The sequence below is a fragment of the Aedoeadaptatus ivorii genome (genome assembly GCF_900638585.1).
Classification (GTDB): Bacteria; Bacillota; Clostridia; order Tissierellales; family Peptoniphilaceae; genus Aedoeadaptatus; species Aedoeadaptatus ivorii.
The window spans coordinates 285843-341572 of the sequence record NZ_LR134523.1; the positions used below are offsets into that span (position 1 = coordinate 285843).

General features: G+C 54.6%; 62 protein-coding genes, 3 tRNA genes and 1 riboswitch (2 of these 66 cut by a window edge). Of the genes, 47 read left to right on the forward strand and 18 right to left on the reverse strand.

Annotation, left to right across the window (positions count from 1 at the left end):
* A riboswitch (cobalamin riboswitch) is annotated at window positions 1–96 on the forward strand (it extends 66 nt beyond the left edge of the window).
* 30 nt (window positions 97–126) lie between these two features.
* Together EL294_RS01350 and EL294_RS01355 are read left to right on the forward strand one after the other, a co-directional pair.
* On the forward strand, window positions 127–1107 hold the full coding sequence (locus EL294_RS01350; protein ID WP_126464743.1) for an ABC transporter substrate-binding protein: 981 nt from the start codon (window positions 127–129) through the stop codon (window positions 1105–1107).
* Complete coding sequence (locus EL294_RS01355; protein WP_126464744.1) at window positions 1104–2120, forward strand: FecCD family ABC transporter permease; 1017 nt, start codon at window positions 1104–1106, stop codon at window positions 2118–2120. Before EL294_RS01350 ends, EL294_RS01355 begins: the two co-directional genes overlap by 4 nt.
* A gap of 47 nt (window positions 2121–2167) precedes the next feature.
* On the opposite strand, the gene EL294_RS01360 is transcribed toward EL294_RS01355, so the two are convergent.
* A complete protein-coding gene (locus tag EL294_RS01360; protein WP_126464745.1) occupies window positions 2168–2674 on the reverse strand; it encodes a type 1 glutamine amidotransferase domain-containing protein in 507 nt (168 codons plus the stop codon).
* An 81-nt stretch (window positions 2675–2755) separates the two neighbouring features.
* Between EL294_RS01360 and EL294_RS01365 the strand changes: the two genes are divergently transcribed.
* From EL294_RS01365 to pepI, 8 genes are all read left to right on the forward strand, one after another.
* The gene (locus EL294_RS01365) at window positions 2756–3517 is read left to right on the forward strand and encodes an ABC transporter ATP-binding protein (protein WP_126464746.1); all 762 of its coding nucleotides are present in this window, start codon (window positions 2756–2758) and stop codon (window positions 3515–3517) included.
* An 87-nt stretch (window positions 3518–3604) separates the two neighbouring features.
* Complete coding sequence (locus EL294_RS01370; RefSeq protein WP_126464747.1) at window positions 3605–5089, forward strand: FAD-dependent oxidoreductase; 1485 nt, start codon at window positions 3605–3607, stop codon at window positions 5087–5089.
* A 1518-nt stretch (window positions 5090–6607) separates the two neighbouring features.
* Window positions 6608–7708 (forward strand): sulfurtransferase, encoded by a 1101-nt coding sequence (locus EL294_RS01375; protein WP_126464748.1) that lies wholly within the window; start codon window positions 6608–6610, stop codon window positions 7706–7708.
* The gene (locus tag EL294_RS01380) at window positions 7686–8042 is read left to right on the forward strand and encodes a hypothetical protein (RefSeq protein WP_126464749.1); all 357 of its coding nucleotides are present in this window, start codon (window positions 7686–7688) and stop codon (window positions 8040–8042) included. Before EL294_RS01375 ends, EL294_RS01380 begins: the two co-directional genes overlap by 23 nt.
* A 216-nt stretch (window positions 8043–8258) precedes the next feature.
* Window positions 8259–10043, forward strand: a complete 1785-nt coding sequence (locus tag EL294_RS01385) for an aminopeptidase P family protein (RefSeq protein WP_197721095.1) — start codon at window positions 8259–8261, stop codon at window positions 10041–10043.
* Between the two features lie 9 nt (window positions 10044–10052).
* Window positions 10053–11384, forward strand: a complete 1332-nt coding sequence (locus EL294_RS01390) for a peptide MFS transporter (RefSeq protein WP_126464751.1) — start codon at window positions 10053–10055, stop codon at window positions 11382–11384.
* Between the two features lie 27 nt (window positions 11385–11411).
* Window positions 11412–12500, forward strand: a complete 1089-nt coding sequence (locus tag EL294_RS01395) for a M24 family metallopeptidase (protein WP_126464752.1) — start codon at window positions 11412–11414, stop codon at window positions 12498–12500.
* Window position 12501: 1 nt separating this feature from the next.
* The gene (gene pepI, locus EL294_RS01400; RefSeq protein WP_126464753.1) at window positions 12502–13389 is read left to right on the forward strand and encodes a proline iminopeptidase; all 888 of its coding nucleotides are present in this window, start codon (window positions 12502–12504) and stop codon (window positions 13387–13389) included.
* A 99-nt stretch (window positions 13390–13488) separates the two neighbouring features.
* Here pepI and EL294_RS01405 read toward each other — a convergent pair whose 3' ends face one another.
* The 7 genes from EL294_RS01405 to EL294_RS01435 all read right to left on the reverse strand — a co-directional run bounded on the left by EL294_RS01405 (window position 13489) and on the right by EL294_RS01435 (window position 18588).
* Window positions 13489–13884 carry a secondary thiamine-phosphate synthase enzyme YjbQ gene (locus EL294_RS01405; protein ID WP_126464754.1) on the reverse strand — a complete coding sequence of 132 codons (396 nt, stop codon included), beginning with the start codon at window positions 13882–13884 and terminating at the stop codon, window positions 13489–13491.
* A gap of 44 nt (window positions 13885–13928) precedes the next feature.
* Window positions 13929–14600 carry a phosphate ABC transporter ATP-binding protein gene (locus EL294_RS01410; RefSeq protein WP_164715172.1) on the reverse strand — a complete coding sequence of 224 codons (672 nt, stop codon included), beginning with the start codon at window positions 14598–14600 and terminating at the stop codon, window positions 13929–13931.
* On the reverse strand, window positions 14587–15426 hold the full coding sequence (locus EL294_RS01415) for a PstA family ABC transporter permease (protein WP_126464756.1): 840 nt from the start codon (window positions 15424–15426) through the stop codon (window positions 14587–14589). The genes EL294_RS01410 and EL294_RS01415 overlap by 14 nt, the downstream gene beginning before the upstream one ends.
* A complete protein-coding gene (locus tag EL294_RS01420) occupies window positions 15416–16303 on the reverse strand; it encodes a PstC family ABC transporter permease (RefSeq protein WP_126464757.1) in 888 nt (295 codons plus the stop codon). Before EL294_RS01420 ends, EL294_RS01415 begins: the two co-directional genes overlap by 11 nt.
* Before the next feature lie 53 nt (window positions 16304–16356).
* A complete protein-coding gene (locus EL294_RS01425) occupies window positions 16357–17340 on the reverse strand; it encodes a phosphate ABC transporter substrate-binding protein (RefSeq protein ID WP_232006490.1) in 984 nt (327 codons plus the stop codon).
* Window positions 17341–17522: 182 nt separating this feature from the next.
* Window positions 17523–17906, reverse strand: coding sequence for a hypothetical protein (locus tag EL294_RS01430; RefSeq protein WP_126464758.1), 384 nt, complete (start codon window positions 17904–17906; stop codon window positions 17523–17525).
* A gap of 49 nt (window positions 17907–17955) precedes the next feature.
* A complete protein-coding gene (locus EL294_RS01435; RefSeq protein ID WP_126464759.1) occupies window positions 17956–18588 on the reverse strand; it encodes a hypothetical protein in 633 nt (210 codons plus the stop codon).
* A gap of 317 nt (window positions 18589–18905) precedes the next feature.
* Between EL294_RS01435 and EL294_RS01440 the strand changes: the two genes are divergently transcribed.
* The 3 genes from EL294_RS01440 to panC are packed head-to-tail and all read left to right on the forward strand — an operon-like array spanning window position 18906 to window position 21448.
* A complete protein-coding gene (locus EL294_RS01440; protein WP_126464760.1) occupies window positions 18906–19769 on the forward strand; it encodes a Rossmann-like and DUF2520 domain-containing protein in 864 nt (287 codons plus the stop codon).
* Entirely contained in the window at window positions 19766–20593 is an 828-nt protein-coding gene (gene panB / locus EL294_RS01445; protein WP_126464761.1) for a 3-methyl-2-oxobutanoate hydroxymethyltransferase, read from the forward strand. Before EL294_RS01440 ends, panB begins: the two co-directional genes overlap by 4 nt.
* 6 nt (window positions 20594–20599) lie before the next feature.
* A complete protein-coding gene (gene panC, locus EL294_RS01450) occupies window positions 20600–21448 on the forward strand; it encodes a pantoate--beta-alanine ligase (protein WP_126464762.1) in 849 nt (282 codons plus the stop codon).
* Window positions 21449–21504: 56 nt separating this feature from the next.
* Here panC and EL294_RS07875 read toward each other — a convergent pair whose 3' ends face one another.
* Both EL294_RS07875 and EL294_RS01455 read right to left on the reverse strand, forming a co-directional pair.
* Entirely contained in the window at window positions 21505–21660 is a 156-nt protein-coding gene (locus EL294_RS07875; RefSeq protein WP_164715144.1) for an LDCC motif putative metal-binding protein, read from the reverse strand.
* A 9-nt stretch (window positions 21661–21669) separates the two neighbouring features.
* Window positions 21670–22533 carry a polyphosphate kinase 2 family protein gene (locus tag EL294_RS01455; protein ID WP_126464763.1) on the reverse strand — a complete coding sequence of 288 codons (864 nt, stop codon included), beginning with the start codon at window positions 22531–22533 and terminating at the stop codon, window positions 21670–21672.
* Window positions 22534–22611: 78 nt separating this feature from the next.
* On the opposite strand from EL294_RS01455, the gene EL294_RS01460 reads away from it, so the two are divergent.
* Complete coding sequence (locus tag EL294_RS01460) at window positions 22612–22803, forward strand: PspC domain-containing protein (protein ID WP_126464764.1); 192 nt, start codon at window positions 22612–22614, stop codon at window positions 22801–22803.
* Here the strand turns inward: EL294_RS01460 and EL294_RS01465 are convergent.
* Window positions 22793–24022, reverse strand: a complete 1230-nt coding sequence (locus tag EL294_RS01465) for a tetratricopeptide repeat protein (RefSeq protein ID WP_126464765.1) — start codon at window positions 24020–24022, stop codon at window positions 22793–22795. The two genes, EL294_RS01460 and EL294_RS01465, sit on opposite strands and share 11 nt — an antisense overlap.
* A 76-nt stretch (window positions 24023–24098) precedes the next feature.
* On the opposite strand from EL294_RS01465, the gene EL294_RS01470 reads away from it, so the two are divergent.
* Window positions 24099–24881: an alpha/beta fold hydrolase gene (locus tag EL294_RS01470; RefSeq protein WP_126464766.1), complete on the forward strand. Its 783-nt coding sequence runs from the start codon at window positions 24099–24101 to the stop codon at window positions 24879–24881.
* 18 nt (window positions 24882–24899) lie between these two features.
* Here EL294_RS01470 and EL294_RS01475 read toward each other — a convergent pair whose 3' ends face one another.
* The 3 genes from EL294_RS01475 to EL294_RS01485 are packed head-to-tail and all read right to left on the reverse strand — an operon-like array spanning window position 24900 to window position 26950.
* Window positions 24900–25463, reverse strand: a complete 564-nt coding sequence (locus EL294_RS01475) for a VanZ family protein (RefSeq protein WP_164715173.1) — start codon at window positions 25461–25463, stop codon at window positions 24900–24902.
* Window positions 25460–26107: an HAD family hydrolase gene (locus EL294_RS01480; RefSeq protein ID WP_126464768.1), complete on the reverse strand. Its 648-nt coding sequence runs from the start codon at window positions 26105–26107 to the stop codon at window positions 25460–25462. Before EL294_RS01480 ends, EL294_RS01475 begins: the two co-directional genes overlap by 4 nt.
* A gap of 12 nt (window positions 26108–26119) precedes the next feature.
* Window positions 26120–26950, reverse strand: a complete 831-nt coding sequence (locus EL294_RS01485) for a M55 family metallopeptidase (protein ID WP_126464769.1) — start codon at window positions 26948–26950, stop codon at window positions 26120–26122.
* A 56-nt stretch (window positions 26951–27006) separates the two neighbouring features.
* On the opposite strand from EL294_RS01485, the gene EL294_RS01490 reads away from it, so the two are divergent.
* Complete coding sequence (locus EL294_RS01490; RefSeq protein WP_197721096.1) at window positions 27007–27453, forward strand: nucleoside deaminase; 447 nt, start codon at window positions 27007–27009, stop codon at window positions 27451–27453.
* On the opposite strand, the gene EL294_RS01495 is transcribed toward EL294_RS01490, so the two are convergent.
* Window positions 27450–27878, reverse strand: a complete 429-nt coding sequence (locus tag EL294_RS01495; protein WP_126464770.1) for a hypothetical protein — start codon at window positions 27876–27878, stop codon at window positions 27450–27452. The two genes, EL294_RS01490 and EL294_RS01495, sit on opposite strands and share 4 nt — an antisense overlap.
* A gap of 43 nt (window positions 27879–27921) precedes the next feature.
* Here EL294_RS01495 and EL294_RS01500 point away from each other — a divergent pair, with 43 nt between their 5' ends.
* Window positions 27922–28449: an AI-2E family transporter gene (locus tag EL294_RS01500; protein WP_164715174.1), complete on the forward strand. Its 528-nt coding sequence runs from the start codon at window positions 27922–27924 to the stop codon at window positions 28447–28449.
* Here EL294_RS01500 and EL294_RS01505 read toward each other — a convergent pair.
* Window positions 28443–28967 carry a hypothetical protein gene (locus tag EL294_RS01505; RefSeq protein ID WP_126464772.1) on the reverse strand — a complete coding sequence of 175 codons (525 nt, stop codon included), beginning with the start codon at window positions 28965–28967 and terminating at the stop codon, window positions 28443–28445. The two genes, EL294_RS01500 and EL294_RS01505, sit on opposite strands and share 7 nt — an antisense overlap.
* Window positions 28968–29037: 70 nt before the next feature.
* Here EL294_RS01505 and EL294_RS01510 point away from each other — a divergent pair, with 70 nt between their 5' ends.
* The 24 genes from EL294_RS01510 (at window position 29038) to EL294_RS01625 (ending at window position 48616) form a co-directional block, all read left to right on the forward strand.
* A complete protein-coding gene (locus EL294_RS01510) occupies window positions 29038–29271 on the forward strand; it encodes a DUF896 domain-containing protein (RefSeq protein ID WP_126464773.1) in 234 nt (77 codons plus the stop codon).
* The gene (trkA, locus tag EL294_RS01515; protein ID WP_126464774.1) at window positions 29272–30654 is read left to right on the forward strand and encodes a Trk system potassium transporter TrkA; all 1383 of its coding nucleotides are present in this window, start codon (window positions 29272–29274) and stop codon (window positions 30652–30654) included.
* A complete protein-coding gene (locus tag EL294_RS01520) occupies window positions 30632–32086 on the forward strand; it encodes a TrkH family potassium uptake protein (protein WP_126464775.1) in 1455 nt (484 codons plus the stop codon). Before trkA ends, EL294_RS01520 begins: the two co-directional genes overlap by 23 nt.
* Window positions 32087–32094: 8 nt before the next feature.
* Window positions 32095–33435 carry a TrkA C-terminal domain-containing protein gene (locus tag EL294_RS01525; protein WP_126464776.1) on the forward strand — a complete coding sequence of 447 codons (1341 nt, stop codon included), beginning with the start codon at window positions 32095–32097 and terminating at the stop codon, window positions 33433–33435.
* An 8-nt stretch (window positions 33436–33443) separates the two neighbouring features.
* A complete protein-coding gene (locus EL294_RS01530) occupies window positions 33444–34112 on the forward strand; it encodes a uracil-DNA glycosylase (RefSeq protein WP_126464777.1) in 669 nt (222 codons plus the stop codon).
* Window positions 34102–34791, forward strand: a complete 690-nt coding sequence (locus tag EL294_RS01535; protein WP_126464778.1) for an alpha/beta hydrolase family protein — start codon at window positions 34102–34104, stop codon at window positions 34789–34791. The genes EL294_RS01530 and EL294_RS01535 overlap by 11 nt, the downstream gene beginning before the upstream one ends.
* Before the next feature lie 44 nt (window positions 34792–34835).
* Window positions 34836–35882: an L-threonylcarbamoyladenylate synthase gene (locus EL294_RS01540; RefSeq protein WP_126464779.1), complete on the forward strand. Its 1047-nt coding sequence runs from the start codon at window positions 34836–34838 to the stop codon at window positions 35880–35882.
* A complete protein-coding gene (locus EL294_RS01545; protein WP_126464780.1) occupies window positions 35879–36307 on the forward strand; it encodes an arsenate reductase/protein-tyrosine-phosphatase family protein in 429 nt (142 codons plus the stop codon). The genes EL294_RS01540 and EL294_RS01545 overlap by 4 nt, the downstream gene beginning before the upstream one ends.
* The gene (rpiB, locus tag EL294_RS01550; protein ID WP_126464781.1) at window positions 36304–36747 is read left to right on the forward strand and encodes a ribose 5-phosphate isomerase B; all 444 of its coding nucleotides are present in this window, start codon (window positions 36304–36306) and stop codon (window positions 36745–36747) included. Before EL294_RS01545 ends, rpiB begins: the two co-directional genes overlap by 4 nt.
* Entirely contained in the window at window positions 36735–37364 is a 630-nt protein-coding gene (gene upp / locus EL294_RS01555; protein ID WP_126464782.1) for a uracil phosphoribosyltransferase, read from the forward strand. Before rpiB ends, upp begins: the two co-directional genes overlap by 13 nt.
* 10 nt (window positions 37365–37374) lie before the next feature.
* Entirely contained in the window at window positions 37375–38409 is a 1035-nt protein-coding gene (locus EL294_RS01560; protein WP_126464783.1) for an MraY family glycosyltransferase, read from the forward strand.
* Complete coding sequence (gene wecB / locus EL294_RS01565; RefSeq protein ID WP_126464784.1) at window positions 38406–39512, forward strand: non-hydrolyzing UDP-N-acetylglucosamine 2-epimerase; 1107 nt, start codon at window positions 38406–38408, stop codon at window positions 39510–39512. The genes EL294_RS01560 and wecB overlap by 4 nt, the downstream gene beginning before the upstream one ends.
* A 10-nt stretch (window positions 39513–39522) precedes the next feature.
* Window positions 39523–40836 (forward strand): D-alanyl-D-alanine carboxypeptidase family protein, encoded by a 1314-nt coding sequence (locus tag EL294_RS01570; RefSeq protein WP_126464785.1) that lies wholly within the window; start codon window positions 39523–39525, stop codon window positions 40834–40836.
* A 35-nt stretch (window positions 40837–40871) separates the two neighbouring features.
* Window positions 40872–40948: transfer RNA gene (locus EL294_RS01575), tRNA-Arg, on the forward strand.
* A 333-nt stretch (window positions 40949–41281) separates the two neighbouring features.
* Window positions 41282–41974, forward strand: a complete 693-nt coding sequence (locus tag EL294_RS01580; protein WP_164715175.1) for a methionine ABC transporter ATP-binding protein — start codon at window positions 41282–41284, stop codon at window positions 41972–41974.
* A gap of 14 nt (window positions 41975–41988) precedes the next feature.
* A complete protein-coding gene (locus tag EL294_RS01585; RefSeq protein WP_126464787.1) occupies window positions 41989–42642 on the forward strand; it encodes a methionine ABC transporter permease in 654 nt (217 codons plus the stop codon).
* 15 nt (window positions 42643–42657) lie between these two features.
* On the forward strand, window positions 42658–43515 hold the full coding sequence (locus EL294_RS01590; RefSeq protein ID WP_126464788.1) for a MetQ/NlpA family ABC transporter substrate-binding protein: 858 nt from the start codon (window positions 42658–42660) through the stop codon (window positions 43513–43515).
* Between the two features lie 12 nt (window positions 43516–43527).
* Window positions 43528–44400 carry a DUF169 domain-containing protein gene (locus EL294_RS01595; RefSeq protein ID WP_126464789.1) on the forward strand — a complete coding sequence of 291 codons (873 nt, stop codon included), beginning with the start codon at window positions 43528–43530 and terminating at the stop codon, window positions 44398–44400.
* 207 nt (window positions 44401–44607) lie between these two features.
* Window positions 44608–44684 (forward strand) — tRNA-Pro (locus tag EL294_RS01600).
* A gap of 32 nt (window positions 44685–44716) precedes the next feature.
* A tRNA-Pro gene (locus tag EL294_RS01605) sits at window positions 44717–44793 on the forward strand.
* 186 nt (window positions 44794–44979) lie between these two features.
* Entirely contained in the window at window positions 44980–45960 is a 981-nt protein-coding gene (gene pta / locus EL294_RS01610; RefSeq protein WP_126464790.1) for a phosphate acetyltransferase, read from the forward strand.
* Window positions 45961–46014: 54 nt separating this feature from the next.
* The gene (larE, locus tag EL294_RS01615; protein WP_126464791.1) at window positions 46015–46821 is read left to right on the forward strand and encodes an ATP-dependent sacrificial sulfur transferase LarE; all 807 of its coding nucleotides are present in this window, start codon (window positions 46015–46017) and stop codon (window positions 46819–46821) included.
* Window positions 46818–48041 (forward strand): nickel pincer cofactor biosynthesis protein LarC, encoded by a 1224-nt coding sequence (gene larC / locus EL294_RS01620; protein WP_126464792.1) that lies wholly within the window; start codon window positions 46818–46820, stop codon window positions 48039–48041. The genes larE and larC overlap by 4 nt, the downstream gene beginning before the upstream one ends.
* Complete coding sequence (locus EL294_RS01625; protein WP_126464793.1) at window positions 48038–48616, forward strand: ribonuclease H1 domain-containing protein; 579 nt, start codon at window positions 48038–48040, stop codon at window positions 48614–48616. The genes larC and EL294_RS01625 overlap by 4 nt, the downstream gene beginning before the upstream one ends.
* Here EL294_RS01625 and EL294_RS01630 read toward each other — a convergent pair.
* Entirely contained in the window at window positions 48613–49035 is a 423-nt protein-coding gene (locus EL294_RS01630; protein WP_126464794.1) for a deoxycytidylate deaminase, read from the reverse strand. The two genes, EL294_RS01625 and EL294_RS01630, sit on opposite strands and share 4 nt — an antisense overlap.
* Window positions 49036–49086: 51 nt before the next feature.
* Between EL294_RS01630 and mscL the strand changes: the two genes are divergently transcribed.
* From mscL to EL294_RS01650, 4 genes are all read left to right on the forward strand, one after another.
* Window positions 49087–49542 carry a large conductance mechanosensitive channel protein MscL gene (gene mscL, locus EL294_RS01635; RefSeq protein ID WP_126464795.1) on the forward strand — a complete coding sequence of 152 codons (456 nt, stop codon included), beginning with the start codon at window positions 49087–49089 and terminating at the stop codon, window positions 49540–49542.
* Complete coding sequence (locus tag EL294_RS01640; RefSeq protein ID WP_126464796.1) at window positions 49542–50663, forward strand: patatin-like phospholipase family protein; 1122 nt, start codon at window positions 49542–49544, stop codon at window positions 50661–50663. Before mscL ends, EL294_RS01640 begins: the two co-directional genes overlap by 1 nt.
* Window positions 50656–51285: an NUDIX hydrolase gene (locus EL294_RS01645; protein ID WP_126464797.1), complete on the forward strand. Its 630-nt coding sequence runs from the start codon at window positions 50656–50658 to the stop codon at window positions 51283–51285. The genes EL294_RS01640 and EL294_RS01645 overlap by 8 nt, the downstream gene beginning before the upstream one ends.
* Window positions 51286–51478: 193 nt before the next feature.
* Window positions 51479–52444: a resuscitation-promoting factor gene (locus tag EL294_RS01650; protein ID WP_126464798.1), complete on the forward strand. Its 966-nt coding sequence runs from the start codon at window positions 51479–51481 to the stop codon at window positions 52442–52444.
* A 46-nt stretch (window positions 52445–52490) separates the two neighbouring features.
* Here EL294_RS01650 and EL294_RS01655 read toward each other — a convergent pair whose 3' ends face one another.
* Window positions 52491–52997, reverse strand: coding sequence for a hypothetical protein (locus tag EL294_RS01655; protein ID WP_126464799.1), 507 nt, complete (start codon window positions 52995–52997; stop codon window positions 52491–52493).
* 108 nt (window positions 52998–53105) lie between these two features.
* Between EL294_RS01655 and EL294_RS01660 the strand changes: the two genes are divergently transcribed.
* Both EL294_RS01660 and EL294_RS01665 read left to right on the forward strand, forming a co-directional pair.
* The gene (locus tag EL294_RS01660; RefSeq protein WP_126464800.1) at window positions 53106–53807 is read left to right on the forward strand and encodes an ABC transporter ATP-binding protein; all 702 of its coding nucleotides are present in this window, start codon (window positions 53106–53108) and stop codon (window positions 53805–53807) included.
* 1 nt (window position 53808) lies between these two features.
* A protein-coding gene (locus EL294_RS01665) for an FtsX-like permease family protein (protein WP_126464801.1) crosses the window boundary here: on the forward strand, window positions 53809–55730 show its beginning. Its footprint extends 1969 nt past the window's final position; only the first 1922 of its 3891 coding nucleotides appear in the window; its start codon is at window positions 53809–53811; its stop codon lies off the right edge, out of view.

The following is a 55730-nucleotide window of genomic DNA, read 5'->3' on the forward strand; positions in this document are numbered from 1 at the left end:
CACTGTATACGTCGAGAGGCCCGCTCACTTTACGGGAAGGGCGCTGCCTCGTTGGAGACGGGAAGTCAGGATACCCGCCTACGGTAGGTTTTTCACGCGGTATGAAGACATACACAGGAGGTTATTATGAAGAGGTTTATTGCGGTCGTATCGATTTTGTTATTGCTCCTCGTAGGTTGTGGCCGGGACGCAAATGTTTCCGATACGGCAGGTGAAAAGACGGCGGTGCCGTCGGATTATGCACCGGTTACGATCGACACGGTAGACAGCGACGGTAAGCCGGTGGAACAGACTTTTGAGAAGATGCCCGAAAAGGTGCTCTGTGTGTACCAATCGGCGATCGAGAATATGCTGGCGCTGGGTCTGGAGGATAAGATTGTCACGGCGGCGATGCTCGATATTCCGGTAAAGGAAGAGTATAAGGAAGCCTTTGGCGAGGTAGAATATATGGAAGATGCGCCCTCGAAGGAAGCGGTGCTCGCCATGGAGCCGGATATGATTCTCTCTTGGTCGTCGTATTTTACCGATAAGATGTTGGGCGATGTGCGCGATTGGCATAAAAAGGGCGTACATACGTATATATTAAAAAATAGCGGGGCGGTAAAGCCCAATCGCTTGGAAAATGAGTTCGACGATATTTTGGCGCTCGGCAAGATTTTTCATAAGGAAGATGTGGCGGAGCAGATTGTACGGGATATGCGCACGCGTCTCGAGGAGACGGAAAAACCCCGCGCGGGTAAGCCCAAGGTGACGGCGGTGATTCTCGAGATCGAGGACGAAAATTTGTTTCGCAATTACGGCAAGGACACGGTAGGCGGCGAGATCGCCCTGAAGGCGGGCGCGGAACTTCCGATCGAAGGGGATCGGTTCGGCGCGGAAGAATTGATCGAGAAGGATCCGGAGGCGATCTTTGTGGTGTATTTCGGCGAAGAGAAGACGGAGGGCGAGCAGCTCGCGTGCGTTCAGGAGAATCCCGCGCTTCGGTCGCTGAGAGCGGTGCAGGAGGATCGGGTATATCCGGTGAGTCTGTCCGAGGTGTACGCTTCGGGTGTGCGCACGGCCGACGGGATTGAGACGATTGTAAAAGGGTTGTATCCCGCACTATGATTCGGCACAATCGGTTTTTATTGCCGCTTTTGATCGCCTTGTTTCTGGTATCGGCGTATATGGGATTGTGTTTGGGCTATGCGAAGATCCCCGGCGCAGAGATTTTTCGGGCGCTGTTTCGCCCGCAAGAAGCGCCTGCGCAGGTGGCGGCGATTGTCACCGAGATCCGCCTGCCGCGTATGCTCCTCGCGGTGATTGTGGGCGCGGGGCTTTCGGTGGCGGGGCTCGTAATGCAGGCGGTGGTGGGAAACCCCATCGCCGACCCGTATATATTGGGGATTTCCTCTGGGGCATCGCTCGGTGCGACGGCATCGATCGTGTTGGGGCTGTTTTCCGCCTTCGGCACCTACGGACCGGGGATCGGCGCGTTTTTGTTTGCGCTCCTCACCGCGCTCGGGGTGCTCGCCCTTTCGGGCATCGGCGGGCGCGCCACGGCGGAGCGGCTGATTCTTTCGGGCCTTGCGATTTCGACGGCGGCATCGAGCGCATCGACGCTGCTTTTGTATACGGCAAAGAACCGCGATGCGGTGCGCGAGGTGAGTTTTTGGCTTATGGGTTCGCTCTCGGGGGCAAAGCTCGCGGAGTTGAAGTTTTTGGCACCGCTGATTCTCCTCTTGTGCCTGTTTTTAACGGGGCAGTACCGCAATCTGAATCTGATGCTGTTGGGCGACGAGACCGCCTATAGCCTGGGGAAGGACCTTGCCAAGATCCGCCTGCTTTACATTGTGTGCGTATCGCTGATGGTAGGGGCGATGGTCTACGCCGCGGGCACAATCGGATTTTTGGGGTTGATTGTACCCCATATGGCGCGGTTTATGGCGGGCACCGACCACAAGCGGCTGATTCCCGTGGTAATGCTCTTGGGGGCTATATTTTTGTTGTGGGCCGATATCGCCGCGCGCAATATGGTCCCCGGCGGCGAATTGCCCACCGGGGTGGTGGTATCGGTGGTGGGGGCGCCGTTTTTCGTATATCTGATCGTAAAGAACGCAAAACGCAGGACCCGGGGCTAAGACCGGGCACAAAAAAAGGCCCCCGCGGGGACCTTTTTCGTTTGGGATTAGGATTCCAAGAGTTTGATAAACTCCCGCACGTGTACCGGCAGATCGCCGGGGTTGCGGCTGGTGACGAAGTTGTCCGAAACGACGACTTCTTCGTCGACCCATTCAGCGCCGGCGTTTTCGAGGTCTACGCGCAAGCTGGGAAAGCTGGTCACCTTTTTGCCCGAAAGATCGGCGGCGGAAGCCAGCATCCAGGGGCCGTGGCAGATGGCGCCCACGGGCTTACCGGCCTCTGCCATGGCCTTTACAAAGGCGACGGTGTCGGGAGAGCGGCGCATAAAGTCGGGGGAGAAGCCGCCGGGAATATACACGCCGGCGTAATCCTCCGCCTTGGCGTCTTGTGAGGCGCGGTCGCTCTTTTTCACAAAGCCCGCCTTGCTCTTGTACTCGGTCTCGGCGTCGGTGCCGATCAGCTCTACCTCATAGTCTTCCCGCAGGCGGTGGAAGGGGTAGATGAGTTCCTGCTCGTCGAATTGGTTTTCTATTAATATGGCTACTTTTTTCATACTGTCCTTACCTCCTATACATACTGCATACCCGCAGGGGAGGATCTGACGCAGATATTTTGATGCGAGAAAGGAGGCGCTATGCTCGAAGCCGAACACCTCATTGTGTCTATCGGAGAAAAGGAAATTTTGAAAGACGTGTCGTTTGCCGCGCGTCCGGGGGAATGTGTAGCCGTGATCGGGCCCAACGGATCGGGAAAGAGCACTTTGGTGCGCACCCTGGCGCGCATTCTTCCGTATAGCGGGCGGATTTTGCTCGACGGGGCGGAGGTCCGCACCATCTCTCGGCGCGCGTACGCCCGGCGGGTGGCGCTGGTGAGCCAGTTTCAGAATATGGCGTTCGACATGAACGTGCTCGATATGGTGCTGATGGGCCGCACGCCGTACAAGTCGTTTTTGGCGCGCGATACCGCCGAGGATGTGGCGCGGGCGCGGGGGTATTTGAAGGCCGTGGGGCTCGAAGACTTTGCCGAGCGCAATCTGTTGGCACTTTCCGGCGGGGAGCGGCAGCGGGCGGTGCTCGCCCGGGCGCTGAACCAGGAGACGGATATTTTGATCTTGGACGAGGCGACCAATCACTTGGACATTTATTATCAGCTCGAGATCCTTTCGCTAATAAAGCGACGGCAGGCGACGGCGATCTGCGTGCTGCACGATGTAAACCTCGCCCTCGCCTATGCCGACCGTCTTTACGCCTTAAAAGACGGAAAGATGCTTTCGCCCCGCCGTCCCGAGGAAGTGGATCCCGCCTGGATCCGCGGACTGTACGGGGTAGAGGCGGTGGCGACGATGATTCCGGGCACGGACACGCACCAGGTGCTTTTTCCGCCCCAGGGACTTTGATAAGCGGCGGCTTTCGTACTTTTTGAATCGCCTACCCTTCGGGTATACAAACCGTATACCCATAGGAATGAAGCATAGGAGGTAAGTATGGAAGTTGTGAATCGAAATTACATCGAGATTTTGGGAAAAGAAGAAGAAATCCCCGAGATCGCAGAGACATACGCCTACGACGTGGTCGTGGTGGGCGCCGGCACCCCGGGCATTCCCTGTGCACTGCGGGCGCAGGAAAAGGGGCTTTCGGTGGCGGTGATTCAAAAGGAATCCGCCGCCAGTGCCTGCGGCAATATCGGCGCGGGGATTGTCACCGATGAGAGCAAGCCCGAGGACGTGGCGCGGCTCGTCTCTATTATGCAGAACCACTCCGGCCATAGGCCCAAGCGCGAGGTGCTCGAGGTGTGGGCAAAGCATTCGGGCGATGCCGTATCGAGCATGATCCACTGGGGCGAAGAAGCGGGCTGCCAGGTGCAAAATGTGGGCACCGGCCCCCACAAGCCCATGCTCGAAAAATACGACCTCGACATCGGCTTTGTCACCGCCCTATTCGGCCCCAAACCGTATAGCGTGGGGCGCGCCGTCAAAGAGCTCGCCGCCTACGGCGAGAAAAAGGGCATCGACTTTTACTATAAGACACGCGGCGTAAAGCTCGAAAAAGACGGCGATCGCGTGGTCGGCGTCATCGCCCGACGCGGTGAGAATTATCTGCGCTTTGCGGCGAAAAAAGGCGTGGTAATCGCCACCGGCGACTACCAAAACGACGAGGAAATGTCGAACTTCTTTTTGCCCGACATGGTCCACTACGAGCGCAAAAAGCGCGGACGCACCGGCGACGGTCACCGCATGGTCGTGCGCGCCGGCGGCCGCATCGAAAACATCGGCCACACCAAAATGGCCCACGACTTCGACGCCGGTCCCGCCGAAATGATGGATATGCCCTTTTTGCGAGTAAAGCGCGACGGCACGCGCTTCTGCAACGAGGAAGAGGAGATGGCGGTCATGAACTGCTATCTGCTGAGCGAAGAAGACGAGGGGAACTACTTCCAGATCTTCGACGACGCCTACCCCGAAAAGGCGAAGGACTTTCCCGGCGAAGTGGCGGACAAAGAGACGATCAAAAACTTTATGCCCGAAGAAGATATCGCCAAGCGAAAGGGCGTAATTCGCTCACAGATCGGCACCTTTAAGGCAGACAGCCTGGAGGAACTTGCAGAAAAACTGGGCATCGAAGACATCGAAAAATTCGTCGAAACCGTGGAACGCTACAACGAAAACGCCCGTAAGGGATCCGATCCAGACTTCGGCGTAAATCCGAAGTACTTACAGACCATCGATACCCCGCCGTATTACGGCATACACCGGCACTTGCGCCTTACCATGGCATTGGGCGGCGTCGTGGTAGACGGAAACCTCAACTGCCTCGACGAAAACGACAAGCCCATCCCCGGGTTGTATGCTGCGGGCAATGTGTGCGGCTGCTTCTTCGGCTCCAGGGATTATCCCATGACCGTGCTGGGCCTCAACCACGGGAACAACTACACGCAAGGGTACTTCCTCGCCGAACACCTGGCGAAATAGAGAGAAGGGCGCGACATCGGTCGCGTCTTTTTTTGTGGGGATGTAACGCGAAAAACACTTGTCATCCTGAGCGGAGCGAAGCGGAGTCGGCCGCTCCGTTAGCCAAATCAAAGATTTGGACTGCGCGGCATCTGACCTATGACGAAATCGAAGATTTCTGTTAGGTCATGAATGCATCTCCGTGGCCTATTGCGGGTCGACTGTTTGCACAGAGCCTACTGCGTGTAGTGTTGCCCGAAAGAGAGGGCGGGTCTTGCGTTTCGGCCATGCATCTTTGCGTGCCCCGTGTAGGGAGAGAGATCTTTCGACGCGGGGCTTCGCCCCTTGCTCAAGATGACAATAAGGGGAGGGTCGCGAAAAACCACTTGTCATCCTGAGCGGAGCCGAAGGCGAAGTCGGCCGCACCGTTAGCCAAATCAAAGATTTGGACTGCGCGGCATCTGACCTACGACGAAATCGAAGATTTCTGTTAGGTCATGAATGGATCTCCGTGGGCTATTGCGGGTCGACAGATTGCACAGAGCCTACTGCGTGTAGTGGTTCCGAAACATAGGGTACGTCGTGCGTTTCGGGGATGGCTTTGTCGTGTACCCTATGTAGGAAAAGAGATCTTTCGACGCGGGGCTTCGCCCCTTGCTCAAGATGACAATAAGGGGAGGGTCGCGAAAAAACACTTGTCATCCTGAGCGGAGCGAAGCGGAGTCGGCCGCTCCGTTAGCCAAATCAAAGATTTGGACTGCGCGGTATCTGATCTACGACGAAATCGAAGATTTCTGTTAGGTCATGAATGCATCTCCGTGGCCTATTGCGGGTCGACTGTTTGCACAGAGCCTACTGCGTGTAGTGTTGCCCGAAAGAGAGGGCGGGTCTTGCGTTTCGGCCATGCATCTTTGCGTGCCCCGTGTAGGGAGAGAGATCTTTCGACGCGGGGCTTCGCCCCTTGCTCAAGATGACAATAAGGGGAGGGTCGCGAAAAACCACTTGTCATCCTGAGCGGTGTCTATTGCGTGCGTTGAGTTCCGAAAGAGAGAGTACGTCGTGCGTTTCGGGAATGACTTCGTTGCATGGGCCATGTAGGGAACGAGATTCTTCGACTCGGAACTAAAGTTCCTCGCTCAGAATGACAATGGGGGGTGGGTCGCGAAAAACTACTTGTCATCCTGAGCGGAGCGCAGCGAAGTCGAAGGATCTCCCTAAGCTATTGCGGGTTGACGGATTGCACAGAGCCTATTGCGTGCGTTGAGTTCCGAAAGAGAGGGTACGTCGTGCGTTTCGGGGATGGCTTTGTTGTGTACCCTATGTAGGGAAAGAGATTCTTCGACTCGGAACTAAAGTTCCTCGCTTAGAATGACAATGGGGGCGGCGCGAATCGAAGGATTGCACGGCGCCAACTGCGTGTCTTATCACCCAATAGAGAAAACCTCACAAACAAAAACCGCATTTAATTTTCCTATATCGATACGTACCGATGGGTTCTGTGGTACTATCGATATATATTCATATACAAGGGGTATATTTATGAAAAGAATTTCGCTCGTGTTGAGCATGTGCCTATTGTTGGTACTTACGGCCTGCGGTGGCGGACAAAACGCGCCGGCGGAAAACGGCAAGAACGGCGCCAATGCCACGAATGCCGCGGCAGAAAATACCGCGACGGAAGATAAGAAGGCAGAGGATGCCGAAGCAGCCGATGAGACGACGGCAGCGGTGGATCGCAAGGTGTTTATCGACGCCAAGGAACTGGCGGATCTGCAAAAGAACGAGAAGGATCTCGTCATCGTAGAAGCCGCCTGGGGCGAAGGCAAGGACGGTATGTACAGGAAGAAGCACATTCCCGGCGCAATCCATATGAATACCGATTCGATCGAAGAAGGTCCGGTATGGAATCTGCGTGCCGCCGACGAGCTGGAAAAGGCGTTTTTGGAACACGGCATTACGAAAGACACGCCCGTGGTGGTCTACGGGGAAGATACGGGTCGCGACCGCGTGGCCTTTACCTTGCTCTATGGCGGGGTGGAAGATGTGAAGGTGCTCGACGGCAATATCGCTACTTGGGAAGCCGCCGGTTTTGAAACCGAAACCGATGAAGTCAAGCCCGAAGCGGCCAAGGAATTCGGTACGAAGATACCGGCGCATCCGGAATATGTACTCTCCCTCGAAGAAGTGCAGGAAAAGCTGAAGGACGACAACTTTAAGCTGGTTTCCATCCGTTCCGAAGAGGAATGGATCGGCAAGACCTCCGGCTACACCTACATCCCCAAGGCGGGCGAACCCAAGGGCGCGGTATGGGGCAAGTCCGGCGAAGGCAATAGCGGCATGGACTACTACGTAAACGAAGACAATACCCACAAGCCCTGGGACGAGATCGTGGCCATGTGGAAGGAACAGGGATTCGGACCCGAAAACGACCTTTCCTTCTATTGCGGTACGGGTTGGAGAGCGTGCCTGCCCTGGCTGATGGCGTATGAAAACGGCGTCGATGCGACCTTGTTCGACGGCGGTTGGAACGAATGGCAAATGCACGACGAACTCGAAGTGCAAGTAGGCGATCCCAAGTCCGACGATGTGGTCTACACCACGGTGGGAGAACTTTCGAATGACAAAGCCGCAGCGGAATAAGCGCATTGTAACGGGGATCCTCGGCATTTCGATGCTGGGGATTCTCTATTTTAGCGAGACGAAGATGGGGATGGAGCGACATATGCTCTTTATGGAATACGCCTACGAAAAGGCATTTGTCGGCGGCTTTATCTTCCTGCTCTTTGTCACGGGCCTGTTGTATGTGAAGCGGGGGTTCGATAAAGTGACGCTGTCGTCTTCGGCGGTGTGCACGCTCTTCGGGATCTACTTTTTCTTCGATCCGGCGAAGTTTTTTGCCCCCTATCACTACACGGCGGCGATTTTTTGCCTGCTCTTGGGCGCAAACGAGTTGGTTTGGCCCCACCAGCGGTAAATACAACTGCATAAGGAAACTATATGAAAAGCCGGTCATTCGGCTTTTCATATTTTAATGCAGTAAATTGTAAAAGTGCATAGAATCAAGGCTTGCCCGCGGGAAAAATTGCGGAATGGGGTTTCTTTAATTTGCTGACTTAGTATTTACATTGATTTATCTTAACTATATAATATGCACTGTGAATATAGTTTAGCAGGAGAAAGGAGAAAATTGGTGCGACAAAGAGTAGATCGTTTGCTTTCTCTGATGAAAGAAAGAGATATAGACGTTTACATAGTACCTTCCGAAGATTTTCACCAAAGCGAATACGTAGGCGAGTACTTTAAGGCGCGGGCATGGCTTTCGGGCTTTACCGGCAGTGCCGGCACGGTGGTCGCCACCGCCGAGGAAGTATGCCTGTGGACCGACGGCAGATATTTCCTGCAGGCGGAAGAACAGTTGAAGGACACGGGCATTGTGCTGCAAAAGATGGGCCAGCCCGATGTACCGACGATCCTTTCGTATGTCAAAGCGGCGCTTCCCGAAGGGGGCACGCTGGGCTTTGACGGCCGCGTGATTTCGGTCGCAGACGGCGCGGACTACGAAAAGATCGCAGAATCGAAGGCGGCCTCGATCGTCTACAATATGGACTTAATCGACGAGCTGTGGGAAGATCGCCCGGCTTTTTCCGAAAAGAAAGCCTTTTCTCTTCCCGTAGAGATCACCGGCGAATCGGCGGCGAGCAAGGTAGGCCGCGTACGCAAGGCGATAGACGAAAAGGACGCGGATACGCATATTCTCGCGTCTCTCGACGATATTTGCTGGCTGCTGAATATGCGCGGCGACGACGTATTGTACTCGCCCTTGGTCCTCAGCTATTGCGTGGTGGAGGCGGAGCGCGTCGTGCTCTTTGTGGATGCGGCGAAGCTCAACGACAAAATTTACGCGTCTTGGGAAGGGATAGACGTCGAAATCTTACCCTATAACGACGTGTACGCCTTTGTAGAGAATCTTTACGATCGCTCGATTCTCTTGGATCCGTCCAAGATGAACTACGCCCTCTACGAAAACATCCCCGCAGACAATGCGGTGATCGAATCGGCGAACCCGACGATTTTGATGAAGGCGATGAAAAACGACGTCGAGCTCGAGAATATGGCGATCGCCCACGTAAAAGACGGCGTGGCGTGGACCAAGTTTATGTACTGGATCAAACACCGCATCGGCAAAGAGACGATCACCGAAATCGACGCCTCCGACAAACTCGAGGCGTTTCGCAAGGAACAGGACGGCTATATGTGGCCTTCGTTTGCCCCCATCAGCGGCTATGCGGAACACGGCGCCATCGTACACTACGAAGCCGACAGCGAAAGCGACAAGACGCTCGAGCCGAAGGGATTGTATTTGTCCGACACGGGCGCGAACTTCCGCGAAGGCTCGACGGACATTACCCGTACTCTGGCACTGGGCGAGCTGACCGAAGAGGAGATCTTCCACTTTACGCTCGTCTTAAAGAGCCATATCGGCCTGGCGCGGGCGGTGTTCCCCTACGGCACGCACGGCTATGCCCTCGACGTGCTGGCGCGCAAGCCCTTCTGGGAAAACCACCTGAACTTCGACCACGGCACGGGCCACGGAATCGGGCAACTGCTGAATATTCACGAGGGTCCCACGGGATTCCGCTACAAGATCAATCCGGCAAAAGGCGAACACCATCAAATCGAGCCGGGCATGATTATCACCATTGAACCGGGCATTTATATTGCCGGAAAGCACGGCATTCGCACGGAAAACTGCATCGTAGTCAAAGAGACCGAGGCGAACGAGTACGGACAATTTATGTACTTCGAACCCATCACGCTGGTGCCCTTCGACATGGATGCGGTGGATGTCTCTATGCTGGATGCCGACGAAATCGCGTATCTTAACGCGTACAATCAACGGGTTTTCGACACGATCTCGCCCCACCTCGACGAGGACGAGCGGGAATGGTTGAAAGAATACACCAAAGAAATTTAGGAGGAAGAAATGAACACGAAAGTAAAAATGCCCTTCGGCTTTTATGTCGTGTCCCTGGGCTTCTCCATGGAGCGGTTTGCTTTTTATTCCGCGAAGTGGCTGATGACCGTAATGGTAGCCGCCGCCGTAGTGAACGGCGGTTTGGGATTGACCGATGCCGATGCGGCGAAGATGAGTGCAAACCTCGTCGCCATGACCTATATCGCACCGCTGTTCGGTGCCTATATCTCCGACCGATGGATCGGCGCACGGTACTTAATACCGGTGGGAATGTTTTTAATGGGCGTCGGCTATCTGATCGGATGGCAGGCGGATTCCGCATTGATGATCAATATAATGATTGCGGTGGTCTCCATCGGTACGGGGCTATTTAAGCCGCAGGCGAATGCCTTGACCGGTCGACTCTTCGACGATCCGAAGATCCTCGATACGGCATTTTCGACGCAATATTCTTTTGTTAATATTGGCTCGTTTATCGGGACCACGATCATCGGCGTCTTGGCGCTGAGCAAGGGCTACTCCTTTTGCTTCTTGGTCTGTGCCATTATGATGTTTGTCAATACCATCTGGTTTATCTTCGGATGGCGTTATTTGGGCGATGCGGGCAAGCGACCCTTTAAGGTCGACGAACGCGAGAGCGTGGCGGAGCAAAAAGAAGCGGCCGCTACGGTGAAAAAGCCCTTGACGGAAATGGAAAAGAAGAGAGTGGCTGCGATCATTTTGGTATCGGCGTTCTCGACGCTGTTCTGGCTGTTCTGGTACCTGGCCTATATGCCCGTGTACTTCCACTGGAGCGGGGACAACCCGGCGGCAAACTGGGTCATTTTCGGCTATGAAGTGCCCACCGCTTGGTTCGACTCCCTTAACGCCCTCTGCTGCATTACCTTCGGACCGATTCTCGGCGCCTTCTGGGCGCGCCGTGCCAGAAGTCCCCGGGGCGACTTCAATATGTTCCAAAAGACCTCTTTCGGTCTTTTGCTCTTGGGCCTCGCCTATATTATTTTTGCGGTGGCCGATATCGCCAGAGGCGACGGTCTCGCCAACTTGGGTTGGATTATCGCCTTCGGGATCGTACTTTCTTTGGGCGAAATGGTATTTTCTCCCTTGGGGAACTCCTTTATCTCGAAGTTCGCCCCGGCGCGTCTGCTCTCGGTGATGATGAGCGTTTGGACCCTGGCGATCTTTATCTCCGCCAAGACCTACGGCTATCTGTATGAGTTTACGTTACAGTTCCCCTTCGCACCGACCTACTTTATCATTGCCGCCATCGCCATTGTGGGGGGCATTATCCTCTATATGCTGAGCGGCCGACTGAACAAGCTGGTCAAGGAAGACGAATAATCGCATTTTCAGGAAAGGAGCATCAGTATGCATAAGGAACGAATCGAACGGGTCGTCGCGAGCATGAAAGAGGCGGGATATTCCCAAATCATCATCTCCGACCCGGTGGCCATCTTCTATCTGCTGGATCGTTGGATCCACCCCGGCGAAAGGATGCTCGTCCTCTATATCCACGAGGACGGCACCGCGAAGCTCGTCATCAACGAGCTCTTCCCCCAAGACGGGGACGTGGGCGTGGAACTCGTGTGGTATAACGACATCGAAGACGGGGTCGCTGTCCTTTCCGAACATATGAAAGACGGAGAAGTGATCGGCGTGGACAAGAACTGGCCTGCCCACTTCTTGCTCCGCTTGCAGGAGATCTTTCCGGATCGCAAGTACAAAAACGCCTCCCTTCTGGTGGATAAGATTCGCCAGATCAAAGACGAGGAAGAAAAGGAAATCATGCGCGAATCCTCCCGCATTTGCGATGCGGTGATGGAAGAGCTGATTCCCTGGGTGGTGAAGGGCCTAACCGAAAAGGAACTCGACGCCAAGACCCGCGAACTCTTTGCTGAACACGGCGTCACCGAAATGTCCTTTGACCCGATCACCGCCTATGGCAGGGGCGGTGCCGATCCCCACCACGTCACCGACGATTCCAAGGGAAAGCGCGGCGACAGCGTGGTGCTGGATATCGGCGGCTTTTACAAGAACTACGCCTCGGATATGACCCGCACGGTCTTTATCGGCGAAGTGTCCGATAAGGCGCGCGAAGTCTACGAGATCGTAAAAGAAGCGAATCTTCGGGGCATCGCCGCTGCTAAGCCCGGCAACCGCATGTGCGATGTGGACCTCGCCTGCCGCAACTATATCGAAGAGAAGGGGTACGGCAAGTACTTTACCCACCGCACCGGCCATTCCATCGGATTGGAAGACCACGAATACGGCGATGTGTCTTCGGTGAACGAAGAGATCATTCGCCCGGGCCAAGTCTTTTCGGTAGAGCCGGGGATCTATCTCCTGGACGAGGGGATCGGCGTACGGATCGAGGACTTGGTGATCGTCACCGAGGACGGCTGCGAGGTCTTAAACCATGTCACGAAAGACCTTATCGTCGTCGACGAGGAGGCGTAATATGGTTTCTGTGCGCGAAGGCCGCATGCCCTTTCGGGGTTTCGAAACCTATTACCGCATCGCGAATCCCGCGGGCAAAAAAGCGCCCTTGGTGCTGCTGCACGGGGGACCGGGCTCGACCCACAACTATTTCGAGGGATTCGACAAAATCGCCGAGACACTGGACCGGCCCATTGTGATGTACGACCAGATCGGTTGCGGCGAATCCGCCACGCCAGGGCATACGGAACTCTATACCGCCGAGGTGTGGATGGACGAGCTCGACGCCCTCAGGGAACACCTCTCGCTGGACAAAGTGCACCTCTTGGGGCAGTCCTGGGGCGGTATGCTCGCCATCAGCTATATGATCGAGAGAAAGCCCGCGGGCGTACTCTCGGTCGCCCTCGCCTCGACCCTGCACGCCGCGGAGGTTTGGAAGCAGGAACAGTACCGGCGCATCGAGCACTATATGGCGCCGGAGGATCTGTCGGTGTTTCATACCGCCGAAAAGACGGGAAACTACGACGATCCCGCCTATCTCGACGCACTGGACCGCTTTATGGACCTCTTCTGCGGGCCCACGGTGACGGACAATGCCCCCGAATACCTCAAACGCGAAAAGAAAAACAGCGGCGAGGTGTATATCACCGGCTGGGGCGCCAATGAGTTCAGCCCCACCGGCACGCTCTCGGGCTACGATTACCGGGGACGGCTCCACGAGATCGACGCCCCGGTGCTCATCACCAGCGGGCAGATGGACCTCTCCAGTCCCTATATCTCCAAGAGTATGCACGACGAGATCGAAGGCTCCCGTTGGGAACTGTTCCCCTACTCCCGCCATATGGCATTTGTGGAGGAAGAGGCGCGCTATTTCGAAGTGCTCGCCGACTGGCTGAAAGATTTTGCGTAAATAAAAAAGACCGCGATTGCGGTCTTTTTTTGTGTGCAAAATTTTAAGAAAAATCCGGTTCCCGAAGAAACGGCGTGTAAATCAGAAAGCGGTAGCGCCTTAGCCGGCTACGACCTTTACATAGAATGTGCGGGTGCGCGGGCCGTCGAATTCGCAAAAGTAGATGCCCTGCCAGGTGCCGAGCAAAAGCCGCCCCTCTGTAATCATTACGAGTTCCGAGGCGCCCACCAAGCTCGATTTAATATGGGCACAGGAATTGCCCTCTCCATGCAGGAAATCCGCTTGATGGGGCAGATATCTCGCCAGACCGGTCAAGATATCCCGCTGCACATCGGGATCGGCATTTTCGTTGATGGTGATCGCAGCGGTGGTATGGGGGCAAAAGATAAGGCAATATCCCTCTCGGCAGCCGCTCTCATCGACGCAATCTGCGACTTTGCGCGTGATGTCTATCATCTCTTCGGATTCGGTGGGAAGGGAAAAACGTTTCAGCATATCAGTTCCTTTCGCATAGATACATGAATCGGGGTTGGTGTCGATTATAGATAGTATAGCATTACAGAGCGATCTCTTTTAATCCCCATGGCGACGGTGCGATGAGCGATGCGCGCCGCCTGTTCGAGATTGTGGGTGACAAAGAGAATGCTGTGGCGAGCGGAGAGGTCTTGGATCAGTTCCTCGATAATGCGGGTATTGGCGGGATCCAAAGAGGCCGAGGGTTCGTCCAACAAGAGCACATCGGGCGCCGTGGCGAGGGCGCGGGCGATACAGAGGCGCTGTTTTTGCCCGCCGGAAAGGGAGGCGGCGGGGAGCCGGAGCTTGTCTTTGACCTCGTCGAATAGCCCCACGCGGCGCAGCAGTTCTTCAGTTTTTTCCGCGCGATCGAGCGCGCCGTAGTAGTCGAGGACATAGTGGATGTTTTTTTCGATGCTCAAGGGAAAGGGGCGGGCGTCTTGAAAGACGGTGCAGATGCGCTTTCGCAATTCGCCGTCGGAGAAGGTGACGGTATCGACGCCGTTGAGGCGGATTTCGCCGCGAAAACTTCCGCCTTTGTCGAGGATAAAGCGATTGATGCAGTTTAAGAAGGTGGACTTGCCGCCCCCGGAGGGCCCGACGAGAGAGACGATTTCGTTGTTTGCGATGACGAGGTTGCGGTCTTCAAAGACGATGCGGTCGCCATACGCTGCGGTGAGATGTTTAATTTCCAGCACGATGTTTTCCCCACTTTCCGACGAGCAGATAGGACAGATAATTTACGAGGACGAGCAGAAGGATGAGCACAAAGGCGGTGCCATAGGCGTTTTCGGTAGAAATGCCTTGGGTAAGGAGCATATGCAGGTGAAAGGGAAGGGTCATAATCGGATCGGTCAGATGCTTCGGCGTCTTGGCGACGAGCACCGCGCCCGTCAAAATTACCGGTGCGGTGGCGCCCATCACATAGGCGCCGGCGACGAGTACCGCGGAGAGGATGTCCGGTAGCGCCATGGGGAGCAGAAGCCGAAAGACGGTGTATTCTTTCGCGATCCCCAACCCCTCGGAATCGGCGGCGATTCGCGGGTCGATCTCTTCGAAGATCTTTTCGGTGTGGATTTCGATATAGGGAAACGCCATGGTGGCGAGGGTGAGGCTTACGCTTAACAGCGAGCGCTGTATGCCGAAAAAGACGATAAATACGCCGTAGCCGAAGAGGCCGAAGAGGATCGAGGGCAGGCCCGCGATATTTTTGGTGATGAAGCGGATGGTGCCCTTTAGCCAGGATTTTTGAGAAAAGAACGCCGTATAGATCGCCGTAAGTACGGCGAAAATCGCCGAGATCGATAGGGCGAGCAGCATCGAGAACAGGCTTCCCATAATGGCGGGAAAGACGCCCCCTTCGGTGCCTTGGGGGATGCCCGCAGGTCCCGCGGTCAGAAATTCCCAATCCACCACGGCGATACCCTTTGCGGCGATAAAGCCGACGACAAAGAGTACCGCGGCGCAGGTGAGAAAAAAGGCAAAGAAGATAAGTGCTTTTGTGATGGCGTCTTTACATTTCATGGGAAACACTTCGCTTTCGTATGTGCTCTACGAGGAGATTGACGGCGCCGATGGCGATAAGGAGCACCAGCCCCGATGCGAACAGGGCGCTGTAATGGGTGCTGCCCACCTCCGCCATGCCCATCTCGAGGGCGATCAGCCCGGGTATGGTTTCGGCTTTTCCGAGCAAAGTCGGAAAAATGGGCGCGTTTCCGATCACCATCATCACCGCCATGGTCTCGCCGATCACCCGCGAGAAGGCGAGGATCGTGCCGATGGCGATGGAGCGCCCCAAAGCGGGGAGGGCGACGGCGCGGATAAAATATTCCGTACTGATGCCCAGTGCCTCGGAATCGGCGCGGTGGCGTTCGATCATCATGCGGGCGGAATCGGCGACGGCGTTAACGATAAAGGGAATGATCATCGCCGAGACCACCAACCCGCCGGCGAGGATGCTTTCGCCGCCGGAAAGATGGAGGCCGCGCTCGATGCCCTTTACCACGACCATAAGGCCGATAAAGCCCATAATTACCGAAGGGATGCCGGCGAGAATACCGATCAGGCGGAGCGCCGGTGCCCGGAGCCTTTGCGGCAGATAAAAGCGGACACAGAGCGCCGTTCCCAAACTGACGGGGAGGGCGATGGCAATGGCGATGCCGAAGATATAGAGCGATGCGGCTATCAGATTGAACACGCTGTAACTCGGCGTATTGCCCGTGGGGCGCCACTTGCCCGGGGCGAGGAGGGCAAAGGCGCCTTCTTCTGTGAGGAAGGGCAAGCTTTCTTTGAGGATAAAGAGAATGACAGAGAGCATCGCCGCCGCCGAGAGCAGGGCGACGACGGCGCTTATCGATTTAAGGGGCGCGTAGTTTTTCGGGGCGTTGGGTGTAGCGGACACGGCTTACCTCCTGAAAAAAGGGGCCCTCAGACAGCGCCGAGAGCCCGTTGGGGTTATGGAATCGGTACGAATCCCATTTCTTTGATCGTTTCCGTTCCCTTATCGGACTGCAGATAGTCGATAAAGGCCTGTTCGGATGCGGTCGGCTCGCCGGATCGAATGGCGATCAGCGGGCGAGAAATGATATAGCTTTCGTCCAAGATATTGGCTTCTGTGGGCGAGACGCCGTCGACGTCCATGGGGATCAGCTTGCCCTCATTTTGTCCCACCATACCATAGGAAGCGTAGCCGATGGCGTTGGGGTTTTCGATGATCTTGGTGACCAATGCGCCCATCGACGGAGCTTGAATGGCGGATTCGGTGACTTCGGTTTCGCCCATAATCTTCTTTTGGAACACCTCGTGGACGCCGCCCGAAAGGTCGCGGGTTACCACGACGATGTCCGTATCGGGAAGAGAAGCGTCGATGTCGCTCCATTTTTTGTATTCGCCCGAGAAGATTTTTACGATTTCGTCCTTGGTGAGATTTTTGTTCTTCAGCTCGACGATGGGGTTTTCGGGGTTTACGGAAATCGTAAGCGCGTCGATCCCCAGCTTATATTCCTTGAGATCTTCTAGATTTTCCCGCTCCTCGTCCTTCAATTCGCGGGCGATCATGCCGAAGTCGCTGGTGCCGTCCAATACGGACTTGACCCCCGCGCCCGATCCGCCGGCGGAAACATAGATCGAGATATTGTCCTTCGGCATATCGGATTTTACCTTGTCCCAGGTTTCGTACTCTTCGATAAAGTCGGTGGAAATCGCCGAGATCACCGGCGCCAGGGTAGACGAGCCGTTAAAGGTGAATTGCGCCTTAAATTCGTCGTCCGTTTTTGCGGCTTCCTTCTCGGGTTTGGCTTCTTCGGTTTGTTCCGCTTGGTTTGCGTTGGCTGAATTATTCGCCTTCGCATCGTCTGCCTTGGGGCCACAGGCGGTTAAGAGCAGCACGGAAAGCAGCGTCAGAGAAGCGAGCTTCATCCACAAATTGTTCTTTTTCATAAATGTCCAATCCTCCTTATTGATTTGCCCCGATTACATCATAGAATTTAACATAGCTTAACATTCTTTACTCAGCCTAGATTCGATAAAAGATTACATCATTAAAAAAGCGGTTTATTTGGAATATAATAAACCGCTTAAAAATATTAAATCAATAGATAGATTGGATTCAATATTATTTATTATACAGACTTAGAACGGCATCGATTCCAATAATCAACTACAAAGAAACCTGCAATATATGGCATTGGTGGGAAATATTTGGGTGGATTCATTAACAATTGGAGTGCCATCTGCACATTAAGTTTAGCTAGAATATAAATGGTAATTATGATGAGAATAAAGATTCCACCCAATAAGCCTCTAAACCGTTCAGGAATGCTTTCGATGAAAAGATATGAGATTATCCCCATAACTAAAAGTATTAACCATCTATAAGCTTGCGCGTCGGCAAAAACAACCTTACCTTCGTAAGAAAGATTTATCCAGTTAGGCTCAATCAAGTTCGCAATCCATGATATTGCAAATAATATGAGTAGAAATAAGATGCTGTTCCATTTTTTCATAATCCATCTCTTTTCTCATGATCTTATAAAGGGAGCTTTGGCGAATTCCTTAACCATTACTATGATATGCGTTAACTGGTAACACTAAGTCCCACGAGCTCGATCCACGACGAATATGAATGGAGGATTTCCCTCCCATAAGCCCGGAAGCATTACCATTTATAGGGGTGGTAAAATTCGTATATTTAATCGTTTTTACCGGATTTACATACCAAGTTTTTATTTGGTTAGTTACAGGAGAACCATTATAATAATTCACACCATTACAGATGCCGGTTATTTGGGCATTTGAAAGGACGAAACTAGAATCCTCTTTACGCCAGTTCGCTTCTACGCTTTTTAGCAGGTAGCCACCATTCGAATATCCATAACTAATTTTGACCCACGCCTTCAAACCGCCAGTAGAATCCCATTTTATATCTTGTAGGGTGCCCGTATTGCCAAAATTCTGTGGGGTAACTTCATACATATATTCTTTGGTTAATAGAGAACCTTCAGAAATTAAGGGAATAGTTTTCCTATTGGCATTACGCAAGGTAACATCAATCGGAGATAGTTCTATTATTTTTCCTTCTTCTCCAATCAAATATGCCTTATCAACATTAGTTTCTTGTGCATGACTAAAAGAAACAGGGAACAAAATCGAAAAGACAAGAAGTATTAGCAAAGTAATTTTTTTCATAATTAGCCTCCTTTCATATCGACAACGCATATTGTATTTATTATCTACATTCTTATACCGAGCAAAATTAAATGTAGTCATTAAGAATACTCCTCACTGATATGTTTTTATATATTATACATAATACTAAAAATGGTGTCAACTAATTTCCTAAATTAACTGGTAGAATACTAATTGTATAAGAATGAGGGTTGTAAAAAAAATCACAACCCCCTACAATAGAGGTGGTAGTATTCGAAGGAAACTATACACTTATTTCTATTACTTAAATATTTCGATGTAGAGCTTCAGTATTGCACTCCTACGAGGTGATAACCATGAAAAAACTCGGCATCATCGGCGCCGGCAAGGTCGGCGTCAGTCTGGGGATCGGACTGTTCTCGTCCGGCCCCCTGCGCGTCTCGGGCTATTATAGCCGGAGCGAAAAAAGCGCCCGTTACGGGGCGCAGCGGACGAATACGAAGGTATATGCGTCCCTAGAGGAGTTGATCCGCGATGCGGATGTGATTCTCTTTGCCACGCCGGACGACGCGATGGAAGCGTTGTGGCGGCAGTGCCTACAATTTAATATTTCGGGGAAGATCTTCTGCCATACCGCCGGCAGTCTGTCTTCTTCTCTTTTCTTCGATCGTACTACCAAAGACGTATCCGCCTGTTCTCTGCACCCGGTGCTCGCCATTTCGAGCCGGGAGGAAGGCCATCGCGACTTGGGCAGTGCGTTTTTTACGTTAGAGGGCGATGCGGCGGCGGTGGAGGTATTTCGCCGCGCTCTCAACGACCGCGACATTTCGTATAAGGTGATGGAAACGTGGGACAAGGCGGGCTATCACTTGGCGACGGCCGCGATGAGCAATCTCGTGGTGGCGCTGGGAAAGATGGCGACCGATCTCTTGGCGCCCTATGGGTTTTCGGAAGACGAGGCGATGACGGCGCTTGCGCCGCTTGCCACGCACAATATGGAAAACCTCGTGAAAAAGGGACCCGCGGCGGCACTCACCGGACCGGTGGAGCGCAACGACCTATCTACGGTGCGCCGCCATCTCGCGGTGCTCGACGACGCGGATTCTGCAGATCGCTTATACCGGGCGGCGAGTGAGGTGCTCACCCGAATCGCCGAAACGAAGCATCCCGAAAGGAATTACGAACCGATGCGCAAATTGTTGAAAGGAGAAGACCGTTGAAAAAAGTTACCGTCAGTACATTTCAGGAAGCGAAGGAAAAGGGCGAAAAGCTGACTATGCTCACCGCCTACGACTACACCACGGCAAAGCTGGTGGACGAAGCGGGCGTCGACTCGATTCTCGTGGGCGACAGCCTGGGGATGACGATGCTGGGTTACGAAAACACGCTGCCCGTTACGGTGGATGATATGATTCATCACAGTGCCGCCGTGGCGCGGGGGGCGAAGCGACTGTTTATCGTCTGCGATATGCCCTTTTTGTCGTACAGCACGGGAATCCGCGACAGTGTGATGAATGCGGGTCGCATGATTCAAGAGGGCATGGCCCATGCGGTAAAGCTCGAAGGGGGCGTCGAAGTGGCGGAGATTATCCGCGCGATTGTAGACGCCAAGATCCCGGTATGCGCCCATATCGGCCTTACGCCGCAGTCGATCAACGCCTTGGGCGGCTTTAAGGTACAGGGCAAGACCGACGATACGGTAAAGAAGTTGATCGCCGATGCCAAGGCGGTGGAAGAAGCCGGCGCCTTTGCCGTGGTATTAGAATGCGTACCGGCGCCTTTGGCGAAGAAGATCACCGAGATACTCTCGATTCCCACCATCGGGATCGGCGCGGGCGCGGACTGCGACGGTCAGGTGTTGGTGTATCAGGATATGCTCGGTATGTACGACGATTTTACGCCGAAGTTCGTCAAACACTTTGCGCAGGTGGGCGAGGCGATGAAGGAAGGATTTTCCGCCTATGACCGGGCGGTAAAGGCAGGCGAGTTTCCCACAAAGGAACACGAATTCGCCATGGACGAAGATCTATTGAAAGGGATTTAACGGAATATGGAAATTATACGCAGTCTGGAAGAAATGAAACGCATCGCCGCCGGCGTCTCCGCAGACAAGAGCCTGGGCATGGTGCCGACGATGGGTGCACTGCACGAAGGGCACGGTTCGCTGATCAAAAAATGCCGCGCCGAAAACGATACGGTGGTCGTGTCGGTGTTTGTAAACCCGATCCAGTTCGGACCGGGGGAAGATTACGAGGCCTACCCGCGGGATTTGGAGGCGGACGCCGCCTTTTGCGAATCGCTGGGGGTGGACTATCTCTTTCACCCCGACGAATCGGAGATGTATCCCGCACACTTCGGCTTTCGTGTGGTGCCGTCCGCGTCGATGATCCGCATTCTCTGCGGCATCACCCGGCCCGATCACTTTCAGGGCGTGGCGACGGTGCTCACCAAGTTCTTCTCGCTGATCCGCCCGGACCGCGCGTACTTCGGCCAAAAGGACGTGCAGCAGCTCGCCATCGTAGAGGCGATGGTGTCGGATCTGAATCTGGGCACGACGATCGTGCCCTGTCCCATCATCCGCGAGGCCGACGGGTTGGCGAAGAGCAGCCGCAACAGCTATCTTTCGGCAGAAGAGCGGGACGCCGCAACGGTGCTAAGCCGCTCCATCCGCATGGCGCTCGATGCGAAAAAAGCCGGCGAGCGCAATGTGGAGGCGCTGAAAAAAATCGTGGTGGAGGAGATCGAAAAGGAACCCTTTGCCAAGATCGACTATGTGGAGATCTTGCGTTTTCCGCATTTTGAACGAGACGAGACCGTAGGCGAGGACAGCTTTATCGCCATGGCGGTCTATATCGGCAACACCCGCCTGATCGACAACGCGTTTTTCTCAGAGGCGTAAACGAAATCGACGGACACAGAAAAAGAGGCCCCGAAGGATTTCGGAGCCTCTTTATTTTATTTGGAGGAACCTTTGGGGGAAGGCTGGTTCTTTTGGTTTAGGCCGCAACAATCCAATTTGCCTTCGCCGAAGTTCTTTTTGTTGTCCTGTCCCATTTTTTCCAGTTTCTTGTCGATCTTTTTCTTCATATCGTCGAAGAATTTCAAGATCATCCGACCTTTCTAATCATCCTGTTCCAAAACCGATCGCCAGTGGGCGAGGTGGCTCTTTTCTTCCTCCGGCAGTTCCGGGTATTTCGGGTCCATATCCTCGAGAACGCGGACGAAGATCTCGGAGACCAGATAGCGACTAAACCACTTATGATTCGCAGGAATCACATACCACGGGGCGTTTTCCGTAGAGGTATTGCTCAAGAGGTCTTCATACGCTTTTTGGTATTCGCCCCAGTACTCTCTCTCGCTGACGTCGGATTCGGTAAACTTCCAGTTCTTGTCTTCCCGGTCAATGCGCGAAAGCAGGCGTTTTTTCTGCTCGTCTTTCGACATATGCAGGAAGAATTTGACGACGCGAAATCCGTTGTGGTGAAGATACGCTTCGAAGTTGCGGATCTCCTCAAACCGGCGCTCCCAAATGTGGTCGTCGACGAGATTTTGGGGGATCTGCTGTACCGCGAGTAAATTATGCACGCGGGTCACCAGAACGTCTTCATAGTGAGAGCGATTAAAGATGCCGATATTGCCCCGGCGGGGAAGTGCCTGCACCACGCGCCAGAGGTAATCGTGGTCCAATTCCTCTTCGGTGGGTTGTTTAAAGGGGGTCACCTGCGTTCCCTGGGGGTTTAAGGCGGTGAAGACGTGTTTGATCAGGCCGTCTTTGCCTGCGGCGTCCATAGCCTGCAACACGACGACGATGCCCCGGCGGTTTTCCGCATAGAGCGCGCCCTGAAGTTCTGCCATGCGCGCGAGGTTTTTCGGCATCAATTCGTTTTCGACTTCTTTTCTTTTGAGGCCCGCCTTGTCCGAGGGATCGTAGTCCCGCATACGGGCATTGCACTTTCGGTCGATTTTATATTTTTCTATTTTCATCGTAACTCACCGTCCTTTTGGGTATATACGCCAATATGAATCGTTTCAAACAGTAACGGAATATAATGGGAGGATACTATGGGAAAGAGATTAACCAGAAGCACGACAGACAGAGTATTTGCAGGGGTTTGCGGTGGCATTGCCGAGTACTTCGGCATCGACTCGAATTTAGTACGGATTTTGTGGGTGTTGTTCGCCTTGGGCGGCGGCAGCGGGCTATTGGTCTACATTCTCTGCGCGGTGTTGATCCCCGAAGAGCCTAGCTGGTAGGAAACAGGTTGGCGAGCGCTTCGCGGACGTCTCGGTTTTCGGGGTCGTTTGCGAGGAGGGCGCGCAGTTTTTGTTCCGCGGCCACTTCGTCGCCTTGGGCGGCGTCGGTCTCCGCTTCCCGCACGATGCGCCGGGTGATGGTCTGCATCATCGCCTCGGCGTTTAGGTAGTTTTGGTGATCGGCGGGTTCGACCTTCATATAATACGCATACGCGGGAATCCAATCACCGGCTCGACTCAGTTCGAGCCCTTTTTTATAATTCGCCTCGGAGGTCTTGAGGCTCGCCAGCTCCTCGTGTTTGAGCGCCATATCCACATTGTCGACGGTGGGGGGCAGGGTGGCGTAAATGCTCTCCGCCTCCTCGTAGCGCCCCATGGCAATTAAGTCCTGGGCGCGCTTGTAGTTGCGACTGATGTGGATTTTGTGGTAGATGCGGAAGGAAAAAAAGCTGAAAAATACGATGCCCAGAGCGATGGCGAGAAAGACTAAAATCCGCCGTCGCTTGGGAACGGGTTTTTCGTCGGCTAAAAGACCGCGCTCGGTGTCGATTTCTGTCAAAGGGCGTATGGGCATGGTGTGCAGGGTTTCGCTCGCCCGCTGTGCCAGGTCGCGGTCCCGGGAGATATACATTTTATAGAGCTTTTTGTTCACCTGCCGCTCTGTCATGGCGGAGAGGATAAAGTCTCGGGAGCGGTGGCAGAACCGGCAGTTTTCGTCGTCCTCTCCGTTGGTAAAGCCGCAGATACAGCGCCAATAGGGGTTGTAGCGGCCGCCGTAGGTATAGAAGTCGGGGCCGAAGAGCTTTTGCAGCTTTTCCATCTTTTCGGTGGGGATAATGGGCACGGTCTGGTAGTGTTCGTCCTTGCCGTCGTAGTATTTTCTCGTGGCGTCGTCGAAGTGGACTTCGGCGATGCGGATGCGCACGCCCCGCGCGGTGTGATGGCGCTCGTCGAGGATCCAGTTGGGCAGATAGGAGAGGGTCTTGGGCGGAATTTTGAGATCCGGGTAGTCGTGGCGGAAGACCGTCTCGTCGAAAATGAGTTTGTCGAAGGCGTTGATAAACATAACTTCGAGCTTGATCGCCTCGATCGTCTTGGACGTATTGTTGATGACGTCGACGACGAGGGCAAATCCCGTGTCCGCCTGGGCGAGATAGGCGTTGGTGACCTGGACTTCGTTGTGGGCGCGCAGGCGCACTTTGGTCGATATGGTTCGCATGCTAACCTCCTTATGGCTATTATAGAAAAGGGCGACGGCGGGCACAAGTCGCCGCAGAAAGAAAGGAACGAGAAATATGTATCAGTATAAAGCCGCCGGCGGGGAGATCTTTGCCTATCGTCGGCGGGGGACGGGAAGGGCGATTCTTCTGCTCCACGGAAACCGCGCCTCGTCGGGTGCCATGGAACCGCTCGCCGCGCCGCTTTCGGCATATGGGGCGGTCTATGTGCCTGATATGCCTGGCTTCGGCGAAAGTACCTACAATCACCGCCTGCGCCGCGTGGAGGACTACGGGGCGATGATGGCGGAATTTCTCGCGGCAAAAGAACTGGAGGATGTCGTGGTGGTAGGCTGGTCCTTCGGCGGCGCCGTGGCGATGGAACTCGCCAAACAAAGCGAACGCGTAAGCGCTCTGGTGCTCCTTTCCGCCGTCGGCGTGGGCGGGGTGACCCTACCGGGACTTCGGGGCGAGGCGCAGAAGTATGCCCATCTGCCGCGGCAAGAGGCGAAGCGGATGCGAATCGAGGAGATGCTCGGCACCTATCTCTTTCACGGCGAGCTCCCCCGGGCGTATCTCCACTTGTTGGAAGAGGCGCTGAAGCAAAAAAACCCGCTGGACATCTACCGGGCGCTTCGGCGCTATCGATGCACGGCGCCGCGGGATCTGCCGGCACTCATCATCCACGGCAAGGGCGATCGGGTGATTCCCGTATCGGACGCCATGGCCACGGCGGCGGCCTATCCCCGCAGCGAGTTGCTCTTGTTGGAAGGGGGGCATTTTCTGCTCTACAACCAGCGCGATGCGGTGCTTCGCGCCATCGTGGATTTTCTCGCCGCGCACCCGAAAAAAGCACCGTAAGCCGAAGTGGCCCCGGTGCTATCGATTGTATATGCGGGGATCGAATCGGCGCTGGGCCTTGGCGATGCCGTAGCCGATCAGAATGCCGCACATATTCAAGATCCAGTCGTCGATGTCGGCGCTTCGGCCCACGAAGTACTGCAGGGTTTCGATCGCCAAAAACGCCGCTCCATAGAGAGAAAGGCAGGATAGGAGGCCGCGGAATCGCCGAAACAGAATGGGCGTGGCAAAGCCCAAGGGGATGGCGATCAGGACATTGCCCCATACATTCAAAAAGAAACCCTGAAAGCTCGCGTAGTCGCGAAAGGAGCGCATGGTGGCAAAGGGCACCAGATTGATGCGCCAATCCTCTGTCGCGGTGTCGATGCCCAAAGTGACGCCGCCGTTTTCGAGATTGGTATTGGCGATCAAGAGAAAAAACAGAATCCATAGGCAATAGGTGGAAAAGGCCAAGAGCAATCGCTCCCGCTTGCGATTGCTCTTTTTTTTGTATTTGCCGAAACACTGGGCGCGTAGAAAGGAAAAGGACAAGAAGGATACGAGCACAATGATCGGCGTCATTTTACAGATGTATCGGATCAAACAAACCGCCCCGGATCCAAATTTTCGAGGTCTTTGACGGTCTCGTCGGAATGGGCCAAGACATCGTCCCAATGGGGTTGGTTGTGTTCGTCCCATACGCCTACGGTATAAAAGCCCGCCTCTTTCGCCGAACGCAGCGCATAGGGAGCGTCGTCGAAAAAGACGATGTCCTCGGGCGCGACCTCGAGCCGTTCGGCCAAGGTGTCGAAATAGCGGCGGTCGCTTTTTTGGAGCCCCACGGAATCGCAGGTCTGAATAAAGGCGAAGTACTTTTTCAAATCGAAGCGGGTGAGCGCCGGGGCGAGAAGCGCTTCGTTGGTCGCCGTGGCGAGAACGGTGGGAACGAGGCGCGCCGACTTTTCGACCAGCGCCGCCGCACCGGGCTTTAAGAGCAGCGTCTCGCTATAGCCCAAGTAGAGGATGGAACTCATCTCTTCGTAGATGGCGGGCACGGCGTCTTCGAACTGGAAGTATTCCTTAAAGAACTTCGACGATTGCGATAGGCTCATGGTCGAGATGGTCTGATCGATCTCGTCGGTATAGGTAAGCCCCCGGGATTCGATGAAGTTGCGGCCCAAGTGGCGCCACAGACCCATGGAATCGATCAGGGTGCCGTCGAAATCGAAAGCGATGGCTTTTTTCATAGCGGACTCCTTCTAACTGCGGCAGATGGCTTCGAGCGCCATCAGCATATTCAACAGATCCCGGGCGGTGTCGAGGCTGGCGTTGATCCGATAGCCGTCTAAGCGTATGATGCCGGGGATCATCTCCGCCTTGTCGGCGTGGAGGGTGGAATTCATTTCGATGGTGAGATTGTAGGGCGGCGGCAAATCGCCCCGGGGCATTTCGGCGAAGTCCTTGGCGAGGACTTCGCGCACTTTGCTCCGGATCTCGGTCTCGACCACCTGAAAATTGCGGTGCAGTACCGCGTCGTGGGCGAGGCTTTCTTTGGTGATGACGTATTCGACATAGGGCATATAGCCTTCGAGAATCAGTTGATTATACAATCCCTTGTCGCCGATCACCAGTCCCACGGGGATGTCTTTTTCCCTGGCGTAAAAAGTGTTGATCATCGCCTCGGAGCACTTGATGCCGTTGATGGTGACGCGGTGAAAATCGGTGGAGTAGCTGTGGTCCATATTGGCCATATGCTGGCCGCCACCGGCGTGGTAGCCCAAAAAGATCACCAGGTCGTGGTCGGAAAGCCCCGTCATCATATATTCCCGTCGGGGGTAGCCGCTGATCAGTTCGATGCGGGGATCCAAGGCGCTTAAGGCGAGGTAGTCGAGGTTTTTGCCTTCCCCGTGGCTGTCGGCGACGGTGATGGCGGTGATCGCATCGTTTTGGGGGCTTTCCTGAATGCCTTTTATCAGCGCCTGAAAGTGGGCGTCGATGGCGGCGAGGTAGCGGGTGCGCTGTTTGAACTCGTCGGAAAACTTGTCGACGCCGGCGATGCCCTCCATATCAAAGGAGATGTATATTTTCATAGCCGTTCCTTTCCGTGTTACTATAAGAGAAAAGACGATCGAAAAGAGGTGTTTGCATGAACGAACAATGGATGCGCGAAGCCTTAAAAGAAGCGCGGCGTGCCTACGAAAAGAACGAAGTGCCCATTGGCTGTGTGGTGGTCTCGGATGGCGAGATCGCAGGCCGGGGGCACAATCTTTCACAAGGGCGCAAAAATCCCCTTTTGCACGCAGAAATAATCGCCCTCGATGCCGCCGCAAAAAGCGGAAAACTGCGCCGCGGCGAGGCGGATTTGTATGTCACAGTGGAGCCTTGCCCCATGTGTATGGGGGCGATCTTAAACGCCCGCATTCGCCGCTTGTATATCGGCGCGGACAATCCTCGCTTCGGCGCCGCGGGTTCGGTGGTGGATCTGTCGGCATATCGCGCCTTTAATCACAGCGTGATCGTAGAGCGGGGGCTTTTGAAAGCGGAATGCGGCGCATTGATGCGCGATTTTTTTGAAACGCTCCGAGCGGACTAGCAGCGCCTTCCGTCGGCCTCGTCGAGCTCTTCTTGGGTAAGGCCACGCACGATCGAAAACGGGCTTCCCGATGCCACCGCGCGGGAGGGAACTTTGGCGGTGTCGTTTAAGACGGTCTTCGCCTCGACGATGGAATAATCGCCCACATAGACCTCATGTCCCGTCATGACCTCGTCTTTTACGGTGGCATAGGCGCCGATTTGGCTGCCGCGAATGCGCGCGTGTTCGCCGATATGGGCGTAGGCGCCTATTTTTGTGGTCGCGCCCGCAGCGCCCAGAATCTCCGTGCCCTTTTCGATATGCGCGCCGCCTTCGATGAAGACCGCGCCTTCGGTGGCGTCGATGGTGACGTGTTCGTCGAGGACGGCGCTCTCGTCGATCTTTGCATCGCCTTTAATGGTTATGGATTCGCTGTACTGTTTCATAATGTACCTCGTTTCGGGTATATTTCTTCCGGGAGGAAGATATATGGATATTCGAACGGTATTGTACGCAATCAGACACCGGGCGGCGGGCTATCTGCGGGGCATGGCCCTCGGGGCGCTCGCCACCTGGGTCGTTCTTATGATCGGTCTGTATTTGCTGCGCGTGCCCTACTGGGGACTCATCGCCTTCGGGATCACGCTGGTGGATTTGGTGCCGGTGATCGGCGCGGGGATCGTCCTCGTGCCCTGGGGATTTATCGCCCTTTTGTCGGGAGAGGCTAGACTCGCCTTGGGTTTGGGGATCCTCTTCGGCCTCTGCTTTTTAATTCAAGAGGTGCTGGTTCCCCTTTGGATCGGAAAGAGCGTGTCGCTCCATCCGCTCGCGAGCCTCGGGATTCTCGTCGCCGCGACCGTGCTTTTCGGGCCCTGGGGCGCGCTGATCGGCCCGGTGGCGACGGTGATCCTTTCCGCCTACCGAGATATGCGCGCCGAGCGGGTTGCGGGTAAAAAAATACCTCGTGAGGAAGAAGAGGATTCTGTGCGCTCGCAAGGTGAAGGGAAAGATCAATAATTGTGAAAATAGATGTCGAGTATCAACGCCGCGGCGAAATACGCCTCTAACGGAAGCGCATCGCTCAGGATGTGGATGTAGTATTCCTTGCCGCCGATCACGGGTCTGCCGGTGATGGTGGCGAGTTTTTGTTCGTCGTACTCGATAAAAAATTCCCGCGCGCGGACAAAGCCCACCAGATCGAACTTCTTTCGGTTATACCAAAAGCTGATGTCGGGCATACTGAAGCGCTCTTTATCCTCTTCGAATACGATGCGTCCCTTTCCGTACACCATCGTAAAACCGCGGCTTCCGAACGGGGCGGCGGTTTTTTTGTGGAGGGAAAAGAGTTCGTTTCCTTCGGCATCGATTAGTGATAAAGTATAGGGTATAATAGGGACTTCACGGAGCAGGACGTCGAAATTGTCCTTGGCTTCTTCCGTGGCGTTGGTGAGTATCGGCAGTCCTTCTTCGTCGAAGAAGGTGTACTGCATCGATACGGGCGGGGCCGTGGTGGCCCGTAACGTGCATCGAATCATAGCGTCACATCCTTATCATTTATTGTACTATAAACGGACGAGAAAACAAGAATTGAAGTAGGGAGGAATCATGGAGAAAATCCTCGAAAGAATCAACGAATTGGCGAGAGAGGCAAAAGATCGCCCGCTCACCGAAGAAGAACTCGCGGAACGGGATGCGCTCCGCAAGGAATACTTGAAAATCTTTCGGTCGGGCTTTCGCCAAACCCTGTTAAATACAAAGGTCGTAGACGACGAGGGCAGAGACGTCACGCCGCAAAAACTCAAGGACGCGCAGGTAGAGGAGAGAAAAGAGGAGAAATAGATGCGGGCACTGATCGCGGGCGCCGGCAAACTGGGCATGCGCCTGGCGCGGGCACTGGCGGAAGAAGATGTGGAGATCACGGTACTGGACAGCGATTCCCGGGTGATCCGAAAGGTGAACAACGAACTCGACGTGCTCACGATTACGGGAAATGCGCTGGATTTTAATATCTTGCGCGAGTTGAATATCGAGGACTACGACCTGATTATCGGCACCGTCACCAGCGACGAGTCCAATGTGCTGATCACCAGCATCGCCAAAAAACTCGGCTGCAAGCGGGCCGTGGCGCGCATCCGCAACCCCGAGTACCACTCCCAAATTCGCCTCATTAAGGAAGAACTCGATATCGACCACGTCATCAATCCCGAGCGGGCGGCGGCCGCCGCCATCGAGAAGTATCTGCTAAAGAAGTATTCGCTGATGAGTGACGAATTCGCCGGCGGGCAGGTAAAGCTCGTGGAATTTAATATCGGCACCGAATCGGAATTTGTGCATCGCCGCCTGATGGACCTCGACTATTTCGGGGATCTGTTGATCGCGGCGGTCTCTCGGCGGGGCTATACCTTTATCCCCGACGGAGGCACGCGCCTCGAGAGAAACGACGTGATTCTCGTGATCGGCGCCCGAAAGGACATCGACGAATTCGACCGCAAGTATTCCAAGGTGCAGGCGGTAAAACCCACCCGTAGCGTGATGATACTGGGCGGCGGAAAAATCGGCGATTATTTGACGAGCCTATTGCTCAAGGACCATATCGACGTATTGGTGATCGAGCGGGATTTCGAACGGGCATCGGCGCTGAAGGAGCGCCATCCCGAGGCGGTGGTGATCCACGGCGACGGCACGGACTTTAATCTGCTGGAAGAGGAACTGATCCGTTCCTACGACGCCTTTGTCGGCGCCACGGGCATCGACGAGACCAATATCTTAATGGCGCTCTCTATGAAAGAAGAGGGAATGGCGAAATCGGTGGCGAAAATTTCCCGCGTCAACTTTATGAATGTGTTGGACAAGCTGAATTTAGACGCCACCTTTAATCCCAGCTTTATCACCGCCGCGTTGATCCTCAAGTTGATCCGCGGAAAAGACGCCGTGGCGGTCCATTTGATGTACGACGGCGACGCCGAGATCGCAGAGATTCAGCTCGCCGACGACCTCGATATTTTCGACATTCCCCTGGCGGAACTCGAACTGCCCAAGGGCGTTTTGATCGCCGCCGTGGTGCGAGACCGAAAAGTGATGATTCCCCGGGGGCAGACGGCGCTTCGGCGCGGAGACCGCATTATCGTCTTTTGTATGCACGAGAACGTCTCTGCCATGAAAGAAATGTTTTATAAGACGAAGAAGGGAGGATGGCTGCATGAACTACGCCGCCGCATTTAATGTAATTGGCACCCTCCTCTTGATCGAAAGCGGATTTATGTTGCCTCCCCTGATCTATGCGCGCGTCCATGGAGAGGGGAGTTTTTTCGGCTTTCTGATGACGGCGGCGCTCCTCGCCGTACTGGGGTTGCTCCTGCGCGCCATCCCGAAGCGCAGGGAAAGGATCCGCGGAAAAGACGGGCTCTTTATCGTGGTATGCGGCTGGGTATTGGCCTCGATCTTCGGGGCGATCCCCTTGGTACTGGGCGGGGCGACGCCGAACTATATAGACGCCTTGTTCGAGACGGTGTCGGGCTTTACCACCACCGGCGCATCGGTGATTGCGGACATCGAATCGGTGGATAAGAGCCTCGTCCTCTGGCGCAGTATGACCCACTGGATCGGCGGCATGGGGATTTTGGTCTTTACCCTGGCGCTTTTGCCCCGGGCGGGCAACAACGGCTTTCGCATCTTTAAGGCGGAGACGCCGGGGCCCGTGGCGGGGAAGGTAGAACCCAGAATGCGCGATACGGCACTCGCCCTGTATAAGATTTATATCTCGATCACCTTGCTGCTCTTTGTGCTCTTATGGGCGCTGGGGATGAACGCCTTTGACGCCGTGATCCACACCCTGGGGGTGGTGGGCACGGGCGGGTTTTCCTCCCATGCCAATTCGATTGGCAATTACGACCTCAATTCGCCCATTATCTTCGTCATGGGGATTTTTATGCTCGTATGCGGCACGAACTTCAGCCTCTATTCCCGGGCGATGCACGGCAAGGTGCGCGATATTTTTCACGACGAAGAGTACCGCTTTTACTTAAAGATCGTCGCCATCGCCGTGGTCTGTATTACCGCAAATTTGGTGATAGACCGGGGCATGCGCCCGTTTTACGGGTTTCGCGACGCTTTTTTTCAGGTGAGCAGCATTATTTCCACCTCGGGATTCGCATCGGTGGACTTCGACCTGTGGCCGGGGTTTTCCAAGAGTATACTGCTTACGCTGTTTTTCTTCGGCTCTTGCGCGGGTTCCACCGCCGGGGGTATAAAGATGATCCGGATTCTCGTGCTGTGGAAGATTATGAAGCGCGAAATCTTTAAGAGCGTACACCCCGAGGCGGTGATGCCGATCCGGATCAACGGCAAGGTGCTGGAAGATCGGATCGTAACGGGGATCGTCGCCTTTGTCTGTGTCTACTTCGTGCTCTTGGTGGCGGGTACCGCCCTGGTAAGCCTCTCGGGCGTCGATTACGAGACGGCGCTTTCGGGGACGCTCACCTGTCTTTCGAATGTGGGGCCGGGTTTTCGGCTGTTGGGGCCGAGCAATACCTTTGTCGCCTTCGGACCGCAATATAAACTGTTGTTTGCCTGCCTGATGCTCTTGGGCAGATTGGAATTTTTCACCGTACTCGCCCTGATCGCACCGGATCGGGGCCGGCATTTCAGAGAGTAGGAGGAGCCATGGACATTGTCGTTATCGGAAGCGGCGCCGGCGCATCTTTGCTCGTTCGGGGTTTGCGAAGAGAAGCGCACAAAGCCCAGTGGATTTTGCGCGAAGGCGGAGACAAACGCCTCGCGTGGGAACTGGGCGCCGTGCGCTATACAGAAGACGAGGCGTTTTTTGACGAGGGTATCCTCGGCGTGGACGCGGTTGTTGTGGCGGACACATCGCCTTCTGCCGCGGTGCTCGCCGCCGCCATGGCAAAAAAAGGCGCGGCCGTGTATTTTGTAAGCTACGACGATCGCTTGAGTCGGCTGTTGGCGGCCGAGCCGGTTCAATTCGGCATACGCCGCATCTTCGATTACGGGGAGATCCTCGGCAAGCGCCTTTTTCGCTTTTACTATGAAGAAGAGGGCATGCAGACCGAAGTGTTCGACCAATTCGGCTCCGCGCTGATCAAGGTGCGCGTGGAAAAAGGCGATGTGTTTTGCGGCCGCCGGGTGCGCAATATCGGCGCGCTGGAAGATTTGGTACTGGTGACGGTCAACCGCGGCGGGCGGGTTTTGATGGCGAAGGGCGACACCGCGCTCGAAGAGGGCGATCTGGTACGCATCATCGGAAAAGTCGAAGCCGTAGACCGCTTTCGGCGCCGATACGGCGTCGCGGTACCGAGGCCGGAACGCGACGGCGACCGCCGATTTATCGTCTTCGGAGAAGGTGCCAAGGCGAGGGCGGCACAACGGGCGCTCGTGCGTGCCGGTGCCGACGTGGTTACCTGGGGCGGGGCGCAGACGAGCGGGGCGGGCCGTCCGTTTCTTCGGGATCTTTCGGTCACCGACGCCATGGAAGATATGGAGGTCGAACGCGCCGACGGCTTTGTCGCCGCCTCGGAGGACGACGGCATGAACTTTCTCACCGTTGCCGCCGCCCGAGACCGCGGCCAGCGGCACTGCGCCATGTGTATGTGCGATACGCGCCTGATGAAGGTCGCCGATCGCACGCAAGCCGAGGGCATTTTTTCGGCGGATCTGCTCCTCGCCCGGGAGATCAAAAAGGCGCTCTTGGGACCGGGGGACCTTTCGCTCCACCTCTTTCCCGGCAATCTCGAAATCTATGAGATCGTCCTTAAGGAGGGGGCGCAGGCGGCGGGAAAGCGGATCGACGAACTCTCGCTGTCGCGGGGCTTTTTGATCGGCGGGCTGATGCGAAAGGGCGAGAGCGTGACGCCCAAGGGGTATACGGCTCTCGAAGCGGGCGACCGCTTGTTGATCTTTCTCTTGCCCGAGAGCGACTGGGATCTCAGAAAATTTATTCCACAGAGGAGTGTCGGCAGCATGATTACGGAACTGTTTTCTTTATAGGAGGCGCTATGATTTTCGGAAACGATTGGGATATTTATCTAAAAGACGAAATGGAAAAACCCTATTACCGCGACCTGCGGCGCCTCTTGGCGGAAGAATACCGAAATTTTACCGTCTATCCGCCGGCAAAAGACGTGTTTCGCGCCATGAAGCTCACCCCCTTTGCCGACACCAAGGTCGTGCTCTTGGGGCAGGACCCCTATCACGGGCCGGGACAGGCACAGGGCCTTTCGTTTTCTGTGGACCGCAATATGCCCTTGCCGCCGTCTTTGAAAAATATCTACAAGGAACTCGAAGACGATACGGGGATTTGCCGCAAAGAGGGCGATCTCACCGACTGGGCAAAGCAGGGCGTACTGCTGTTGAACACGACCCTCACCGTGCGGCACAAACAACCCATGAGCCACGCAAAGATCGGCTGGGAGCTCTTTACCGACCGGGTGATCCGCCTCGTCGGCGAAAAGGAGGATCCCGTGGTATTTCTGCTCTGGGGCGGCCACGCCCGGAGCAAGAAGAAGCTGATCGAACGCAAAAACCACCTCGTCATCGAATCGCCTCACCCGTCGCCGCTATCGGCGTATCGGGGATTTTTCGGCAGCCGTTGCTTTTCCCGCACCAACGATTTTTTAACGGCGGAGGGGGAAGAGCCCATAGATTGGAGCGAACATGTTCTTTAATGTAAAAGAGACCGCCATACAAATCGGCGAAATTCCCGCCGTATATATCGCACCCGAGGACGAAAAAGACATTCTCCTCCTCTATTATCACGGGTGGGCCTCCTCGGTAGAATCGTCCCGCTTCCGGGCGAGCATTTGGGCCGCGGCGGGCTACCCGGTGCTTCTGATCGAGGAGCTGATCCACGGCGAGCGGGGCAGCATCGACTATGAAAACAGCCTGGAGCGCCTGCCGGAAGTTCTGATCCGAAACATCGAGGAATTCGACGAGGTACTCGCCTACGTTCAGAAAAACTTTCCCCACAAGCGGCTCTTTCTCTGCGGGCACTCCATGGGCGCATTTACGGCGTTGGGCCTTTTGTATCGCGAGGAGATCGAGGGCGCAATCGCCATGAACGGCATGGGCGATTGGGACGTGATGAAGTGCCATCCCTACAAAGAAAAAATCGAGGCGTACGAGCCCCTCGCCCGGGTCGAGGAGCACGCGGACAAGGCGGTGCTCTTGTTAAACGGGGAGTTGGACGATACGGTGGATCCGGAACTCGAGAAAAACTACTACGAGGCCCTAAAGCGCGTACACAATTACGAAAAACCCCTATATATGGAAATCATGGAAATGACCTCCCATGTGGTGACGACCAATATGATGGAAATCACCCTGCGCTTTCTCGAAGACCTCTAGAGCGCCTGCGCTTTATGGTATAATCAGAGTTTGAGGAGGAGTCCATGGAAACAAAAGTTTTACACATCACCGACGCAGAGGACGCCGAAGCCATCGAAGAGGCGGCGGATTTTCTGCGCCGGGGAGAACTGGTAATTTTTCCCACCGAGACCGTTTACGGACTGGGCGCCGACGGTCTCAACCCCGAAGCGGCGGAGAAGATTTTTGCCGCCAAGGGCAGACCCAAGGACAACCCGCTGATTTTGCACATTGCGGAGGCGGATCAGGTATTGGATCTGGTCACCCATATTCCGCCCAAGGCGAAGGACTGCATGGATATGTTCTGGCCCGGGCCGCTCACCTTGATCTTCGAGCGATCCGACGCGGTTCCCGATGCCATTACCGCCGGGGGAGATACGGTGGCGATTCGCATGCCTTCGCATCCCATCGCGCACGCCATTCTAAAGGCGGCGAAGATCCCGGTGGCGGCGCCCAGTGCCAATACAAGCGGCAGACCCTCGCCCACGCGCCTTTCCCATGTATGGGAAGATATGCGCGGCAAGGTTCCCCTGATCGTCGATTCGGGTGATGCGGCGGTGGGGATCGAGTCCACCGTATTGGACGTAACCGTGGACCCGCCGATGATCTACCGACCCGGCGGTGTAACCAAGGAAGACTTGGAGGCGATTATCGGCGAAGTGGCGATCGACGAAACGGCGATCGACGCCGAAAATGGCGGCATTCCCAAAAGCCCCGGCCAGAAGTACCGCCACTACGCGCCCCGCGGCGAAGCGACCCTCTTTGCGGGAAGCCTCGCCAATATCGCCAAGGAGATCAACCGAAGGCTTTCCGAGGCGGAGGGCGTGCGAACGGCGGTGCTCGCCACCACCGAGACCGTCGATCTCTATGAAGGGGCGGATCTTTTGATCGATATGGGCAGCCGCGAAGATCTGGAATCGGTCGCCCACAATTTATTTGACAATCTGCGGCGCTGCGACGAAGAGGAGATCGAGCGAATCTTCGTCGAGGGCTTTGAATTTCGCGGCCTGGGGGTGGGCATTATGAACCGCCTCCTAAAGGCCTGCGGTGGAAAGGTAGTATTGGGACTATGAAAGTACTCTATATATGTACGGGAAACACCTGCAGAAGCCCCATGGCGAAACTCCTCGCCGAGGTGGAGGCGGACAAAAAAGGCATCGCCTTAAGCGCCCGTTCCCGCGGCATGGCCGCCCACGAGGGCGACGCGCTGAGCATGGGGGCGCTGAAAGTTTTGGCGGAAGAGGGGATCGACGGATCCTTTCACCGGGCGAAGACCGTAACCGACGAAGACATCGAATGGGCGGATGTGATTTATGCCATGACCCATACCATGGCGGAAAACCTCAAGCGGGGCTGGCCCCAAGCGGCGGATAAGATTCGTCCCTTTGCCGAGATCGACATCGTCGATCCCTTCGGCGGCTCTTTGGAGATCTACCGCCGCGCCAAAGATAGGATCAAAGAAACCATCGAAGAAAATATGAAGGGAGAAGCCGAATGAAGATCGCCATGGGCGCCGACCACGCCGGCTACCGAAGAAAAGAAGCGTTAAAAGAATACCTGCAGGACCTGGGGCACGAAATCACCGACGTAGGCACCGATTCCACCGATCGGGTGGATTACCCCGCATTCGGAAAAAAGGCGGCAGAACTCGTGGCAGAGGGAAGTTGCGAAAAGGGCATCGTCATCTGCGGCAGCGGCATTGGCATCGGCATCGCCGCCAACAAAGTGCGCGGCGTGCGCTGTGCAATGGTCTCCGAGCCCTATAGCGCAAAACTCGCCCGTCGGCATAACGACGCCAATATGATCGCCATGGGCGCGCGCACCATCGGCGGCGATATGACCCGAGAAATCGCGCGGGCGTTTTTGGAAGAGGAATTCGAAGGCGGCCGCCACAGCGCGAGAGTCGAACAACTGGAGGACGGCGCATGGGAAAAGTAACGGTAACCGAACACCCCTTAATTCAGCACAAGCTCACCCTGATCCGCGATGTGGACACCGCGAGCAAGGACTTTCGCGATCTCTTAACCGAGATCACCATGCTGATGGGCTACGAACTCACCCGCGATTTCCCCTTGCAGGACAAACAGATCGAAACCCCCATGGGCCCCATGATCGGCAAAGAGATCGCCGGCAAAAAGCCCGTCATCGTACCCGTCTTGCGGGCTGGGCTCGGCATGGTAGACGGGCTCTTGCGACTAATCCCTGGCGCCCGCGTGGGCCATATCGGCCTCTATCGGGACCCCGAAACCCTGCTGCCCGTGGAATATTACTGTAAGCTGCCGAAGGACATCGAGGATAGAGACATCATCATCGTCGATCCCATGCTCGCCACCGGGGGCTCCCTCGCCGCCGCCGTCGACTTCGTGAAACAGCGCGGCGCAAAATCCGTCCGCGCCCTCTGCCTGTTGGGCGCACCGGAGGGGATCGAGACATTTCGCGCGGCGCATCCCGACGTAGATTTGTATCTTTCCTGTATAGACGAGAAGCTCGACGACAACGCCTATATAGTGCCCGGACTGGGTGATGCGGGAGATCGAATCTTCGGAACGAAGTAGCGGGTGTTTTATGCAAGCAATTCAACTGTCATTTATCGTCTGCGTGGCGGCGAGTTTGATCCTGACCCCCGTCGTGCGCAAATGGGCCATGAAAGTCGGCCTCTACGACATCCCCAAAGACGAACGGCGCGTACACAAAATGCCCATCCCCGTAAGCGGGGGACTGGCGATCTTTTTTGCCGTAGTGGCGGGCGTGCTCTTGTTTTTGCCGCTGGATCGCGCCAATATCGCGTATCTGATCGGCGCCGCCGTGGTCGCCTTTACGGGGCTTTACGACGACAAATTCGATATGAGCCCCAAGGCGAAGTTTTTGTTTCAGATTCTGGCGGGCTTGATCCTGGTGCTAGGCGGCGTGCGGATCGAGTTCTTTACCAATCCCTTTTACGGGGAAGATCTGCTGATCAATCTGGATTTCCTCGCGATTCCCATCACCGTATTTTGGGTCGTGGGGATCACCAATACCATCAATCTGATCGACGGATTGGACGGGCTCGCCTGCGGCATTAGCGGCATCGCATCCATCAGCCTGATGTTTGTCGCCTACCGCTTCGACCAAAAAGAGATGGCGGTACTCGCGGCGATCCTCGCGGGGTCCTGCCTGGGCTTTTTGCCCTATAACTTCAACCCCGCCAAGATCTTTATGGGCGATACCGGGGCGCTGTTTTTGGGCTTTACCCTGAGCTATTTGAGCATACAGGGCGTGATGAAATCCATCGCATTAATTACGATCTTTATTCCCGTATTGATCCTGGGCGTGCCCGTATTCGACACGACCTTTGCCATGATCCGCAGAAAACTTTCGGGCAAGAGCATCGCCGAAGCCGACAGGGGCCATTTGCACCACCGATTGCTCAATCGGGGACTCAATCAAAAGCAGACCGTGGGGAGTCTATACGGCATCAGCATCCTGTTCGGCATTGTCGGCAATCTCGTAAGCAATATGCACGAGAAAAACGGCCTGATTACCGCCATCATCATTATCGCCCTGGTGGGCATCCTCGCCCTGTTTTTGGGACTGTTACATGAGAGAGGGGAAGAAAATTGAAAGTACTGTCCGTATTCGGAACGCGTCCGGAGGCCATCAAGATGGCGCCGGTGGTATTGGAACTGAAGAAGAGAAAAGACGTGGAATCCTACGTCGCCGTCACCGGCCAGCATCGGGAGATGTTGGATCAGGTGCTCGCCATCTTCGGCATCGAGCCGGACTTCGACCTGGACATCTTTACGCCGGGCCAAAGCCTTACCGATATAGCCGTGCGTTCCCTGCGGGGTCTGGAGACCGTATTCGAAGAACTCCGCCCCGATGTGCTCCTGGTGCAAGGGGACACCTCGACGGTCTTTGCCGCGGCGCTTTCCGCCTTTTACCACGGGGTGGAGGTCGGACACGTAGAGGCAGGGCTCCGGAGCCACAATCTGTATTCCCCCTATCCCGAAGAGGCGAACCGAAAGCTCACCGGCGTCCTGGCAAACTACCACTTTGCGCCCACCGAGGCGAATCGCAAAAACCTTCTCGCCGAAGGCTATAAAGAGGAAAATATTTTTATCACCGGCAACACCGTAATCGACGCCCTGGCCTATGCCGAGCGCGAGGACTTCGTCTTCGACGAGGCGGAACTGAACGATATCGACTTCGAAGAGAAGCGGGTCATCCTCTTGACCTGCCACCGCAGAGAAAACCTGGGTACCCCAATGGTGCGCATATTTAGCGCCATTCGCCGCATCGTCGAGGAAAACGACGACGTGGAAGTGGTCTTTCCCGTACACCTAAACCCCAAAGTGCGGGAAGTCGCCGAGGAAATCTTCGGCGATCTTGCGCGGGTGCACCGCATCGAGCCCATGGAGTATTTGCCCTTCTCGAATCTGATGATGCGGGCGCATTTGGTCGTCACCGACAGCGGTGGCATTCAAGAGGAAGCGCCCCACTTCGGCGTGCCCGTACTGGTGGTGCGCGAAGAGACCGAACGGTGGGAAGGGGTCGAGTCGGGTACCGCCAAACTCGTGGGCACCGAAGAAGAAGACGTCTATCGCGCCGTTAAAACCCTATTGGAAGAAAAAGGGGAATACGACAAGATGGCGCGCGCCATCAACCCCTACGGAGATGGGCACGCCGCCGGGCGCATTGTAGATATTATCGTGGGAGAACAATAAGGAGAACGACTTGAAAATACAGACAAGAGCGGCGCTGATCCTCCTCTCGGCGCTTATTCTTTCGGCGGCGGCACCGGCGCCGGTACAACCCGAAGCGCAACTGCCGGATCCGGCCGCCGTCTTGGCGGAGCCCAGGGATCAGGACGAGCACATTCATACCGAAAAACTCGGCGCCGTCCCCATGACCGCGACCGAAAAAAAGGCGTATGACGTCGCCAACGCCAAGCCGACGGAAGCGCTGCTCAACAGCTATATCACCGGCGACTATCGCACCGGCACCGTCTATACCCAGCACAACGCGGATCAACCCGTGGGGCTCGCTTCCACCACCAAATTGATGACCGTCTTCGTCGCAATGGATGCGGCGGATCGGGGCGAGATTTCCCTCAAAGACCCTGTCACCATCGACGATGCAGTCGCCTCTATGCACGGCTCTACATATAAAATGAAGGCGGGGGAGGTCTATACCGTTGAAGAGCTGATCCACGCCGGCATGATCGTTTCGGGAAACGACGCCATGGTCGCGCTCTCCAAACACGTCGCGGGGAGCGAAGAGGCCTTTGTTTCCCGTATGAATCAAAAGGCGAAGGAACTGTGCCTTACCCACGCCCACTTTATCAACTGCCATGGCCTGACCGATTACGAAAAAAATGACTACAATCGCGCCACCGCCCGGGAGATGTTTCAGCTGAGCCGCGAACTCTTAAAAAAATATCCGACCATACTGGACGCGACCCGGCGTGTGAAACTCGAGGAGCCCGATCGGGAGTTTCGGGCTTATAACACCAATCCCATTTTGGGTATCGTCGACGGCATCGACGGCTTAAAGACAGGATACACCGGCATCGCCGGGCGCTGCTTTATCGCCACCGGCGTCGAAAAAGCCATGGGCAGAAATCTCGAAAACCGCTTTATCGCCGTCTGCATGGGCGCTCGAAACGATATGGATCGCTACGTCGCCGCCCGCCGACTCTCAGAAGACGCCATGGAGCGCCATCATCTCCGCGTCCTCTCCTACAAAGGGGAAGAAGTGGCGGAACTCGTCCTCGAAAACGCCTCGCCCCGTAGAAGCCCCGTCTACGCCAAAGACGAAATTACGCGCCTCGTCGCAAACGACGAAATCAAGCGCATGATCGACTACTACGACATCGACATTCCCCACAAAAAAGAGGCCCCCGTCGGGCGCATGCGCTTCATACGCGGCGGCAAAGAAATCGCCCGCACCGACCTTTTCGTCAAAGAAGACATCAAAAAACCCAACCCCATCCTGCGCTACCGGGACATGATGACCGAGATCTTTATCGCCATCGAAAAGGCTTCTTGACATTATTTTTCTATGTTGTTAAAATAGAAAAATATGGACCCGTAGTTCAGCTGGATAGAATGTTGCCCTCCGAAGGCAAAGATCGTTGGTTCGAATCCAATCGGGTCCGCCATTTAAATAATACTTTATGCACATAGCTATAAGTATTGCAAACGCAGGGTTTGCAAGTTCATCTCATAAAGGAATCTTTTCTACTTTTCGGGCTCTTATGTACCTATAACTTTTGAGTTGGGAAGGACCAAGAAATAATGAAGTTCCTTTTAAGTTGATGACTTGTAGACCCGTTTTTTTGTTAGAAAAGAACTACTGCGATATGATCATTGTCAGAGCCTATACTAGATTATCTCATATAGAAAGAACAAATTTGACTATGTTTAACCGCGTGATAGAATAAAAGTCGGCTGTTTACTGTCTTTTATTCATTCTTACATAGGTAGGTATATCTTTGATCGAGATCAAAAATTTAAAAAAATCATATAACGCCAGTATTATCCTTGAAGATGTTAACCTAAAGGTGCCTTCGGGGGATTTTTTTGGTTTGATTGGAAACAGTGGATCCGGAAAATCAACGCTCCTGCGGTGTATAAATGGATTAGAGGATATTGATTCTGGGGAAATTTGGATTGATGATGTCAATGTATGCGAACTGAAAGAAAATGAGATTCAGAGGTTGCGAAAAGACATTGGCATGGTATTTCAGGGTTTCTCGTTGATGCGGCGTCTGACTGTATCCGAGAATATCGCCCTGCCCCTTAGGGTCTGGAGATATGAGAAATCAGAGATTGATCATAGGGTAGAGCACCTTCTCGAACTCGTAAATTTAAAAGACAAGGGAGACTTTTTTCCCGGACAGCTATCTGGGGGCCAGAAACAACGTGTGGCTATTGCTAGAGCGTTGGCATTACAGTCCTCGATTTTGTTGTGTGACGAGCCTACTTCAGCATTGGATCCCGCCAATGAGGCATCAATTTTGCGTTTGCTAGTGGAACTGAATCGCTCTTTGGGCATTACCATAGTGATTGTTTCGCACCAAATGGATGTAATTAGAGCAGTATGTGATTCATTTACAGTTGTTAAAGATGGCTCAGTCAGTCCGCCTTTACCCGTCTGCGAATTGGACTCTGTGGAATTTTCATAACCGAGAGGTGTGCAATGTTATCCAGATATTTTTTCGAGATGATACTTCCTGCCTTCGGCGATACTTTGAAAATGATCGCAATCACCATGTGCATTTCTATCGTGCTCGGGGGATTGGCCGGAATGGCAATGATGATTACGCATCCAAGTGGATTAGAACCCGATCGTAGAGTCTATGGAGTGTTGTCGTTTTTCGTTAATACAATACGAAGTCTACCGTTCATTCTACTAGTCGTTATTCTTGCTCCACTGACAAGATTGATAAACGGTAGCATTGTCGGCATTTATGCCGCGATTATTCCGATGAGTATCGGCGGGATTCCATTGGTTGCCAAATTGTTGGAAAATGAGTTTCTTGCGGTACAACCGGAAGTTATCGAAGCGGCGATATCCTATGGCGCGAGCAAGCTACAAATATTTTTCTATGTAGTATTAAAAGAGAGCGTGCCGGGAATTATCAATGGGCTGACGCTTGCGACTATAAGTTGTGTAGGCGCTACCGCTATGGCTGGCGCAGTGGGTGCTGGCGGTCTGGGGGCCGTCGCATTGAATCAGGGATTCTACAGTTATAACAACGAGGTGCTTTACTTAAGTGTAAGTTGTATTATCCTGATTATTGTCGTCATTCAAAAGTTCGGAAACATCTTATACAAACTATCGATTCGATGATCAAAGGAGGATTTTATGAAATCAGTTGTAAAGAAAATATTGGCAGCGACTCTATGTTTAACGTTTGCCGTGGGACTTGTCGCCTGTTCTGGTGATCAAGCAGCGAAGGGAAAAGGAGGTAAGGAAGCGATTAAGATTGGAACCTTTCCCTCCACGACACAATTGCCGAACATATTGAAGGACTCTCTAGCTGATGAATATGATGTGGAGATTGTGCTGTTCGACGGAAATAATATGCCTGCTGAGGCATTGAACGCTAAAGAACTCGACGGCATTATCGGAAACGGCGACAAATGGCTGGCCACCTATAATAAAGAGAACAACACAAATCTCGTAATGGTCGACAAGTTGTATTCCCACTTTTCGGGACTGTATTCGGAAAAATATAAGTCGACGGAAGAGTTCCCCGATGGGGCGAAAATCGCCATTGCTAATGACCCGACCAATGTTAATAATGCCTTGAAGTTGCTCCAAAACTCCGGATTGATCGACTTGAGTGAAAAGCCGGGAAGCGGTAATGTTTATACAACCTTAGACATTACGAAAAACGATAAAAATCTGAAATTTATGCAAATGGATCTCACCATGATTGCAAAGAATATGAAAGATGTAGACGGTGTAGTAACTTCTGCCATCCTGATCAAAGAAGCAGGCGGAGATCCGATGTCCTTCTTGGCATTACCGAATCAGGAAGATTTGCAAAAAGACGGTTTAATCGTGAATGCGGATGATCAGTATAAAGGATGGGTCAAGAAGGCCGTAGAAGTCGGGCATACAGAGGAAAACAAGAAAAAACTTATGGAAGAATTGGAAGGCACGGCTTTTCTTCTAGAAGATGCAGATGCGTTCTTTGCAAAGAACAAAGCGGAATAACTGGGTATAAATATGTTTGATGCAACATATCTACAAGACAGAGCGAAATTACTGCAAGACATTCTGAACCTTGAGGCAAAGATAGTCGGTATAAAATTTCTGTTTACTGAAAGAGAATTTGAAGCAGCTAATGTGGAGAGAATGGAAAATAAGTCCACTTATTGCAAAATGGTTTACCGCGCTTCGAGAGGGGAGAGCATCAAGGCCGACTTTGATAACTTTGGCTGTTTTGGCGCTGCACGTTCTTTGGGAATAGTAGGTGTCGATGAATACTATACATCTGGCAGGTTTTTTTATCCTAGAGGTCTTTATAAAGATATGGCCATCTCTCGAGAGGTCAGCAATGCGATAACGCGATGTGATCATCATATTCATGGTATTCGGATCAGTCCATTAGAAAAATTTGATCAACAACCCGATGTTATTATTATCATCGGAAACAATCGTCAAATTATGCGATTAGTACAGGGTTATACCTATTCTTTTGGTGTCTGCAAGAATTTGAAGATGATGGGAAATCAGGCGATATGCAGTGAAGCCACCGCGACGCCATATGTATACAATGATATGAATCTTACTATGTTGTGTAAGGGCGCGAGAATGAGCGGGATTGGCGGAGAACACGGCGATGGTTTGGCCATGGGCATTGTGTATAATAAATTTGAAGGTCTAGTAGAAGGTGTAGGGATGACTGCTACCGCCGTAGAAAACAACGAGCGGAAAACAGAGATTGCCGAAGCCACCGATGAATTTCCTGTGGTTAAGGATACGGGGTACAATGTTCCTTTTTTTGAAAGAGATTTCAATTATTTTAAAGATGGCCTTAAAAAGACTAGTGCAGAGGAAGAGTTATTTGACGATATTTACGATCCTAAAAATAAATGAGCTCACCATAATAAAAGGTCGCCGATTTTCGGCGGCCTTTTATTATGGATCAATCATCGAAAATAAATTTGAATTCGTAGCGATGCATATGTTAGAGTAATCGCTAGAGTGAAAATTCTTCTTTCGAAAAACAATAGGAGTTTGCTGATAATCATAAAAAGTTCTTGTAAAAATCATATGAAGCCTGTATAATGGATAAGGTAAAGACGGGGTGTAGCGCAGTTTGGTAGCGCACATGGTTTGGGACCATGGGGTCGCAGGTTCAAATCCTGTCACCCCGACCAAGGGAAACCTCTGTCGGGCATCGATTCTATTACGGGGTGTAGCGCAGTTTGGTAGCGCGCATGCTTCGGGAGCATGAGGTCGAAGGTTCAAATCCTTTCACTCCGACCAAAAATCCGCAGTTGTAGCTGCGGATTTTTTTGTGCGATTTTTTCTGAAAAATAGATTGTCAAGAAAATACCGATTTTGTCACTCCGTGGTTCATGTGGTATATTTATCTATGACTGTGATCGCCTATGCGATCAGGCCAATGTACGGAAAAAAGGTATAGTCAGTAATGTCAGAAAGGAATGTAAAATGGATTTTATGCAAGATCTGCGCGACCGCCTCAAATGTCGCGATATCCGAGTCGTCTTCCCGGAAGGGCAAGATCCCAGAATTCTTTGGGCCGCTGCAGAGCACCAAAAAGAAGGTCTGATCCACCCCATCGTATTGGGCTTTAAGAACGAGATCGAAGCCACCGCAGAGCGCGAAGGCATCGACATTTCGGGTCTGGAAATCGTAGAAATCGGTCAATATGAACACATCGACGAACTCGTCGAAAAGTTCGTAGAACGACGCAAGGGCAAGATCGACGAGACCCGTGCGCGCGCACAATTGCACGACCCCAACTACCTGGGTACGATGATGGTGTATGCGGGCTATGCCGACGGTATGGTTTCCGGTGCCGTTCACACCACGGGCCAAACCATTTTGCCGGCGCTGCAAATCATTAAGACCAAAAAAGGCGTAAGCCGTGTATCGGGTCTGTTTATCCTCCTGCGCGGAGACGAAAGATACCTTATGGCTGACTGTGCCATCAACACGGAAATGGACGCGCCCACTTTGGCGGAAGTCGCCGTTTCCACCCACGAAACCGCAAAACAATTCGGCTTCGATCCCAAACTCGCCATGCTGTCCTTCTCCACGAAGGGTTCCGCCAAGGGCGACAGCGTAAAGAAGGTAGAAGTTGCGACCTATTTGGTCAACGAAAGCCATCCCGAAATCAATGTAGACGGCGAGCTGCAATTTGACGCCGCCATCGACCCCGAAGTCGCCAAGAAGAAGGCGCCGGGCTCCGAAGTTGCCGGCCAAGCCAATGCCTTTATCTTCCCGAACTTGGAATGCGGAAATATCGGCTACAAGATCGCCCAAAGACTCGGCGGATTTACGGCCATCGGCCCGATCCTGCAAGGTCTCAATATGCCGGTTAACGACTTGAGCCGTGGCTGCAACAAAGAAGAAACCTACCAATTGGCATTGATTACCGCTGTACAGGCCTGCCTCGGAAAAGAGTAAAAAAAGCGCCCGCAAGGGCCTTTTTTTCTAGGATAAAAAAGAGAAGGAAGACTTATGGACGGATTTGAACGATTACAGGAAATCCTGAAAAAAGAAGAGCGCGTCGCCGTCGCCTATTCCGGCGGGGTGGACTCGTCCTTTTTGATGGCCGCCTGCGTAGACGCATTGGGCGCGGAGAATGTGCTCGGCATCTATGTGGAGACGGCGCTGCATCCCAAGCGGGAGCGCTTTGACGCCTATGTGCTTGCGCAGATGCGCGGCTGGACGGTGAAGGTGCTCGAGGTCGATATCGCCGACAAAGAGGAGATTTTGAGAAACGACGAGCGTCGCTGCTATTTCTGCAAACGCGTCATTTTTGCACAGTTGCGGGCGTATGCCGAGAAGAAGGGGATCTCGGTGATCTTAGACGGTACAAATACGGACGATCTCGGGGAATACCGCCCGGGGGTCGAGGCGCTTTCGGAACTCGATATACGCAGTCCCTTCCGGGAAGCGGGCCTTTCGAAGGCGGATATCCGAAAACTGTCGAAGTCGGTCTATGATTTGCCGACGTGGAATAAGCCTTCGCAGGCGTGTCTCGCCACGCGCATTCCCTACGGCACCCCGATTCGCGAGGAAGACCTCGAAAAGGTAGAAAAAGGCGAGGCGTATCTGCACGAGTTGGGCTATTTGACCTGCCGACTGCGCCTTCACGGCGTGGTGGGGCGGGTAGAGATTCCCGAAGAGGACTTCGAGAAGTTTTTGACGCGCCATAGCCGCGACGTCGCGGCCTATTTTCGGGATCTGGGGATTTTATACACCGCTTTAGATGTGTTGGGCTTTCGCTCCGGTTCCGGCACCGCCGTATTGGAGCGGCGATGAGAGCGCTGTATATCGATCCCTTTAGCGGGATCAGCGGCAATATGTATATCGGCGCCCTGTTGGATATGGGGGCGGAGATCGGCCCGTTTTTAGAGGGAATTGCGCCCCTCGGGGTCACCGTGGAGGACATTCTCCTGAAAAAGGTCGACCGGAAGGGCATTCGCGCCACCTATTTCAATCTCAAAGGCGAAGAAGAGAAGCTCCGGGCCCATGAACACGAGCACGCGCACCATCACGAACACGAACACGGGCATACGCACAATCATACCCACGGCGGCCACCGGACGCTCGCCGATGTGATGGACTGTATCGACAAAAGCGCCTTTGACGACGAGGTCAAGATCCTCGCCAAGGCGATCTATATGCCCCTCGCGCGGGCGGAGGCGGCGATTCACGGCAAATGCCTTGCCGATGTGCACTTCCACGAAGTGGGCGAAACCGACGCCATCGTCGACGTGTTGGGGGCGGCGTATTTTACCTTTGCATGGGATGTGGAAGAGATCTACGTGGGAAAGATCAACGCCGGCTTCGGCACGGTGCATTGCGCCCACGGCAACTACCCACTGCCCGCGCCCGCCACGGCGAAGATCCTCGCCGATTTGAACGCGCCTTTGGGCGGCATGCCCGTAGAGACGGAACTGACCACGCCGACGGGGGCTGCGATCTTAAAGGGGATCGGCGCGCAATATCGGCCCATGCCCGAAGGGCGGATTCTAAAGAGCGCGTATGGCGCAGGCACCAAGGACGGCGCCTGGGCCAATGTGCTCCGGGTGCTTCTTTTGGAAACAGAGGAAGCGGAGGCGCCGATCTGGTACAGCTGCAATATCGACGATATGACCGGCGAGGAACTGGGCTTTTGCATGGAGAAACTGTTCGAAGCCGGTGCAAAGGACGTGACCTTTACGCCCATCTATATGAAGAAGAATCGGCCGGGCCAGCGGATCGACGTATTGGGGGCGCGCGCCGATGCCGAAGCGCTGAAGGAAATCCTATTTACGCATACCACCACTTTGGGGATTAAGGAAATTCCGCTAGAAAAGATCGAACTCGCCCGCACCGTCGAAAGCGGTACGATCGGCACGTGGGCGGTGCGGACCAAGACCGCCCGCTACGGCGATCGAAAAAAGGCGAGCCCCGAATACGAGGATCTGCGCGCTCTGGCGACCGAGGAAGACATCAGTCTGCGCGCTGCCTACGGCCTGTGGGAGAGACGGCGATGAAAAAGAAGTTTTATGCCGTTCGCAAGGGCAAGACGCCGGGCATTTACGAAGACTGGGACAGCTGCAAGGCGCAGGTGCACGGGGTAAAGGGCGCGGTGTATAAGTCCTTTGCCACGCGCGCCGAGGCGGAGGCCTTTCTTTCGCCCGCGGATGCGCCGACACAAGACGACGGCCTGATCGCCTATGTAGACGGCTCCTATCGCCATGCGGACAAGAGTTACAGCTACGGCGTGGTGCTCTTAGACGGCGAGATGCGGCGCGAATACAGCCGCCGTTTTTCCGGAGAGATGGCGGAGATGCGCAATGTCGCCGGCGAGATACTGGGCGCGCGCAAGGCGATGGAAGAGGCGATCGCCTTAGGATATGACCGGCTGATCCTCCACTACGACTATGCCGGGATCGAGCACTGGGCGAAGGGGGAATGGAAGCGCAACAAAAAAGGAACCGCAGAATACAAGACATTCTACGATTCCGTAAAAGACGCGTTGTCCGTGCGCTTCGTCAAAGTGGCGGCCCATACGGGCGTCGAAGAAAACGAACGCGCCGATGCCCTCGCCAAGGCGGCGGAGTTTTAGGGCAACTGACGCATGGGGATGCCGTTTTTTGTAAGCAGGTGCACGGCGTATTCGTCGACGCGATAGGCATGGCGGTAGACGATTTCGTCGATTCCCGCCTGAATCAACGCTTTTGTGCAGTTTAGACAGGGAAAATGGGTAACATAACAAATAGTTCCCTTCGTGGAAATTCCCTCTTTGGCGCAGTATAGCAATGCGTTTATCTCGGCGTGGATCGTGGCGATACAGTGGCCGTCGCGCATGGTATGTCCGATCTCGTCGCAATGGGGGTTTCCCGCAACGGAACCGTTGTAGCCCGTGGAGACAATGCGGTGGTCGCGGTTGACCAGCACGCAACCGACGAAGGCGCGATCGCAGGTAGAACGGCTTGCGACCATCTCCGTAATTTCCATAAAGTAAGTATCCCAAGATTTTCTCAAAACAAAACCTCCTTTGGCTAAGTATACCACGGGAGGATGAAAGGAGAGAGGATGAAAAATACCTTAAACGAATTTAAAGAGTTTATCGCCCAAGGCAATGTCGTCGACATGGCCGTCGGTGTCATCATCGGCGGTGCCTTCGGAAAGATCGTCGCATCGCTGGTAAACGACATTCTGATGCCGTTGATCGGCCTCGCATTGGGCGGCGTCGATCTGACGAAGATGTACGTAGCACTGGACGGAAAGAGCTATTCGGATCCGGTAGCGGCGGCAGAATCCGGCGCACCCCTTTTGGCATACGGGAATTTTATTCAAAATATCATCGATTTTCTGATCATCGCCTTCGTCATTTTTATGATCTTAAAACAAATCACCAAGATCAAGGGACGCTTCTCCAAGAAGGAAGACGAACCCGCGGCTACGAAAGTGTGCCCCTTCTGTAAAGAAGAAGTACACATCGACGCGACGAAGTGCCCCCACTGTACGGCAGATCTGGAGGCTGTCTGATGCCATACGGCCTCGTACTCGAAGGAGGCGGCGCCAAGGGCAGTTACCAACTGGGAAGCTATATGGCTTTGCAGGAAGAGAACAAAGACATACGCCTCGTGGTAGGCACGTCTATGGGCGCCTTAAATGGCGCCTTTGTCGTTCAGGGAAATACCGACGTGCTGGTGAAGGTGTGGTCTATGAGTACCTTTGACGAAAGTCGGGATCTGATGGAATCCTTGGCAGTGTGGCGGGGAAATATATACGATCCGATCCAGCTCGCCCGCACCGCCCGCGCCGCCTCGCGCATGGACATTCGGCCCCTTCGAGAGCTGATCCACCGCCATATCGACGAAGATACGATCCGCGCCGCAGAAGTCGATTACGGATTGGTGGTCTACAGCCTGACCGAGGGCAAGACCAAGTTTTTGTACCTCGACGACATTCCCCGGGGGCAGCTGGGGAAATACATCCTCGCCAGCTGCTGCTATCCCGTGTTCAGTCCCATAAAGATCGACGGCAATCTGTATGTAGACGGCGGGATCGGCAATAACCTCCCCTACGAGATGGTCCTCGCCCGGGGACTGGATCCGATCATCCTACGCACCAATCCTCCCAAGGCGGAGGACCGCTTCCCCGAAGGGGCGACGGTGATCGGGCCGGACCGGCCGGTGGCGGATACCATGCACTTTAACCCGATTTTGGCGCCCGATCGCATGCGTACGGGATATCGCCACGCCAAGCGGATACTGGGCGGCTACGACGGTTTGGATTATACCTTTTTTCCCATCGACGAAGCGGAGGCGATGCAGCGGCTATCGGAGCTATTTTTCTTCCGAAAGGAGGACTTTCGCTATTTGGTGGCGGAGAAAGGGAGTTTGGAGCGGGGCATCGTAGAGACGCTCTGGCCCCAACTCGCCCGGTCGCTTGCGCTTCCCGAGGCGTATAGCTATAAGCAGCTGTATCTTGCGCTTATCGAAGCGCGGGCACAGCAGCTGCATTTCGATCCCGACCGCATTTACCATGCCGACGGGTTGATTCGGGAGATGGAAGAGAAAGAGGGCATAAGCCCCCGGGTGGAGACCGTGCTCGAGCGGGTGCTGCACCTGTTGTTTCGCGGAAAGAGGGTGGCGATTGGATAAGGAAAAAATTCAAGATATACTCAATCATCACGAGCCGGGTCCCTTGGATCTGGACCACCGCTTTGCGGTGCTCGTCGCTTTGGCGGAGGTGGACGGGGAGGCGCACGTCATCTTCGAAAAGCGCTCTATTTTGCTGAAAAACCACACCGGCGAGGTCAGTCTGCCGGGCGGAAAGATCGAAGCGGGCGAGACGCCTAAGGAAGCCGCCATCCGCGAGACCGTAGAGGAGCTTCGCATTCGCGAGGAGCAGATAGAGATTCTGGGCGAGGCGGATTATTTGGTGCTGCGCACGGGCAAGGCCGTCCACTGCTTTATCGGCATCCTCCACGACGTGGTGATCGACGAGATCGAGCCCGAGCCGATGGAGGTCGCCTATGTATTTTCGGTGCCCTTAAAGATTTTTCTCGAACAGGAACCGGAAGCGCATATCATCGAATTCAAAAAGGACAAAGACGAGGGCTTTCCCTACGAGCTCATTCCCAAAACCACGGTGGCGCCCTTTCGAAACGTACAGGACCGCATCTACTTTTATAAGGAGGCGCGGGAAAAAGAACAGATCGTCTGGGGCATGACGGCAAAAATCATGTACGGCGTGGCGCGGTTGTTGCGCAAGGGCTTATAGGCCATCGGACATCCCCGCAGAGGCGGGGATTTTTTTGTGTCCGGATAATTACAAAAGCATTACATTGCGAAAAACCCGTTGTATTGGTTCTATGGATTTGGTACGATACCCCACGTGAATCGAAGAAAAAGTTACAAATTGTAATATTTATACCGTAAAGTCCATAGAAGTATGACAAAGGAGTTTTAACGTGATGAAGAAGTCCATCGTAGCCTCCGCATTGGCGCTCAGCCTTTTGTTGCCCGCAGGTCTTGCCGAGGCAAAGACCGTAACCGTAAAGACCGCCGGCGATGCGCCCAAACAATACAATACCGAAGCCGCGACCGTCGGCGAATTCTTACAAGAAAATGACATCGTCCCCACCGGCGGCATCGTTTCGTTCCCCGCTTCCAAAACCGCTTTGAAAGAAGGCGACAGCGTAGAGCTGAAGAGAGGATATGAGATCACCATCGCAGACGGCACCGAAGAATACGTCCGCTCCGTGTCCTCCAACCGCGTGGAAGACATTTTGCGCGAACTCTCCATCGAATTGAAAGAAGGAGACAGCGTGACCCCGCCTCTGGACAGCACCGTCGAAGACGGCGAAGTGCTCCGCATCAACCGCGCGGCGGAAAAGACCGTGACCGAAACGATCGAGATTCCCTTTGAAACCATCACCCGCGAAAACCCCGAGTTGGAGCAGGGCACCGAAAAGGTGGTACAAGAAGGCGTCACCGGCGTGATCGAAGAGACGCGCGTGGTAAGCACCGTAAACGGCGAAGAAGCGAGCCGGATCGTCATCGGTTCTACAGTAAAGACCGAAAAGCAAGATCGCATCGTCGAAGTGGGCACCAAGGTTCCCGAAAACACCATCCACGGCAAGAAGTACAGCCGTAAGATTACCATGAAGGGCACCGCCTACGACCCCAGCGCCGGCAGCATGACCGCATCCGGCACGAGAGCGCGCGTAGGCGCCGTGGCGGTCGACCCCCGCGTCATTCCCTTGGGCACCAAGCTCTATATCGAAAGCGCCGACGGCTTCCCCACCTACGGTTTTGCCGTAGCGGAAGACACCGGCGGGGCGATCAAGGGCAATCGGATCGACCTGTTTTACAACACCCGCGGCGAGGCGAATCGCTTCGGCCGCCGCAATGTCACCGTATATGTATTGGAAGATTGACAACAAAAAAAGGATGCAGCCGTAATGGGTTGCATCCTTTTTTCTGTTACACAAATGGCGGCGTATCGGTCTTTTTCTGTTCCGCGAGGGCCGCAAGCTGTGCATCCGCCGCCTCTTTGGGCAGCAGATAGGCGGCGGGGTGGTCGCCGTAAAAAATATAGTAATGGCGATCCGCCTCGCAAATGCCGCGGATCTCGTCGAAGGAGAAGCGCACATCGCCGTCTGCGAGGGCGCCGTCTTCGATGGTTACGGTATGTTCGCCCAAGGGAAGATCGTCTTTCATGCGGGCGATCAGCGATTTGAGTTTTTTTCGCATGCTGCGCTTAAAAAAGAACACATAGACAAAGGGCCAAAGTACGAGGACGCCTGCCAAGGGGAGCAGGTCTTTTATGGATTTTTCCGTAAAGAGGTAGAAGATCGCCACCGCCACAAAGACCGCCATGGGCAAAAACTGCTGAATGCGCATGGTGCGCTTGGCGGCGGGGTTGTTTAAGAACATAAACCATTGGTAGCGAAAGTAATCTTCTTCCGAAAGGGTAAATCGATGTTTCATATTGCCTCCTTTTTTGTATTGTACCCCAAGGCGGGCTTTTGCGGAAGAGCGCGCCGCCGGTGCGGGATGTGATAAAATAGCCTAAAGAGCCGTAAGAGGAGGAATGACATGGCATATGTGGAATTTATCGAATCGAGCAAGGTGTACGGATCGGGGCCGGCGGCCACGGTCGCAAACGACAAAATCTCCTTTTCGATCGAAAAGGGCGAGTTTGTCGTGATCCTCGGTCCGTCGGGGGCGGGGAAGTCCACGATCTTAAATATCCTCGGGGGAATGGATACCAACGACAGTGGACAGGTGCTGGTCGACGGAAAGGACATCGCGCAGTATTCCGACCGGGAGCGCACCCGCTACCGCAGAAACGAAGTGGGTTTTGTGTTTCAGTTTTACAACTTGATCCCCAATCTGACGGCGCTGGAGAATGTAGAGCTCGCCAACGCCATTGTAGACGACGCCCTGGATGCCCGCGAGGTGCTGGAAAAGGTGGGGCTTTCTCACCGCATGAACAATTTCCCGTCGCAGCTTTCCGGCGGCGAACAGCAGCGGGTCGCCATTGCCCGGGCGCTGGGGAAAAACCCGAATTTACTCCTCTGCGACGAGCCCACCGGCGCATTGGACTACAACACGGGAAAGAAGGTGCTGCTGCTTTTGGAGGAGAGCTGCCGCAGGGAAAACCACACCCTGGTGGTCATCACCCATAACAGCGCCATCGCAAAGGCGGCGGATCGAGTGGTAGAGATCGCCGATGCCCGGGTGCGGGGGGTCCGTACCAACGAAGACCCGACGCCGATAGAAGAAATCGAGTGGTAGTATGAAACCGAGACAAAAAGATTTTTGGCGAGAGATCGCCGGCGGCAAACTGCGGTTTTTGTCCCTGTTTTCTCTGATCGCCATCGGCGTATTCGTGCTGGTGGGGCTCACCGTAACGGGGCCGATTATGCGGCGCACCGTTTCGGACACCCTAAAGGCGAGCAATGCCTACGACCTCAAGCTGTCGGTCAAAGCGGGACTCGAAGACGAAGACTTAAAGCGGATCGACGCCTTGACGGGCGTGCGGGATTCGGAATACTTTCACCGCGCCTTTTTGCAGACCGACGGCAGAAAGACATTAGACGTATCCAGTATGCCGCGGCGCATCACCCGACCGGTGATTGTAGAGGGCAAGGCGCCGATCTCGCCCGGGGAGATTTTGTTGGACCGAAGCTTGAAGGATACCTACGCGATCGGCGAGAAGCTGCACTTTGTGCGGGAAGAAGACCCGCTGGATCCCGATGCGCCGCCCGTACTGAATCGCTACGATTTTACGGTGACGGGTTTTGCGACGAGCGCGGAGTATCTCGACGAGTCGGAAAAGGGCACCACGCAAAAGGGCGATAAGATCGACGGCTTTGCCTATATTCCGCCCCTTGATTTTCGCGATCCCACCATTACCGACGCGCATTTTCAGTTTAAGGACCTCGAAGGCGTCGCCGTAGGCAGTGCGGAATATAGCGAGAAAAACGCCTCCCACCGCAAGGGATTCGAAGAGATCTTTCGCGATCGACCCGAGGCGCGGCTGTCGGCAGAGCTCGATGAAAAGCGCGCAGACATCGCCCAAGGCAGAGACGAAATCGACGAGGGCTATCGCGAGCTCGAAGACGGAAAGAAAGAGATACAAGACGCTGCGGCGCAAGTCGCCCACGGAGAAAAAGAACTCGAAGACGGCCGGCGCGCGTACGCGGAGGGCATTGCCGAAGGGGAAAAGACCCTCGCGGCATCGCTCGATTCCCTGCGGCAGGCGCGAAAGAGCATTCTCTTTCAAGAGGATCGCTTAAGCGTGGGCGAACGGGCGCTCCTCGACGGCAAGAGTCGCTGGGAAGCCGCCGCGGCGGAACTCGCCGACTCGCGAGGTACGGCCATAGCGGGGCTTTCGGGGATCGAGGACGCCTTTCGTGCGCTCAAAGAAGAGGAGGCGCTCCTCGCCGAAGCGCGAAAGAAACTGGAAACATCGCCCGCGCCGGCGGATCCGATGCCGCCGCTTCCCTATACCGAAGCCGAAGTCGCCGCGTTTCAGCGCGAGAGCAAAGAGATTGCCGACGCCCTTCCTGCCGCGGAATCGAATCTTCGTGCGCTCGAGGCGGAGCGGGATCGCCGTCGCCAAATGCGCGACGCCCTCGCCGAGGAGATCGGGATAGCGGATGCCGAAGCGGCGGCGGGGCACATCGCCGCCCTCGAAAAACAGATCGCGCAAGCCGATGCGGATATCGCCCGCTTACGGGAAACCGCGCCCGCAGAAGGAGAAGAGATCGAAGAAAAACTTCGGGCTCTGGAAGGGGAACGGGCGGCCCTTGTGAAGAAGCGCGACGCCCTCGCCGACGAGCGGGATGCGGCGAAGAACCACCCGCGTGCACCGGAATATGCACAGGCGAAAAAAGACGCCGAAGCGGCGGAATCGGCCTATGCGGCGGCCCAACAACAGCTTGCAAAAGATGAGGCGCGCATCCGCACCCTCGAAGAGAAGATCGCCGCACAGAAGGCCGCGGAACGAAAGCGGCGGGAGATTTCGAAAGCGGCGCGGGAAAAAAACGCCGCCTACGAGCGCGAACTCGCCGCGCAAAAAGACGAGCTGGCACGCGCCAAAGCCGAACTCGAAGAAAAAGCCCGCCTCCTCGAAGAGAAAAAGCGCGAACTCGAGACAAAGCGCACCCAGGGAGAGGGCGCGCTTCAAGAGATCGAAGCCGCAGAAGCGGAACT

Bases quoted from the DNA above. Each gene is read 5' to 3' on its own strand.
- EL294_RS01350 (WP_126464743.1), top strand. From the start codon at position 127: ATGAAGAGGTTTATTGCGGTCGTATCGATTTTGTTATTGCTCCTCGTA.
- EL294_RS01355 (WP_126464744.1), top strand. From the start codon at position 1,104: ATGATTCGGCACAATCGGTTTTTATTGCCGCTTTTGATCGCCTTGTTT.
- EL294_RS01360 (WP_126464745.1), bottom strand. From the start codon at position 2,674: ATGAAAAAAGTAGCCATATTAATAGAAAACCAATTCGACGAGCAGGAA.
- EL294_RS01365 (WP_126464746.1), top strand. From the start codon at position 2,756: ATGCTCGAAGCCGAACACCTCATTGTGTCTATCGGAGAAAAGGAAATT.
- EL294_RS01370 (WP_126464747.1), top strand. From the start codon at position 3,605: ATGGAAGTTGTGAATCGAAATTACATCGAGATTTTGGGAAAAGAAGAA.
- EL294_RS01375 (WP_126464748.1), top strand. From the start codon at position 6,608: ATGAAAAGAATTTCGCTCGTGTTGAGCATGTGCCTATTGTTGGTACTT.
- EL294_RS01380 (WP_126464749.1), top strand. From the start codon at position 7,686: ATGACAAAGCCGCAGCGGAATAAGCGCATTGTAACGGGGATCCTCGGC.
- EL294_RS01390 (WP_126464751.1), top strand. From the start codon at position 10,053: ATGAACACGAAAGTAAAAATGCCCTTCGGCTTTTATGTCGTGTCCCTG.
- EL294_RS01395 (WP_126464752.1), top strand. From the start codon at position 11,412: ATGCATAAGGAACGAATCGAACGGGTCGTCGCGAGCATGAAAGAGGCG.
- pepI (WP_126464753.1), top strand. From the start codon at position 12,502: ATGGTTTCTGTGCGCGAAGGCCGCATGCCCTTTCGGGGTTTCGAAACC.
- EL294_RS01405 (WP_126464754.1), bottom strand. From the start codon at position 13,884: ATGCTGAAACGTTTTTCCCTTCCCACCGAATCCGAAGAGATGATAGAC.
- EL294_RS01415 (WP_126464756.1), bottom strand. From the start codon at position 15,426: ATGAAATGTAAAGACGCCATCACAAAAGCACTTATCTTCTTTGCCTTT.
- EL294_RS01425 (WP_232006490.1), bottom strand. From the start codon at position 17,340: ATGAAAAAGAACAATTTGTGGATGAAGCTCGCTTCTCTGACGCTGCTT.
- EL294_RS01430 (WP_126464758.1), bottom strand. From the start codon at position 17,906: ATGAAAAAATGGAACAGCATCTTATTTCTACTCATATTATTTGCAATA.
- EL294_RS01435 (WP_126464759.1), bottom strand. From the start codon at position 18,588: ATGAAAAAAATTACTTTGCTAATACTTCTTGTCTTTTCGATTTTGTTC.
- EL294_RS01440 (WP_126464760.1), top strand. From the start codon at position 18,906: ATGAAAAAACTCGGCATCATCGGCGCCGGCAAGGTCGGCGTCAGTCTG.
- panC (WP_126464762.1), top strand. From the start codon at position 20,600: ATGGAAATTATACGCAGTCTGGAAGAAATGAAACGCATCGCCGCCGGC.
- EL294_RS07875 (WP_164715144.1), bottom strand. From the start codon at position 21,660: ATGATCTTGAAATTCTTCGACGATATGAAGAAAAAGATCGACAAGAAA.
- EL294_RS01455 (WP_126464763.1), bottom strand. From the start codon at position 22,533: ATGAAAATAGAAAAATATAAAATCGACCGAAAGTGCAATGCCCGTATG.
- EL294_RS01460 (WP_126464764.1), top strand. From the start codon at position 22,612: ATGGGAAAGAGATTAACCAGAAGCACGACAGACAGAGTATTTGCAGGG.
- EL294_RS01465 (WP_126464765.1), bottom strand. From the start codon at position 24,022: ATGCGAACCATATCGACCAAAGTGCGCCTGCGCGCCCACAACGAAGTC.
- EL294_RS01470 (WP_126464766.1), top strand. From the start codon at position 24,099: ATGTATCAGTATAAAGCCGCCGGCGGGGAGATCTTTGCCTATCGTCGG.
- EL294_RS01480 (WP_126464768.1), bottom strand. From the start codon at position 26,107: ATGAAAAAAGCCATCGCTTTCGATTTCGACGGCACCCTGATCGATTCC.
- EL294_RS01485 (WP_126464769.1), bottom strand. From the start codon at position 26,950: ATGAAAATATACATCTCCTTTGATATGGAGGGCATCGCCGGCGTCGAC.
- EL294_RS01490 (WP_197721096.1), top strand. From the start codon at position 27,007: ATGAACGAACAATGGATGCGCGAAGCCTTAAAAGAAGCGCGGCGTGCC.
- EL294_RS01495 (WP_126464770.1), bottom strand. From the start codon at position 27,878: ATGAAACAGTACAGCGAATCCATAACCATTAAAGGCGATGCAAAGATC.
- EL294_RS01500 (WP_164715174.1), top strand. From the start codon at position 27,922: ATGGATATTCGAACGGTATTGTACGCAATCAGACACCGGGCGGCGGGC.
- EL294_RS01505 (WP_126464772.1), bottom strand. From the start codon at position 28,967: ATGATTCGATGCACGTTACGGGCCACCACGGCCCCGCCCGTATCGATG.
- EL294_RS01510 (WP_126464773.1), top strand. From the start codon at position 29,038: ATGGAGAAAATCCTCGAAAGAATCAACGAATTGGCGAGAGAGGCAAAA.
- trkA (WP_126464774.1), top strand. From the start codon at position 29,272: ATGCGGGCACTGATCGCGGGCGCCGGCAAACTGGGCATGCGCCTGGCG.
- EL294_RS01520 (WP_126464775.1), top strand. From the start codon at position 30,632: ATGAACTACGCCGCCGCATTTAATGTAATTGGCACCCTCCTCTTGATC.
- EL294_RS01525 (WP_126464776.1), top strand. From the start codon at position 32,095: ATGGACATTGTCGTTATCGGAAGCGGCGCCGGCGCATCTTTGCTCGTT.
- EL294_RS01530 (WP_126464777.1), top strand. From the start codon at position 33,444: ATGATTTTCGGAAACGATTGGGATATTTATCTAAAAGACGAAATGGAA.
- EL294_RS01535 (WP_126464778.1), top strand. From the start codon at position 34,102: ATGTTCTTTAATGTAAAAGAGACCGCCATACAAATCGGCGAAATTCCC.
- EL294_RS01540 (WP_126464779.1), top strand. From the start codon at position 34,836: ATGGAAACAAAAGTTTTACACATCACCGACGCAGAGGACGCCGAAGCC.
- EL294_RS01545 (WP_126464780.1), top strand. From the start codon at position 35,879: ATGAAAGTACTCTATATATGTACGGGAAACACCTGCAGAAGCCCCATG.
- rpiB (WP_126464781.1), top strand. From the start codon at position 36,304: ATGAAGATCGCCATGGGCGCCGACCACGCCGGCTACCGAAGAAAAGAA.
- upp (WP_126464782.1), top strand. From the start codon at position 36,735: ATGGGAAAAGTAACGGTAACCGAACACCCCTTAATTCAGCACAAGCTC.
- EL294_RS01560 (WP_126464783.1), top strand. From the start codon at position 37,375: ATGCAAGCAATTCAACTGTCATTTATCGTCTGCGTGGCGGCGAGTTTG.
- EL294_RS01585 (WP_126464787.1), top strand. From the start codon at position 41,989: ATGTTATCCAGATATTTTTTCGAGATGATACTTCCTGCCTTCGGCGAT.
- EL294_RS01590 (WP_126464788.1), top strand. From the start codon at position 42,658: ATGAAATCAGTTGTAAAGAAAATATTGGCAGCGACTCTATGTTTAACG.
- EL294_RS01595 (WP_126464789.1), top strand. From the start codon at position 43,528: ATGTTTGATGCAACATATCTACAAGACAGAGCGAAATTACTGCAAGAC.
- pta (WP_126464790.1), top strand. From the start codon at position 44,980: ATGGATTTTATGCAAGATCTGCGCGACCGCCTCAAATGTCGCGATATC.
- larE (WP_126464791.1), top strand. From the start codon at position 46,015: ATGGACGGATTTGAACGATTACAGGAAATCCTGAAAAAAGAAGAGCGC.
- larC (WP_126464792.1), top strand. From the start codon at position 46,818: ATGAGAGCGCTGTATATCGATCCCTTTAGCGGGATCAGCGGCAATATG.
- EL294_RS01625 (WP_126464793.1), top strand. From the start codon at position 48,038: ATGAAAAAGAAGTTTTATGCCGTTCGCAAGGGCAAGACGCCGGGCATT.
- mscL (WP_126464795.1), top strand. From the start codon at position 49,087: ATGAAAAATACCTTAAACGAATTTAAAGAGTTTATCGCCCAAGGCAAT.
- EL294_RS01640 (WP_126464796.1), top strand. From the start codon at position 49,542: ATGCCATACGGCCTCGTACTCGAAGGAGGCGGCGCCAAGGGCAGTTAC.
- EL294_RS01650 (WP_126464798.1), top strand. From the start codon at position 51,479: ATGAAGAAGTCCATCGTAGCCTCCGCATTGGCGCTCAGCCTTTTGTTG.
- EL294_RS01655 (WP_126464799.1), bottom strand. From the start codon at position 52,997: ATGAAACATCGATTTACCCTTTCGGAAGAAGATTACTTTCGCTACCAA.
- EL294_RS01660 (WP_126464800.1), top strand. From the start codon at position 53,106: ATGGCATATGTGGAATTTATCGAATCGAGCAAGGTGTACGGATCGGGG.